At 49.7% G+C, this 51,511-nt stretch carries 52 protein-coding genes (1 of these 52 running past the window's edge); 11 read left to right on the forward strand and 41 right to left on the reverse strand.

Translation table 11 applies throughout. The annotated features are described in order from the left end of the window. Positions 1-1,366, forward strand: partial view of a zinc-dependent metalloprotease gene (locus tag BACCOP_RS16755; RefSeq protein ID WP_007571279.1) — the 3' portion only. It extends 1,142 nt beyond the left edge of the window; only the last 1,366 of its 2,508 coding nucleotides appear in the window; the start codon falls outside the window, past its left edge; its stop codon occupies positions 1,364-1,366. Between the two features lie 372 nt (positions 1,367-1,738). Here BACCOP_RS16755 and BACCOP_RS16760 read toward each other — a convergent pair whose 3' ends face one another. The 22 genes from BACCOP_RS16760 to BACCOP_RS16865 all read right to left on the reverse strand — a co-directional run bounded on the left by BACCOP_RS16760 (position 1,739) and on the right by BACCOP_RS16865 (position 27,379). Continuing rightward, entirely contained in the window at positions 1,739-2,599 is an 861-nt protein-coding gene (locus BACCOP_RS16760; protein WP_007562461.1) for a DNA adenine methylase, read from the reverse strand. Continuing rightward, a complete protein-coding gene (locus BACCOP_RS16765; protein ID WP_007562465.1) occupies positions 2,596-3,234 on the reverse strand; it encodes a thymidylate synthase in 639 nt (212 codons plus the stop codon). Before BACCOP_RS16765 ends, BACCOP_RS16760 begins: the two co-directional genes overlap by 4 nt. Before the next feature lie 66 nt (positions 3,235-3,300). Next, positions 3,301-3,543, reverse strand: coding sequence for a hypothetical protein (locus tag BACCOP_RS16770; RefSeq protein ID WP_007562467.1), 243 nt, complete (start codon positions 3,541-3,543; stop codon positions 3,301-3,303). Positions 3,544-3,727: 184 nt separating this feature from the next. Then, on the reverse strand, positions 3,728-4,213 hold the full coding sequence (locus BACCOP_RS16775; RefSeq protein ID WP_007562469.1) for a DUF4376 domain-containing protein: 486 nt from the start codon (positions 4,211-4,213) through the stop codon (positions 3,728-3,730). After that, complete coding sequence (locus tag BACCOP_RS16780) at positions 4,210-5,511, reverse strand: reverse transcriptase domain-containing protein (protein ID WP_007562471.1); 1,302 nt, start codon at positions 5,509-5,511, stop codon at positions 4,210-4,212. Before BACCOP_RS16780 ends, BACCOP_RS16775 begins: the two co-directional genes overlap by 4 nt. Before the next feature lie 375 nt (positions 5,512-5,886). Further along, a complete protein-coding gene (locus tag BACCOP_RS16785) occupies positions 5,887-6,120 on the reverse strand; it encodes a hypothetical protein (RefSeq protein WP_007562474.1) in 234 nt (77 codons plus the stop codon). Positions 6,121-6,249: 129 nt separating this feature from the next. Next, a complete protein-coding gene (locus tag BACCOP_RS16790; RefSeq protein ID WP_007571284.1) occupies positions 6,250-12,801 on the reverse strand; it encodes a hypothetical protein in 6,552 nt (2,183 codons plus the stop codon). A 25-nt stretch (positions 12,802-12,826) separates the two neighbouring features. Next, entirely contained in the window at positions 12,827-13,015 is a 189-nt protein-coding gene (locus tag BACCOP_RS16795; RefSeq protein ID WP_007562482.1) for a hypothetical protein, read from the reverse strand. A 2-nt stretch (positions 13,016-13,017) separates the two neighbouring features. Continuing rightward, a complete protein-coding gene (locus BACCOP_RS16800) occupies positions 13,018-13,737 on the reverse strand; it encodes a hypothetical protein (RefSeq protein WP_007571287.1) in 720 nt (239 codons plus the stop codon). Continuing rightward, entirely contained in the window at positions 13,734-14,021 is a 288-nt protein-coding gene (locus BACCOP_RS16805) for a hypothetical protein (protein ID WP_005798244.1), read from the reverse strand. The genes BACCOP_RS16800 and BACCOP_RS16805 overlap by 4 nt, the downstream gene beginning before the upstream one ends. Positions 14,022-14,034: 13 nt before the next feature. After that, entirely contained in the window at positions 14,035-18,015 is a 3,981-nt protein-coding gene (locus BACCOP_RS16810; protein WP_007571290.1) for a hypothetical protein, read from the reverse strand. 21 nt (positions 18,016-18,036) lie between these two features. Next, positions 18,037-18,501, reverse strand: a complete 465-nt coding sequence (locus BACCOP_RS16815) for a hypothetical protein (protein ID WP_005798248.1) — start codon at positions 18,499-18,501, stop codon at positions 18,037-18,039. 1 nt (position 18,502) lies between these two features. Next, entirely contained in the window at positions 18,503-22,150 is a 3,648-nt protein-coding gene (locus tag BACCOP_RS16820; protein ID WP_007562494.1) for a hypothetical protein, read from the reverse strand. Further along, entirely contained in the window at positions 22,147-22,353 is a 207-nt protein-coding gene (locus BACCOP_RS16825; RefSeq protein WP_007562496.1) for a hypothetical protein, read from the reverse strand. Before BACCOP_RS16825 ends, BACCOP_RS16820 begins: the two co-directional genes overlap by 4 nt. A 38-nt stretch (positions 22,354-22,391) precedes the next feature. Beyond that, positions 22,392-22,880: a hypothetical protein gene (locus BACCOP_RS16830; protein ID WP_007562497.1), complete on the reverse strand. Its 489-nt coding sequence runs from the start codon at positions 22,878-22,880 to the stop codon at positions 22,392-22,394. 3 nt (positions 22,881-22,883) lie between these two features. Next, positions 22,884-23,459 (reverse strand): hypothetical protein, encoded by a 576-nt coding sequence (locus tag BACCOP_RS16835; protein WP_005798256.1) that lies wholly within the window; start codon positions 23,457-23,459, stop codon positions 22,884-22,886. After that, entirely contained in the window at positions 23,456-23,782 is a 327-nt protein-coding gene (locus BACCOP_RS16840; RefSeq protein ID WP_224205180.1) for a hypothetical protein, read from the reverse strand. Before BACCOP_RS16840 ends, BACCOP_RS16835 begins: the two co-directional genes overlap by 4 nt. Continuing rightward, positions 23,748-24,227, reverse strand: coding sequence for a hypothetical protein (locus BACCOP_RS16845; RefSeq protein ID WP_007562503.1), 480 nt, complete (start codon positions 24,225-24,227; stop codon positions 23,748-23,750). The genes BACCOP_RS16840 and BACCOP_RS16845 overlap by 35 nt, the downstream gene beginning before the upstream one ends. Before the next feature lie 28 nt (positions 24,228-24,255). Beyond that, positions 24,256-24,645 (reverse strand): hypothetical protein, encoded by a 390-nt coding sequence (locus BACCOP_RS16850; protein ID WP_007562505.1) that lies wholly within the window; start codon positions 24,643-24,645, stop codon positions 24,256-24,258. Between the two features lie 15 nt (positions 24,646-24,660). After that, on the reverse strand, positions 24,661-25,125 hold the full coding sequence (locus tag BACCOP_RS16855) for an N-acetylmuramoyl-L-alanine amidase (protein WP_007562507.1): 465 nt from the start codon (positions 25,123-25,125) through the stop codon (positions 24,661-24,663). 6 nt (positions 25,126-25,131) lie between these two features. Further along, the gene (locus tag BACCOP_RS16860) at positions 25,132-26,331 is read right to left on the reverse strand and encodes a BACON domain-containing protein (protein ID WP_007562509.1); all 1,200 of its coding nucleotides are present in this window, start codon (positions 26,329-26,331) and stop codon (positions 25,132-25,134) included. Between the two features lie 7 nt (positions 26,332-26,338). Beyond that, on the reverse strand, positions 26,339-27,379 hold the full coding sequence (locus BACCOP_RS16865) for a head maturation protease, ClpP-related (RefSeq protein ID WP_022199168.1): 1,041 nt from the start codon (positions 27,377-27,379) through the stop codon (positions 26,339-26,341). Positions 27,380-27,582: 203 nt separating this feature from the next. Here BACCOP_RS16865 and BACCOP_RS16870 point away from each other — a divergent pair, with 203 nt between their 5' ends. From BACCOP_RS16870 to BACCOP_RS16890, 5 genes are read left to right on the forward strand one after another with little or no spacing between them, the layout of a single operon-like run. Continuing rightward, positions 27,583-28,026, forward strand: coding sequence for a helix-turn-helix domain-containing protein (locus BACCOP_RS16870; protein WP_007562513.1), 444 nt, complete (start codon positions 27,583-27,585; stop codon positions 28,024-28,026). Between the two features lie 11 nt (positions 28,027-28,037). Then, positions 28,038-29,570 carry a hypothetical protein gene (locus BACCOP_RS16875; RefSeq protein WP_007562515.1) on the forward strand — a complete coding sequence of 511 codons (1,533 nt, stop codon included), beginning with the start codon at positions 28,038-28,040 and terminating at the stop codon, positions 29,568-29,570. 21 nt (positions 29,571-29,591) lie between these two features. Then, positions 29,592-30,017: a phage protein Gp36 family protein gene (locus tag BACCOP_RS16880; RefSeq protein WP_007562516.1), complete on the forward strand. Its 426-nt coding sequence runs from the start codon at positions 29,592-29,594 to the stop codon at positions 30,015-30,017. A gap of 12 nt (positions 30,018-30,029) precedes the next feature. Continuing rightward, positions 30,030-31,382 carry a phage portal protein family protein gene (locus BACCOP_RS16885; RefSeq protein ID WP_007562517.1) on the forward strand — a complete coding sequence of 451 codons (1,353 nt, stop codon included), beginning with the start codon at positions 30,030-30,032 and terminating at the stop codon, positions 31,380-31,382. Between the two features lie 38 nt (positions 31,383-31,420). Further along, positions 31,421-32,926 carry a toxin glutamine deamidase domain-containing protein gene (locus BACCOP_RS16890; RefSeq protein WP_007562518.1) on the forward strand — a complete coding sequence of 502 codons (1,506 nt, stop codon included), beginning with the start codon at positions 31,421-31,423 and terminating at the stop codon, positions 32,924-32,926. Here the strand turns inward: BACCOP_RS16890 and BACCOP_RS16895 are convergent. Then, a complete protein-coding gene (locus tag BACCOP_RS16895; RefSeq protein WP_007562519.1) occupies positions 32,888-33,136 on the reverse strand; it encodes a hypothetical protein in 249 nt (82 codons plus the stop codon). The two genes, BACCOP_RS16890 and BACCOP_RS16895, sit on opposite strands and share 39 nt — an antisense overlap. A gap of 68 nt (positions 33,137-33,204) precedes the next feature. Between BACCOP_RS16895 and BACCOP_RS16900 the strand changes: the two genes are divergently transcribed. Then, the gene (locus tag BACCOP_RS16900; protein WP_172772470.1) at positions 33,205-33,828 is read left to right on the forward strand and encodes a hypothetical protein; all 624 of its coding nucleotides are present in this window, start codon (positions 33,205-33,207) and stop codon (positions 33,826-33,828) included. Positions 33,829-33,832: 4 nt separating this feature from the next. Next, positions 33,833-34,294 (forward strand): hypothetical protein, encoded by a 462-nt coding sequence (locus BACCOP_RS16905; protein ID WP_007562523.1) that lies wholly within the window; start codon positions 33,833-33,835, stop codon positions 34,292-34,294. Here BACCOP_RS16905 and BACCOP_RS16910 read toward each other — a convergent pair. The 12 genes from BACCOP_RS16910 to BACCOP_RS16965 all read right to left on the reverse strand — a co-directional run bounded on the left by BACCOP_RS16910 (position 34,277) and on the right by BACCOP_RS16965 (position 41,136). Beyond that, entirely contained in the window at positions 34,277-34,546 is a 270-nt protein-coding gene (locus tag BACCOP_RS16910; RefSeq protein WP_007562525.1) for a hypothetical protein, read from the reverse strand. The genes BACCOP_RS16905 and BACCOP_RS16910 overlap by 18 nt on opposite strands. Positions 34,547-34,656: 110 nt before the next feature. Further along, complete coding sequence (locus BACCOP_RS16915) at positions 34,657-35,319, reverse strand: DUF3164 family protein (RefSeq protein WP_007562527.1); 663 nt, start codon at positions 35,317-35,319, stop codon at positions 34,657-34,659. A gap of 18 nt (positions 35,320-35,337) precedes the next feature. After that, the gene (locus tag BACCOP_RS16920; protein WP_007562529.1) at positions 35,338-35,535 is read right to left on the reverse strand and encodes a hypothetical protein; all 198 of its coding nucleotides are present in this window, start codon (positions 35,533-35,535) and stop codon (positions 35,338-35,340) included. Continuing rightward, a complete protein-coding gene (locus BACCOP_RS16925; protein ID WP_007562531.1) occupies positions 35,522-35,707 on the reverse strand; it encodes a hypothetical protein in 186 nt (61 codons plus the stop codon). The genes BACCOP_RS16920 and BACCOP_RS16925 overlap by 14 nt, the downstream gene beginning before the upstream one ends. A 6-nt stretch (positions 35,708-35,713) precedes the next feature. Further along, a complete protein-coding gene (locus BACCOP_RS16930; protein WP_007562532.1) occupies positions 35,714-36,136 on the reverse strand; it encodes a hypothetical protein in 423 nt (140 codons plus the stop codon). 1 nt (position 36,137) lies between these two features. Continuing rightward, positions 36,138-36,371, reverse strand: a complete 234-nt coding sequence (locus BACCOP_RS16935; RefSeq protein ID WP_007562534.1) for a hypothetical protein — start codon at positions 36,369-36,371, stop codon at positions 36,138-36,140. Positions 36,372-36,389: 18 nt separating this feature from the next. After that, on the reverse strand, positions 36,390-36,860 hold the full coding sequence (locus BACCOP_RS21580) for a DUF4406 domain-containing protein (RefSeq protein WP_007562536.1): 471 nt from the start codon (positions 36,858-36,860) through the stop codon (positions 36,390-36,392). Continuing rightward, the gene (locus BACCOP_RS16945) at positions 36,860-37,081 is read right to left on the reverse strand and encodes a hypothetical protein (RefSeq protein WP_007562538.1); all 222 of its coding nucleotides are present in this window, start codon (positions 37,079-37,081) and stop codon (positions 36,860-36,862) included. The genes BACCOP_RS21580 and BACCOP_RS16945 overlap by 1 nt, the downstream gene beginning before the upstream one ends. Continuing rightward, positions 37,062-37,724: an AAA family ATPase gene (locus BACCOP_RS16950; protein ID WP_007562540.1), complete on the reverse strand. Its 663-nt coding sequence runs from the start codon at positions 37,722-37,724 to the stop codon at positions 37,062-37,064. Before BACCOP_RS16950 ends, BACCOP_RS16945 begins: the two co-directional genes overlap by 20 nt. Then, positions 37,721-38,602 carry an AAA family ATPase gene (locus tag BACCOP_RS16955; protein WP_007562542.1) on the reverse strand — a complete coding sequence of 294 codons (882 nt, stop codon included), beginning with the start codon at positions 38,600-38,602 and terminating at the stop codon, positions 37,721-37,723. Before BACCOP_RS16955 ends, BACCOP_RS16950 begins: the two co-directional genes overlap by 4 nt. A 36-nt stretch (positions 38,603-38,638) precedes the next feature. Continuing rightward, a complete protein-coding gene (locus BACCOP_RS16960; protein WP_007562544.1) occupies positions 38,639-40,744 on the reverse strand; it encodes a hypothetical protein in 2,106 nt (701 codons plus the stop codon). A gap of 11 nt (positions 40,745-40,755) precedes the next feature. Further along, a complete protein-coding gene (locus BACCOP_RS16965; RefSeq protein WP_007562546.1) occupies positions 40,756-41,136 on the reverse strand; it encodes a hypothetical protein in 381 nt (126 codons plus the stop codon). A gap of 55 nt (positions 41,137-41,191) precedes the next feature. Here BACCOP_RS16965 and BACCOP_RS20735 point away from each other — a divergent pair, with 55 nt between their 5' ends. Further along, on the forward strand, positions 41,192-41,545 hold the full coding sequence (locus BACCOP_RS20735) for a hypothetical protein (RefSeq protein ID WP_040313125.1): 354 nt from the start codon (positions 41,192-41,194) through the stop codon (positions 41,543-41,545). 219 nt (positions 41,546-41,764) lie between these two features. Here BACCOP_RS20735 and BACCOP_RS16975 read toward each other — a convergent pair whose 3' ends face one another. After that, the gene (locus BACCOP_RS16975; RefSeq protein ID WP_007562550.1) at positions 41,765-42,067 is read right to left on the reverse strand and encodes a hypothetical protein; all 303 of its coding nucleotides are present in this window, start codon (positions 42,065-42,067) and stop codon (positions 41,765-41,767) included. 133 nt (positions 42,068-42,200) lie between these two features. Beyond that, positions 42,201-42,422: a hypothetical protein gene (locus tag BACCOP_RS16980; protein ID WP_007562553.1), complete on the reverse strand. Its 222-nt coding sequence runs from the start codon at positions 42,420-42,422 to the stop codon at positions 42,201-42,203. A gap of 133 nt (positions 42,423-42,555) precedes the next feature. On the opposite strand from BACCOP_RS16980, the gene BACCOP_RS16985 reads away from it, so the two are divergent. After that, positions 42,556-43,239 carry a S24 family peptidase gene (locus tag BACCOP_RS16985; protein WP_007562554.1) on the forward strand — a complete coding sequence of 228 codons (684 nt, stop codon included), beginning with the start codon at positions 42,556-42,558 and terminating at the stop codon, positions 43,237-43,239. 422 nt (positions 43,240-43,661) lie between these two features. Here the strand turns inward: BACCOP_RS16985 and BACCOP_RS16990 are convergent, their stop codons facing one another. Further along, the gene (locus BACCOP_RS16990; RefSeq protein ID WP_007562558.1) at positions 43,662-43,895 is read right to left on the reverse strand and encodes a hypothetical protein; all 234 of its coding nucleotides are present in this window, start codon (positions 43,893-43,895) and stop codon (positions 43,662-43,664) included. Between the two features lie 319 nt (positions 43,896-44,214). Continuing rightward, positions 44,215-45,813 carry an alpha-N-arabinofuranosidase gene (locus tag BACCOP_RS17000; RefSeq protein WP_007571299.1) on the reverse strand — a complete coding sequence of 533 codons (1,599 nt, stop codon included), beginning with the start codon at positions 45,811-45,813 and terminating at the stop codon, positions 44,215-44,217. On the opposite strand from BACCOP_RS17000, the gene BACCOP_RS20805 reads away from it, so the two are divergent. After that, positions 45,814-46,041: a hypothetical protein gene (locus tag BACCOP_RS20805; RefSeq protein WP_007571301.1), complete on the forward strand. Its 228-nt coding sequence runs from the start codon at positions 45,814-45,816 to the stop codon at positions 46,039-46,041. A 34-nt stretch (positions 46,042-46,075) separates the two neighbouring features. On the opposite strand, the gene BACCOP_RS17005 is transcribed toward BACCOP_RS20805, so the two are convergent. Both BACCOP_RS17005 and BACCOP_RS17010 read right to left on the reverse strand, forming a co-directional pair. Next, a complete protein-coding gene (locus BACCOP_RS17005; RefSeq protein WP_007571303.1) occupies positions 46,076-48,214 on the reverse strand; it encodes a RagB/SusD family nutrient uptake outer membrane protein in 2,139 nt (712 codons plus the stop codon). Between the two features lie 33 nt (positions 48,215-48,247). Beyond that, positions 48,248-51,511, reverse strand: a 3,264-nt coding sequence (locus tag BACCOP_RS17010) for a SusC/RagA family TonB-linked outer membrane protein (RefSeq protein ID WP_040312213.1), incomplete at its 5' end; no start/stop codon positions are given.

Below are 51,511 nucleotides of genomic sequence, written 5' to 3' on the forward strand. Positions count from 1 at the left end.
TCACTCAGCCATAGTCTACAAACCTTCAGATATTCCTAATGCAAGTGGTCCGCACATCAACGACCCTCGTACAGGAGAAATTCTGGAAACTCATATCAACTGGTATCATAACGTCATGAGCCTATTGCGCGACTGGTATATGATTCAGGCAGGTACAATCGATGAAGCAGCACGCAAAATGCAACTCGACGATGAACTGATGGGACAACTTATCCGGTTTGTATCTTCTCATGAAGTAGGACATACATTAGGACTCCGACACAACTTCGGATCTTCACACACCGTACCAGTTGAAAAACTACGTGACAAAGCATGGGTAGAAGCCAATGGTCACACACCATCCATCATGGATTACGCCCGCTTTAACTATGTAGCACAACCTGAAGACGGTATTACACGTGCCGGAATCTTCCCTCGCATCGGTATATACGACAAATGGTCGATAGAATGGGGCTACCGATGGTTGCCACAATTCCAGACACCGGAAGATGAAGTTGCATTTTCTAACCAGTCTATTATCGAAAAGCTGAAAACAGACGTGCGTTACACCTTCGGTACGGAATCTGACCCTAATGATCCACGCAATCAGAGTGAAGACCTCGGTGACGACTCTATGCTGGCCAGCCTATATGGAATCAAAAATCTGAAGCGAATCGTACCTCAAATTCTAACATGGTCGTACGAACCTAACAAATCATATGCGGGAGCTGGAGAAATATATAGCGGAGTAGTTTCTCAATTCAACCGTTATTTAGGCCACGTAACTAAAAACGTAGCAGGAATTTACAGCAATTCTATCACTGTAGAACAGACAGATGAAATAGCACGTGAATTTGTTCCTGCCAATATCCAGAAACGGGCTATTGCTTTTCTGAATGAACAATTGTTCACAACTCCTGAATGGCTTATTGATCGTCAGTTGATGGAAAAAGCTAAAATACTCCCAGTGAACGTAATCTGTTCACTTCAGTCGGGTGTCCTGGCACGACTCATCAACAAGAACACACTCGACAAGATGAGTGAAAACGAAATTCTGAATGGCAAAAAAGCATATACATCTGCTCAGATGTTTAACGACCTGAAGAAAGTTATCTGGAGCAATCTGGGACAATCGGATATATACAAACGAAACATGCAGAAAGCATATGTAGAAAATCTGATCAATCTGCTGGATAAGAAAGGAAATGCTGATAAGAATGCATCAGGAAAGCGTCCGGCCTACTCAGAAGCTCCGGCCATCGCACATGGACAACTCACAGAATTGAAACGTCTGGCCACCAGTGCAGCCAGTATGACAAGCGGCACAGCCAAAGGTCATTATCAAAATTTAATCACACTGATTGATAATGCATTGAGCAACAAGTAAAGACATTCTTACAGTGTAATACTGAACACAATGTAGCTATCTAACAAGAACCATATTCTTCGCATACGTGAAATGTGAGAATATGGTTCTAATTTTTGTATTAAAAAGCCACTTATTTTACTTCCAGCACTACTATAATCCGCAAATCCAAATTTCCGCAGAATCCGAAACGAAGCGTTCGATTTTCAGGGAAAAGGACAAAACGAAGCGTTCAAAAAAGGAAAGCGCGCAACACTCAAAAAGCCGAAACAAAAGTTTTGTAATGACCTCTGTTTCGGCTTTATAATTTCATAAAAAATGGCTTTATAACGGCATTAAAATAAGGCTCAAAAGTTTGGCCTTCTACTTGAAAAATTGTATCTTTGTTCAGTGCTAAGCAGCTGTTTTATGAACTAATTTTTCCTGTTTCTTATACAGCATCATGTCTGTATATTCGGCAGAATAATTCATGTGGGCATTGAATTCCTTTTTTGTACAACCCTCAAAAGGATTGCCAATGGTTTTGTTTGCTCCAATCCATTCACACAGTTCAAGTATGGAGGATTTATTGGATGTGAAATAAACGAAGGAATGCTTTTCGAGTATCTTTAAAACATCCAAATAATCAGACAAGCGCCAATACATATTGTACGTACCAACATCAGTGGAAAGATAAGGCGGATCAATTAAAAAGACGACTCCGGGAACATCCTTATATTGGTTGAATACTGCTTTGTAGTCGCATGATACAATTTCAAGCCCTTTTAAGTAGTCAGAAGACTCCGGATAACCGGTCTTGCGAATGTTGTTATAAAGGACTTCCTTGCGCATTTCGGCTACAGACAATTTATACTTCATGGAGAACATAAGTGAGGATGATAAGGTTATAAAATCCACGTACCCAACATTTAGTTCTTCTTCCTCGATACGTTTAAAAATGCGTTCTCTAAGTTCCCCTTTAATTGGTTTATGTTTGGGTATCGAATTACCCACCAGCTCCCTAATATCGGCAAGCAGTTTATTTGTCTGTGGGATATTTTTCAGTCTGAACCGGTAGTTGTCGAAGTCATTGTAGACAACAGTAGCATCGGGCTTGCTTCTTTTGGCTATATGCGAAAGAAGTCCGGAACCGCCAAACAAGTCCACAAACACGGTATCTTCAGGGAACTGTTCCAAAACTTTAATAAACTCTTTAGCAAACATTCTTTTTTGGCCTACAAATGGCAGTGGTGCAGATAAATTCATATTCTTCATACGTTCAAGTCAAATTTAATGTTTTCAACTCCGGATAACAGTTCCAGAGTCCGGTCAATGTTATTTTCATATATATGCACATTTCCAAGGTCAAGGGTTATGGACTTCAGGGGAAGCTCCACCTGCCTTGCCATCAGATAAAGATGATAAATATCAGCCGGAAGCCCAAGGTTCGCATCAGAACTACGCTGATATGCAGATAGCACCAATTCTCCCTCATCAATTTGGAACTGCACAAGACTCAGGCAGGGTGCCTGGTTGCTTTCCACCCCGGTTTCTCCAAGAAACAGGACATAATTCTTGCTGTTGCGCTTTTCCCGGTTAATCCTGGTTATGAGGGGGGGAAGCTTTTCAAAGTAAGTTGGATAGCTGTTTACAAGGGTATGGCCGCAATAATCCCACCAGGTAATCCCTGCCTCTTTGTATTTTTCCACATCCCGGACTCCTTGCATAAACAGTTTCAATTCCTCTTTCAGCTTTTTCCTGGCTATCCCGTGGCTTTCAAATATGTCAAGTAAATCAGCGGGGGTTAGCATGAGCCTTTCGTTTAATAGATACTTGATACGCCCTTTCCTATTGGTCTGGATTTTGCCCGTTTGGAGTATCTTGTCTAATGTCTGGTAATACTTATTCATGAGCTTTATTTTTGGTTGTACAAAGGTAGCTCTACCGGACAACACAAGGCATCCCCGGCACATCAATCACACTGCACCGAGCGTGCAGTGCTTTCCAAACCGTTTGATAACATCATACACCTTACGTTCGCTTACCGAATATTTATTTGCCAAAAACGCCACTGCATAAGTGGTCTTTTCACCTTGTTTTTTCATGACCTCATACTCCGTATATAAGTCTATGAATCGAAGGTCATCCTGCTTGCCGCCCAAACTTATAAGCATTTCAAGCGGTTCTCTGTTAAATTTAAGTGCTTCAAACAATGTCATATCCAATCATTTTTGTACTTTTGCAATGCCAATCATTTATTTAATGCGTAAAAACGCCACGAGAGTGCGGCAGAGGGCATTGCCCCCGGTCGCGCACTCTCGTGGCGTTTTGTGTTAATAAATGATTGGCGTCTATATTAACAGGCCGGGGGCTTTTTTATCCCTCCCCCGAAGGGATTGTCAATCACTCAATCCGATATAATTCCAAATTGAACTTGTCCTTTTTTTCCCAGCCTTCAGCCAGAACTGTCTGAATGAATCCTACTGCTTTTGTATAGAAATCTTTCAGTTCTTCTAACTGAGTAAAAGTATGGTATTCCGGTTGTTCATCCGAACCAAACTTAAACGTCACTGGCAGGGTTTCTCCGCCCGTCTGAACGGCCAAATCGTATGCTGCCTTATAGTTGTACTGGTTCTCCACAGAAAGCCATACATGGGCACCATTATAGGCGAATCCGGATAGGATAGCCGCATCAGTCTGGCTGTTATACCAGGACATAACCAATGTGTGGATTTCCTCATCAGTAGGCTTATGCCCGAACTCCTCTTCCATGTAGGAGGCAGAGCCGTTCTCTTTTTCCTGCACATCCCATCGGATGCGCCATTTGTCTTTAACCGGGTTCGTGCATTCCATCAGCGAAACCCCGGAACTTCCTTCAACTCTTCTCATGTAAACACGTATTTGGTTCTACCTTTGCCGAATGTCTCTGTCTTGATGGTCGTTTCAAACGGGAAACCATCCGGCATTTCCTTTACTTGTGCGAGAATATTCTTCATTTCCTCGCTGTTGGTGAAGAACTTCTTTGCCTCGCCGTTCACTTCGATGGCCACAATACAGCGGTCTTCTCCCTGCTCGGTTTTGATACCGGTCTCAAAGTCCTTCACTACAATGGGTAAGTTTACCAGTTCCCGGATGCTTACCACCACTCCGGGGAATCGCTTTTTACCGTCTTCCGGCTTGTAAGCGACATTCAAGTCTTTAAAACTTCTCATTTCTTTGCCTGTTAATTTTTTAAACAACTTATTACAGTCGGCGTGCTTCGTCATGCCGTAGAAACTGGCAATCAGTTCCCGCCGTCTTTTTCTCGATTTTACCTCGTGCATTTTCCGGGCAAACTTCTGTTTGATGCGTTTCCGCAATCTTACATAGTCGGGACGGATAACATAGCCAAGGAAATCAATGCCTTCTTCCACAGGGAACACCCGTTCATTCGGCTTTATTTCCAAGTCTATTTTTCCCATTTGCCCGTGAACAGCATCACGAATCTTCCACAATTCCGCTTTCGTTTTACCGAGTACCAGTCCGTCATCGCAATAGCGATAGTAATAACGAACCCCGTACTTATCCTTCAGATAGTGGTCTAAAAATACAGACAGAAGCAGATTTCCTGCCCCTTGTGAACTGCGCAGTCCGAAACTGATACCTTCCGGCAGCAGCTTAACAAACCGCTCCAACAAGACCAACAGCCTTTTGTCCTTGAACACCCTCCGGAAGCACCACATAACAAAGTCCTGCCGCGCATTGTCATAAAACCTCCGGATGTCAAATTTGTATGCGTAAAGCGTGCCTTCCGGATTTTTTTGCAAATCGGTACGTATGCAGTTCATCAGGTCATGAGTACCGCGCCTTTTGATGCTTGCACCGGTTGTCCGGATATAACGTTTTTGCAGGTGGCGGTCCACCACATTCATGATGGCAAACACAGCGATGCGGTCTTTCATGGACAGGATCTGCAAAATACGTTTTTTACCGTATTCTTCAATTTCCCTCTCATGGTAGCCGCCCAGCCGGAATGAGCCGTCCGCAATGGAAGCCGTCAGTTCGGTGATAATCTTCTCCCTATGGGCAAGCAGGAATCGTCCCTGCCTTGACCTCTTACGATCGGTTCCGCGAAGTACCGAATCGAATGCCTCCGACATATTGGAGTATTCGATGATTTCCTCGATAATATATCCTTCCCTGCGCATAAGCTATTGGTTAATAAACATGGAAGATGAGGGCCTTCCTTTCCCCGGGTCTGACTTCTTCGAACTGATAACAGCCTACCAAACTCCACCCGACGCGTGATTTTTCAGCTTTCCACCTTTTCTGGTGCTGTTGCTGTGGCTTGCTCCCCTCGGCACCGCTTCGGGGACACGTCCCCGCTGCTGTACGCCGATTTGTTAGATTTCCAGACGCGAGCCGACATTCGCACCCGTACTCGAAGCATCGTTATTCGCATTCGCATTCGACACACCGCCATTCGCATTCGCATTGTTGTACCCGCGATAGACCACACGGACTATTGGGGAACTCTACCGCTTGCAAAGTTACTGATTTAACAGGCAAAACAGATAAACGAATTACACTATCATCCAAAATAAAACGGATATACTGCCACCCGCGACGGTGAGCCCCCAATCAATCCAGTCCCAAGGACTTCCCCGAAGAGTATCTTTCAGTTCCAGACAGGAAGCTGCAATGGCCGCAGCATAAAAGGCCGTCCAAGGAGTAAATCCCAATAGACCTACCATCAAACCACCGATAAGATGCTTGTAACGGTTACTCATTTTTAAAAATGCGATAATCTTTTTCATATACCTCAAAATTCTATTTTTTCGACCGGCTTCGCCGGCATTTGAATACCTTTTAAATGGAATTCGGAAACCATCCGAATCCCGTTCTTTCGTTTTAGTCGCTTCGCTCCACGCTTTGGCGCTTTGCGCTTACGCCACCTCGCGTATCGCCTTGTACGCTGCCACGCTTTGCGCCCGGACGATTTTGCCGCGGAAGGCCAGACGCGAGCCGACATTCGCACCCGTACTCGAAGCATCGTGATACGCATACGCATGCGACACACCGCCATTCGCACTCGCATAGTTGCACCCGCGATAGACCACACGGACTGTAGCGGTGCTTATCCAGTACATGTCGGTATAGTAGGTGGAAGATGATCCGTTCAAATTACCTACCGGAACCATGTCCATATACTTGCCGTGCGCCACGCCTGTAATCCACTGACCGCTGTCCTTCTTGCCCTGTACCATACGGATACTGCCGTCAGGCATCCAGATGCGCCATTTGCCCTGGTTGCCGCTGTCATTCGGCAGATCCACGCCGTCCATCATGTCATACTTGTTGCCGTAGATGTCCTCGTAGCCCAGGCAGCAGATATTGTTCACCTGCACCACGGTCGCCTGTCCGTATTCGTCCCGGCTCTTATACCAGGCATACTGATGCACCAGGCCGTCAATCAGCGAATTCGTGATTTTGTTGTTGATGACATACGCTTCGTCATAGCCGATGGTGTCTGTCATTCCATGGTCGGCCGTTCCACCCGTTGTCCGGTTATTGTTATGCTGACCGGCACCGCATTGTTCCTGCATGTCCCTACGCCCGTACTTTGCATAGCTCAGGTTCGCGATGCGGCTGTGCATCAGGGCATCTATCTGCTGCATGCCACGCTGCTGGCTGTAATAGTGGAAGTCCGTCCAGGTCATGCTTGCCGTGGTCGAAGCTCCGGTGATGCAGGCACGCAGTTTGCTTCCCACTACTGAACTGCCCACTACGGCACACAGATGCTCCTCATTGGCCACCCAATCCGGTTCCATGTCCTCTATCTTGTCGCTGTTGCTCAGTACCACGCAGTCAAACTCAGCCGTGTTCAGAATGGAGAAATGCAGAGCGGTCGCACGTTCCGGAACGTCTGCTATCAGATACATGCCGGCTTCAAATTTCAAGCCGATGGTCGGCACCACAAGGCTCTTCAGGATATTTCCTGCATCATCCACAAATACGCTGCCTATAAGTCCCGTTCCTGGAACGCTCGGGAATCGAACACGTCTGTAGCCGGATACGTCCACCTTACATACCGAATAAGCCTTGTCAGTCGTATAGGATTCCATCAACGTAGGTTTTCCGCTCATAATCTTGCGTTCACCCAGCCAGCCGCCCTGCGTTTCCTTAATGGCATCCAGCGTCAGTACTGTCGCCTCCGGGACAGGGGGCATTTCGTCCTCCGGGTAGCTGCTGTAGCAGGCGTACTTCTTGTTGTTCAAATAATCGTTGATGCCTTTGCTCCAGTAAAACGGCTCATACATCATCCAGTCTCCCTCGCTGCCGTCCAGCTTCGCCACCGTACAGTCGTTCATGTCCTCCGCATCGGCATAGAAGTTCGAGCTTTCGTCATGCAGGGGGAAATAGGTCATTTCGCCGTCCGGGTTGTTCACCTCCACCTGCTGCCCGGCCATCTCCACCTTCCGGCTCGTAGGCATCCTGGTCACTTTGGCCAATACGCGGTGGCGCTTGGACAGGATAGCATTCACATGCCCGCTCATTTTGTACGCATTCCCGAACTTGTATCCCGTCTTGTTGTCCAGGTTTGAAATATTGGCATCGTCGGCCACGCTGTCGTCAAACTCGATCATCGTATAGGGCGGCTGCTTGATGGTCAGTTCTGGATAACGGGCGGCATACTTCTCCAGTTCCTCATCAGCCAGATACTTCGTCAGGGTCAGCTTGCCCCTCAGTCCCGAATGCCGGTCATCCACAGCACCCGTCTGCGTATACGTTCCGTAGTCGTAATACTTCTTCAGCAGGGTTCCGTCGTCTTCCCGGTCTATCTCCAGCACGAAGCGCTCCAGCTTGCCGCTGCCGTTCAGTCTGGCCTGGTGCAGGCGTTCCAGCATAGCGAACCCGTCGATGCCGGGGCAGTTGGTGTAGCGGTAGCCCCGCACATTATTGATGCCTTCCAGTATCAGGCCGCTGTCGGACAGCTTGGTCAGATATTCCAGGAACAGTTCCTCAATCGTGTCCGGCAGGCATAACTGCACAACGGGCGCACCGGTGGCCAGTTTCACACGGGTCAGCCCCGTACCCCTCACGTCCAGTTTCTTCAGGCGGCCCTGCCAGCTCAAGTCCAAAGTAGCCACATTGCCGTTGTCCCCGTTCCGGGCCAGCCGGTTGTTCCGCAAGTTCACTTCTTCCAGAAGCAGCATGCCGTTCGTCGAAGCCATGAACGAGCCATTCCGGTAACCGCTGGCTTTCTCCACGCTCATGTCGAGTTTTACCAGTGAGGTCAGCAGACCGAAGTTGAAGCCGATTGCGAACGCATCCTCATGCCAAACCAGCTCCTTGATTTTGGCTGCACCGATAATCTTCAGCGGGTCGTTCTCACCGAAGGCACGGGTCAGCTGCAACGAGTGGAGCACGTCCGCATCCACCACGCCGCTGTCGGCCTGCACGCCATTGCTGGTGGAAAGCTGCACACGGTACGGAATGGTCAGACGGTACTGCATCGGTTTCAGCGTGTAGGCCTTGTCCAGCGAGGACGTGGACTGGTAGAACTGGGCGCCAAGCGTGGATACATAGCCGTATTCCACCTGTTTTAAATCGTAGCGACGTTGGATGAAGTAGTTCCGGTGTGCTTTCAACGAACCCTTCAGACCGTAGATTTGCGGATACGTCTGTTTGGCACCGTCAGCACCTACCGGCATTTCGTTCAGGAACGGGTAGATGTATTTGAAGATACCGGACTTGTTATAGAGGCGTGAGCACCACTTCTTCATCTGTTCGGTATCGAAATGGTCAATGGCTTTCTGGATACTGAAGGCACTCATGAAGCTTGCGCCCCCGTTCCATCCGCTCACCATAATCTCCACAATCATGTCCCAGCAATTGGCCACGATGAGGTTCCACAGCCACGAGTTATGACCCTGCATCACATAAGCCCCGTCGCGCTTCGTCTGGCGGTTGTCGTCATACTTCCCGGTCAGGAACGACTTGTTGTCAGAACCCAACTGGCAGTCGCCGTCATAATAGTCAATCGACCATTTCACACCGTCCCATGTGCGGATAAGCATGTTCTTCGCAAGCTGGTCCACGCCAAGGTTGAACTGCACGTACAGATAGTAGGCAATCAGGTGGGGAAGGTCGAAATACTTCCCGGCCTCTTTCCTGAACGTATCGCTCTGCCACTTGGCGGTAGGGAACTTGTCGCCGTCGTCCTCATAGTCCACCCCCTCGAACGAATGGGATTCCGTACTGTAAACCATATTCTTGCCCGCAGTCGTTTCCTTCACACACCGGTAGACAAAGCTCATCATGCGGTCGGTGGCTTTGTACATACGGTCGTACTTGTCATCCGTACCCAGGTGGTCTTTCAGGTTCGGTTCTTCCTCCGCGTCACCGCCTCCGTCCGTCCAGAAGGTATCTTTCGGATGATTAAATTCCAGTCCTCCGTCAAAGTTATAGTCCATGAAATCCTTATGCTCCGGTTCGGTACTCGGCAACCAGTGGAACAGGCACAGCGGATTCGAGTTATTCAGCGTTTCAAAGCAGACAGGCAGGTACTGCTTGTGTCCTTCCTCGTCGGCTTCCAGGTAGTTCAGCGTGTCGCCCTCGCCCCATTTCTCGCCGCCGATGGTCTCATCCTGCCCGAAGATGGGGTAGCTGTCGCTCTTCTCGTTGTTCATGTTGTACTGGCCGTAATAGGTCAGGTCTTCGTCGACACTCTTCGCTACGAACAGGTCGCACGGCAGGCCGTCGATGGCCGAACGGTAATCATCCTCCAGCCCATGGTCTTTGGCGTAACGCTGGGCAGGAGTAAGCAGCCCCATTTCTTTCAGCCCGTCATTGATAAGCTTCGCACCTCCGGTATTGGTGGTCATGGACGAGTCCGAGAAGTCGCATTTGGAACATGCCAGCTTCGCGCCTACGGAGTTCCTGCGTAACTTGAAGAGATTTTTTTTGCCGGTAGTTACCACCGGATTCTTCTGCCTGCCGTTTCCGTCAATCTCCCCGTAGCTCAATGTAACCGTCCAGCCGCTTGCCGTCTTCTGGAAGTAGAAACGGAAGTTCTTTCTGGCATAGTTCACGGAAGAAGTACCCTGAATACGGACATATACGTTGGTAAGGATAAAGTCAAGCGTCCTGTCCTCTCCGTTATAGAAACGGACCTCCCTTACCAGTTTGTTGGCCTTCTTGTCGTTCAGCTGGGCCAGTGCATCCACCACGTTCAGCGTGTCGCTCTCGCTCGGAACCTCACTGCCCACGCTGCCCGTGCCTATCAGTACCAGGATCGAGTTCCGGCGCTTCTTCATCAGCCCCATCAGCTTCTCCATGCTCACCGTATCTCCTTCATTCAGCACGCGGTTGTCCTCATCCAGTGAGCGCACGCCCGGTTCCCCGTCGGCATCCTCCAGGTGGTTGCGGTCCACGATGTAGTTGTTCAGCACCTCGTCCGAGGTCAGCGCCTTGTTATAGATACGCACGCTCTTCACGTTCAAGTCGGCACCTGCCGACTTAAATTCCAACTGGCTCTGAATGTCAAAATTCACCTTGTCGAGCCACTTGGAAGCAGCCGACTCTTCACCGTTCACATAGAAACCGATCAGCGTGCGCTGTTCGTTGGTCTGCACGTTCGGATAGAACACGTAGGTAATGCGGATATTCGTACCCGGCTGGAACTTGGTACCCACCGAGTCTTCATAGCGCAGCACCTGTCCGGCATCCATCGCCTCGGTCACCACACCGGTCAGGAACTTGGCCTCTTCCGGAGTCACAATCAGCCCGTACCGGTTGCCGTTGTCCAGCTGCCCCAGGCAGGTGATCAGCTCGGCATCCGTATCCGTCACGTTGGCCGTGCTGTATTCTATCTCCAGCGTCATGCCCACGTCACGGATGGCAAATCCCTCGGGCTTGTCCGCCTCGTTGAAGGGGCGGTAACCGCCGTCAGCGGTCAGGGTCATACCTGCACCACCGGCCAGCAGCAGGCGGTCCTTGTGCCAGCCGCTACCGGCACCATATTCGTTCACGCTCCACAGCACGTCCCGGAACTCCATACGCTTGTCACCGCTCACCCAGCTTGCCGGGTTGTTTTCCGTGTTGCTTCGCCCGAAGGCGTCAAACGTACACACGGCATCCGGTGCCAGCGTGGCTTCAATGTCCGGGTGCGATGTGGTGTTCACCTGCACCTCAAGCACGGCATCGCCGCATGACACACGGTAGTCCAACGGTTCCACGTTCACGTTCGTCCGTCCGTAGCTGCCGGTCTCACCGCGTTGCAGCAGGTCTTCCTTCACCACGCTGCCCCGGTCGGTCACTTTCACACGGGCCGTATACGCATCGCGGTCATAGCCGGCATACGTGAAGTTCCATGCCGTGAACTGCTCTGCCTCCAGCACCGGGTGTTTCCAGTCACGCTGGAACCCCGCTGCCCGGTGGCTGAACATCAGGCCGGCATACGCTGTCACACCTCCGCCTGCCTTCAGCAGCGTAATGTAATGCACCCGGCTCACCACACCGGAGTTCTCATGCTGCGCGTAGGCTTCCACCACGTTCGTACCCTCCTGCATCTGTGTCAGGGGGATGGTCACGTTCTTCTGCTGCACACCGCTGCCGGCCGAAAGACCGAGGGTAAAGGCCTGTCCGCCGTTCACGCGGTAGTAGATGTTCTTCTCACCGCTCGTGCCCTTGGCAGTAAAGGGGATGTTCACGTCATTTTTATATCCCCCGTCGGCCAGCCCGTTGCCCGCCGAGTAGGTGGTCTCCAGCTCCATGGCCACCATGGTCACCTTGGCCGTGGCCGTCTTCATCAGCGTGCCGTCCTGGTAAGTTGCCTGCGCTTCCACCTGTACGGTATAGGCAGTGGCATCCTTCAGGTAGGGCGAAGCGTCAAAGGTATAGCTCTGTCCGGCTGTAACGCCCACAAACTCCGCATCCCGGAACTCACTGATGACGGTCGAACCGCGTTTCACGATCACGCGGGCTTTCAGGTCGCTGTAGCCGTCCACCGTACCGCCACCGGCAGTGCCCACACCTACGGAGTATTTCACCACAAAGCCGCTGCCCAGTGCCAGATACTGCGAGGCGGGAAGTCCCGCACCGCCGCTGTCCGTCAGGTCGATGTTCACCACCACCTTGTCATCGTCCGTGTACTTGGAAAAGCGCACTTCCTTCGAGCTCTCGCCGCCCTGGTTGTCCTTCTGCTTGACGGTCATCACGTACTGGGTGCCGTCCTCGCTGTCCTGCACATCCACGTCCGTCACCGTACCCACCATCGCATCGAACACCGTTCCGGATGTAGGAGGTTTCGTCTCGCCGCTCACCAGTTCCTCGGTAGGGGTACGGTTTGACAGTTCCTTCTTCAGGAACGCTTCGATGTCATCGCCTGCATAGGCATGATAGGTGCCGTCCGGCTGTTTCTGATTCCATGGTGTTTCAAGATTCATCGGATGTTCAGTCGCGTTGATGATTCCGCTTATTTTCCTTTTTGCCATAATACTGTCCTTTTATAATAATCATTCATTTATCAGTTTTACTGCTACCGTTCCATGCGTCCGATCCGTTCCACGGCTCGTCGCCTTTCCAGTATCCAAGTCCGAAACAGCTGCTTATCGCAGACCACACCAGTCTTGCCCCGGCATAGACTGCCGACAGGGCACGTTTCCCCACATACGCAGCCGTTATTTCCTTACCGCCTATGGTTATCATCGTCAATCCTCCTCATAAATCAGATACAGCGTATTCGCATCCTTGTCCTGCAGCGCCTCGTAAGCTTCCCCGCTCATCACCTCATGCCGGTAGGCCAGCAGTCTCAGGCTGCCGCCTGTTCCGGTATATACGGCATCACCCAGCAGGTAGAGCTTGTCCGGCAGGATGGCTGTCCGGTCCGCATTCATGAATATGCCGGCAGGAGGCACACCCGCCACATCCCAGTCCCCGTACAGGGTGGAGTCCATGTGGTAGGCGAACTTCCCGGCATCCGCTACATACACTACGCTGCCGCCCGGTTTGGTACTCTTGTCAGGTAAAACGTTGCCTGTTTCCATCCATGAGGAAAAGCGTGCGGTAGCCCCGCCGATGGCTGCTGCCGTAGTCTGTTCCACCTTGGCAGCGGCGTTTTCTGCCTTGGCTGCCGCTTCGTTGGCCTTGGTGGCCGCTTCCGTGGCGGCCTGGGTCTTTTCCTCCAGTCCGGCTACGGCTCCTTCCGCTTTCTTGGCGGCAGCCTCGGCACGGGCGGCGGCATCGCTCGCAGGCTTCCCTATCAGTTCCAGGGGGACGTTCACCATCTTGCCGTCCTTCTCCCCGGGCAGTGATTTCACACCGCTCAGCGAGGTGACGGTCTCCAAGTCCTCCACGCCGGTAGAACTCTGGAGTACACGGTCCAGCACTTCCTGAACCAGTTCTTCTTGTGTCATTTCTGCCATACTCATTCGTTTTTATCGGTTTCTGACCCGCCCAGGATTTCGTTCAGGGCATCTATCACATTGGGAAGACAATAGCGTTCCACCGCCATGTGTATCATCCCGGTTTCCTCATCGCTGAACTCGGTCTCGCCGGTACTCTCGAAAATCTTGAACGCAAGCCGATGGGCCTTGATGCCACTGACACGCGTATACAGCAAATCGGCTATCTGCTCACGTGCATCGAAAACCTCCCTCGTCTGACGGGTTATTCCGGTGGGAACGCTGAAATTCCTGAAATCTAACTTTTTCATATATATCTGTTTTTTAGGATGAATGATTCAATATCTGGTAACGGAATCCGTCCGCTTTTGTAATAAGTACCGTTACGGAGTCCCCGGATGCCATCTCGTAGTTTTGCAAATCTTCATTGTGGTTATAGATACCTTTTAGTATGATATTCTTTGAACCGGGTCTGACCCTGAACGTGACAATGGCTGCAAAATCGGTAGGCAAGTAACTCATGCCGAACTTGTATGCCACAGAACTTTCCGACGGCAGCGTAACCTCTACCTTACTGTAGTTGGGTTCATTGTAATACATCAAAATGATATTGTGTTGTGAGAAATCCACCGTGTAGTTTCCACTTCCGAAGGTAAGCAGCTTGGCTTTCGTATTGATAAACGCCGGGGCAAGTAATGCCGCATTGCTGCTGATACCGTAGTTCTTCGTACCGCCGATAACATCTATAAACAATCCATAGTTCGCTTGGTCGAAGCCGTAATTCCCGTATATATTGGGGGCTGAGTTCACGATACGACCGACAGCGGTAAAAGCTCCTCCTGCAGAAGACGGTATCACATCATCACCGAACATCACATATCCTTTGCTGCCGCCGACACGGAAAAAATCATCATAAATGGCAAGACCGCCACCGCTCCCGTGAGAGTCGGCCACAGAACCGATACGGCCGTTCCCTATCTCAAAGCCGCCGATTTTCCCTTTGCTGCTGTCTATCTCTCCGGTAAACTTACCGTTGGTCGTTTCAATGCTGCCGTCTTCCAGTATCTTGAAGTTGCCGTTGGCCGTTACCAGTCCCTCCAGCTGTATATGGTCGGCTGTCAGCTTGATTTTGCTCACGGTATTTCCGTACTCGTCCTCTTCCTCCACGCTCACCCCGATAAGGGCAATCTTTCCTGTATTGTCCTGCGCATACAGACCGGAACCTTCAGGCTTTATGACAAGCCCGGTCTCTTTCAGCGCATTACCGTCCTTGTCGAAGACCGCCGCTGAAATCTTTACCAGCCGGTCGCTCTGTTCGAACAGTGTACGGTACTTATAGGCCAGTGCGTCCGCCTTGTTGGTGCTGAACACCAGCAGCGAAATGTAAATCACGCCCGTAAACGACAGCTTGAAGTCGCCAGTGCCGTTCCAAAGTCCGTCCAACGTGAACATCTTCTCACCGCCCACGGGCAGGTCCTCTTCATGGCCGAACATGTTGAAGTTCTCAAACCCGGTCTTATCAGCGTTCACAAATTCTATTTTCAACCTTCCGGCCTTGATAACCCGGTAGCTGAACGACAGATACACCACGCCGGGCACCCGTTCGCCCTGGCTGTTCGTCTGCCGGTACTCCGGTACCAGCCGGAAGTCCTCCAGTTTCTGCATGATATAGCTGTTCCGGATATAGGCATAAGGCACCTTGCCGTCGGTCCGTATCTCGGCATGGCCGTCCGGCTTCGTACCGTAAGGACCGCCGTTCGCCCAGATCCAGCGTCCGCCCAGGGTGAACAGCGTAGCCTTGCTGCCCGTCTTCCATTTGTCCATGCCGTCGGCAAAACTGCTGTTGTCCAGATAACTCTGTTCTTCGCGTATTTCCTTGCGCAAGCTTTCCACGGCTGAATGGATTTTCCCCTCGGTTATCTCAAACCGCGTCAGGATGTCCTCGCCCGTCATCAACACGAACGTACCCTTCAGCCACACGTTGTCGGCATACAGGCCGTTTCCTTTCGGCTGTTTGTCTGCCGGGAAAGCGCTGCTCCTGATGCCGTCCAGCTTACCCAGCCGGCAACGAAGGCAGCCGTTGAAGTTCTTGGCCTTCACACCGTCCAGAATGTCGATACGGGGCTGTCCGTCCTCCGTGGCCGCAATGGATATAAGGTTCTGCCGGAGCGGGGTTTCGGTGTTGCCCATCAGCACGCACTCATCGCCTGCCTCCGGCTTCACCCCGCCAAACTCGCTTACCGGGACCAGTACCCCGTTGGCTATCACCGAGGCCACCTCCACCCAGTAGGATTTTAGCCGGGTTCCGCCTGTAACGGCACAGCGCATCAGGTCATGGGCCACAAAACCCGATTCCTGCTCAAACACGATGCGGTAGTTGTCGCCCTGCTTCACCACGTCCTTGATTTTGCCGTTGGCTGCCGACACCACCAGCTGCCCACACACGCTGCGGGCCTTCTCTATCAGCAGTTCCAGTGCCACCAGGCTTTGCCGGGCAGTCACTTTGTCCACCGTCAGGTTCGTCAATCCGGTCAGCTGGTCAATCCAGAGTTGCCAGCCCTCACCGGTCAGCCCGTCCACAAACTCCGTGCTACGCAGCAGTTCGCGGATCACGGCAGTCAAGTATTCGGCATTGCCCTCACCATCCACGATGCCGCAGGGCTTGCCGCCAGCAGCCTCGCCAAAGCTCACACCCTTCAGGAAGCGGATGGACTCTTTGGCTGTGTCCGGCTGGTTCTTGCTCAGGAACTCTTTCTGGCTGCGCCGGGCGGAAAACAGGTTGTTGTCCGTGGGCAGCGTCTTGTCCCAGCTTCGTATGATGTCCGGAAGGGCAGCGCCTTCCGTCTTTGATTTCGTATAGCTTTTCAGCGCACCGATGCTGTCCGTCACCTTGTCGAACTTGCCCACCTGCAGCGCATCGCTTATCTCGATGTCCATCTGCCCGGGTTCGTTCACCTTGCGGCTGATCTTGGTGATACGGCTCTGACGGTAGCCTTTTTCCGGGAAATACTTCCGGCTCTCCAGCTTCACCCGTCTGCCCACAAACAGGTCTATGCCGTGCTCCTCGATGTATACCGGGTCTGTCGGGGCTTTGTAGGCGGCAATGTCCAGCCAGTGGTCCCGGTTGTACTCGTCCACCGCAACCGCAAACTCCTCTTCGGCCAGCCGGTAATACTCATCCGGCATCCGGATATTCCACAGGATATAGGTGTCGCCTGCTCGGGGCACCAGCTTGCCGCCCGGCAGCTGGGTGTCGTCATCGTAGGGCCAGATGGTGATCAGTTCGAATTCACGTGCCGCGCTGTCGTAGTTCACCTCAAAGTAGTGGTCATCGCTTTCTCCCAGTCCGGCAAGGTCGCCCGTCTGGAACGACACACGTTTGGTTTCTCCGGCCAGCTCGTACAGGTTAGGGTCAAAGTCCAGTTCCCCGTCCCGGAAATAATAGACGGTGAATTTGTTTCCTTCATCGTCTGCCACCTCCTCGCTGCGAACCGAGCTCACCGTACCGACCCGACGGGGGAAGATGCCGCTGAAAGCATCCTGCTCGTAATGGTCATAGATGCCATATTCCTCCACGCCCTGCTCGATGTACTTCCTGCCGCCGGGAAGCATCAGACGCGGGCTGCCGTATTTCTCCGCATCGATGTTGCGGGTCGAGCCTACCGGGAACAGGCGCGTATAGAATTTGGCCGTGTTGCTCGTATCTCTTTCCAGGGAGGTCAGCCCCTTGCCATAGCCAAGGGTGATTTCTTCCCCGTGTTCGCAGCGGCACACGTTCACAGTCTGCCCCTCAACCCACCATTCCACCTTGCCGCCTGCCTTTTCCGCGATGGCTTTCAGCGCTTCGTCGCAGTACATCCCCTCGTAGTCTATCGTGATCAGCTCCGTACCTTCCACCGTACCCGTCTTCCAGTCAGTAATGTGGCCCATGCCGTTATTGATAGCCTTCACCACCATCGCCACATGCTCGCGGGGCGTGGCCGTCAGGGTAAACAGGGGGTTGGTGTCCCCGTCCGTCGTCTCCAGCACCAGGAACCGCTTGATTAGGCTCTCGATACCGTACAGCTTCAGGTTATACTCCCATTCACCATCGCTCACCTGCTTCGGCGTGTAGCGTTCTGTCAGCCAGTACCGTTCGCCCAGATAGTCCGTGTAGTCGTTCACGTCCAGGGGCAGGAAGGCATAATAGCTGAACGACAGGGAAAGCACATTGTCTCCCTGCACTTCCTTGCTTTGCGTCGAGCTGTCGTTCACGGCCACATCCGCACGCTTGGTTCCGGCTTTATCATATATCGTTAGAAGCATATTCTAATAGCGTTTGAATGGTTATATAATCGGTTTCGGTTCCCGGAACTTTACCCGGAACTTTCCGGCATGCACACCTTCCGTCCACAGATAGGTCAGCGGGGTGAACTTCGTACAGTCGGCATACTTCACCCGCAGCTGCAGATCCAGCTGGGGGAAACGGATCTCCAGCCAGCCGTCCTTCCCTTGCTTCAGGAAATTCACAAAGGCAAAGTACTGCTTCATCCAGCCTGCCTGGGTCTTGTTGTAAAGCGCAAAATGCAGCGTCACGTCACGCGCTTCATTCCGTGGGGTCAGCACGGGGCTGTATTTTTCCCCGTGCTCTTCCCGTATGTCCACAGCCGTATCCTTCTTGGCCTTGCTCGGGGTCAGGATGGCCGTCAGGTTCTCCATGCCCCCGCGCCGGTCTTCCACCAGGAACACGCCGTATTCCGTCCAGATGTCCGTGCCGTTCACCAGCACCAGTCCGCTCAGTATATTGCCCATATCACTTCACTTTTAGTCCGTCACGTATCATTTTCTTTATCACTTCCTTCAGTTCGCCCAGGTGTCCGGCGCTCACACCGGTGTTCTCGGCTATCCGGGCCAGATGCCCTTCAGCCGTGTCCATCTTCTCCACCACGCTTTCCAGCCGGTCGTCCATGCTGCTCCAGTGCTGCAGCCCGCCGGTGAACATGCCCTCCAGCTTCGTGCCCTGGTCCTGCGTCATGGCCGTAAAGCCGCCCGCTTTCGCACTTTGGCTCGTACCGCCCTGCTGCGTCTTGTCATAACCGGTGGCTGCCGCCAGGTTGTCACGCAGGGCAAGGGCTTCATCCATATACTGCATGTACTCTTCCATCAGCGCGTTCCGTTCCGCCTCGGTCAGTTCGTTGTCCTCCATGGCCTTGCCGAACTTCTCCCACCAGCCTTTCAGTTTGTCGCTGTACATCTCACCGATCTTGTTGCTCAGCATCGCCCGCATGAAGTACTCGGATATATCCTCCGCCGCATCCTTGGCACCGTACTTCATGTTCATCAGGTTGTCGATGAAGCTGCTGTACATACCGTCGAACGAAATGCCCGTCAGCCCTTCATACAGCTGGTCGGTCAGTTTCTCCAGCTTGCCGGCCTGGTCTATGTAGTCATCCAGTTTCTCGGTCAGTCGCCCGCCATAGCCTCCCTTACCGGTATTCTGGATTTGCGTCCACATATCCACGTTGCTGCGCAGTGCCTTCATTTCCTCCGGGCTCAGGCTCCACAGGTTCCCGTCCCACTGGCGGCCGATCTGTCCGCTCAGTTTGTCTATCTGTGCCTGGTTGAAACCGCCCCAGTAGTAGTTCCAGCTGTGGTGACTTCCGCTGTAGCGTGCCTGTTCCTTTGCTATCTGCAGATAGTTTGCATTCGTTTCTTTTTGGTATTTGTAAGCATCCCGGTAAGCTTCCACCGATTTTGTCCCCTTGCTTGCCTTAATGGTATCGGTCAGGTCTTCGATGGAAGTCTGCAGTTTCTCGTTCCGGTCCGTAAGACGGTCTATAGCCGCCTGCACTTCCCTGGCGTTCCCGCCGATGCCGAACAGTTTGTTGAAACCTCCGAAAGACACCGTGTTCAGCAGTCCTCCGATACCATTCACAAGGGAACCGCCTATCTGTTTGAACAGGTCTCCGCTGAGGATATTGTCGAGTATTCCGGTTATCGCATTGAAAATGGTATCTATCAATGATGAGATAATCGGGCCAATACCGTCTTTCAGCAAATCCAGTATGGAGAGAATGGCCGATATGATTTGTCCGATGACTCCGGCACTTGACAGGGTTTCGGACATCCGGCTGATGGCATCGCCGACCTTGCCTCCGATATTCAGTTTTGAAAGACCGGTAAGCATGTTCTGGATTCCTTCAAATGATCCCTGCAAGGTTCCGCTCGCAAAGCCGTGCAACCCGTCGGATACCATGTTCAACCCGTCAACCGTGTCCCGGGAGGCACTTTTCACCTCCCCGGCAAGCGCCTTCATTTCAGAGGTGGCGTTCAGGTATTCTTCGTCAGCTGAAATGCTGGACGATTGGGCCATTTGAAGAGCGATTTTAGTACGTTCTATTTCTGCCTGGTTACCGCTTTCAAGAGCCTTGTTGTAATCGGTCTGCGCTGCTTTTAACCGAATGAATGCCGCTTCCTGCTGCAGTTCCGCATTTTGCACGCGTGTTACGGCATCCCCCAAAGCGTGCATCTGCGTTTGCAGCCGGGCAAAATCCAATGTCCCGTTGCCACCGGGGAGCATGCTTTGAATCCGTTCGATGGCATCGTAAACGACCTGCTGGTCTGCGGCTCCCGTTTTTTTGAACTCATCCGTCTTGACATACTGTTTAAGCTCGCCAAGCAGGTTCTTCATCTGGTCTGCAAGCAGACCGGTCAAATCCCCGAACGCTGCTCCCCAGTCTATCTTCTGGGTAAGGGCTTCCATGTCCACTTTGTGCACAGCCGCATCACGCTGCTTCTCCAAAGTCAGCCTTTCTCCCTGGGACTGTGCCTTGCGGATTTTCTCGGCATATTCTTCAGCGATGGCCAGTTTCTGCTGCTGGAAGGTCCCGTATTCCTTCAGATAGTCACGCATGGCTTCCGCCTCTTCCCTGTACACGTCCGCCTCCGCTTTTTTCCTTGACTCGGTGTTTGAGGCACGGGCTTTTTCAAGTTCATCCTGTTGCTCCCGGGTAAGTCCGTTATCTCCGGTGGAAAGACCGGCTTCCTTGTTCTCACGCTTCCAGTCGGCTTCCTGCCGGTTTATCTCTTCTTTCCGGGCGTTATAGTCATATTCGATTTGTGCCAGTTTCTTCTCGGTACCGGCTTGCATACGGTCTATCTCTTCCTTCCGGTTCTCGGCCTGCAGGGCGGCAAGATCCTGCGCCAGCCTGCGCTCTGTGGCAAGCCGTTGCTTGGCTTCCGCTTCCGGATTCTTCCCGGACTGTTCGGGGTCGGTATGTCCGCCGATATTTCCTTTTTTGGCTGCTTCTGCCGCTTTCTTTACCTCTTCCTCCGCTTTTTTCAGATAACCGTCGCGTTTGTTTTCGGCATTTTTCAACAGTATGTCATAAGCTTCCTGATCATGTTTCTTAATGGCAGCCTGTGCATCATAGAACTGCCCGGATTCTGCCATGCTTGACTGTATGATATATTGTCCCCATTTCCCGAAAAAACCCATGGCGCTTTCCGCCTCTTCCGGTTTCTGCGCCTTGATTTTATTCACCTCTTCATCGGCTTCTGCAGCTTTTTTTACAAGGTTCTGGACATTGGCCTGGTGCAGCAGGACCTGTACATAGTCCTCGCTCTTTTGGATAAGGGTATCATACCATTCGGAAAGTGTTTTATAATACCCGAAAGATTCCCCGTACTTGCGGTTCAGTTCCTCTACCTTCGCCTTTTCCTGTTCCTTGCTGCCGGTGAAGTTCTTTATTTCATCGATGACCGATTTCAGTTCGAAGCGGGTACGCACCATCTGGGCACGGCCGTCCTTCTCTATCTCGGTCATTTCCTTGACTGATACGTTGAATTCATCCACGCCTTTTTTGGCACTGAACAGGTTTTTCGTCCAATCCCAGATTTCATCACCGTACATTACCAGCAGCATGATGCCGGTGGTCATGGCCGTCTGCCAGGAAAAGAGCGAGGACAGGACCTGTTTCCATACCGGTGTGCCTTTCTTGCCTGACTTCTGCAGCTCATCATATTCCTTACGGGCACGGGCCAGTTCGTCCGTAAAAATCGGCAGGTTGTTGGATATGGCCAGAAAGAACATCTGCGGTCCCATGGCCAAAGAAGGCATTTCACGGGCCATCTGCTGGATGCTGTTGTGAAGCCCGTTGAACTGGCGCTGTGCATTGGGCATGTCTGCAGGGGTGACCTGCACGGATTCCGATTCCTCCTGCAGCAGTTTCAGTTTGCCGCGCAATTCCTCAAGCTGCTTCTCCAGTGCATGGATCTGCGCGATATTGGCACTCTGGTCCAGATTGGGGGCAGCCGTCTCCCCGGCAAGGCGCAGCCTTTCCAGTTCAGCCTCCAGCAGCCTGACGGTATTACGCAGTTCCAGCGCCTCACGTTCGGCCTTGTTCATGCCGGGCGTGAGTTTGTCCTTCATCAAAAATTCAACTTCTACAGGTTTGCTCATTCCAGTTTGCTTTGAAAAAATCCTACTATATCGTTCGCTTCATCCTCGGCGCTGTGTTCCGGTCTGGGAGCACCGTTTCCGCCGCCTTGCTTTTTCCGCACATACCGCGGCGCGTCGCTCAGCATCATGATCAGCGTCTGGTAATTCACCCCATCAAGGATGTAATCCACGCTCCAGCCGGTCGCCGATGCAATCTGCCACACGAAGCCGAAAGGGCTATGGGAACCTTCATACCGGGTTCTTAACTCCCCTTCCTTGCCTGGCTCAGTCTCGGAGTCATCGGGTTCGCCCGCGCTGTCGAGCTGATAATACGCATAAAATCCTTCGTGCCCATCAGACGCTCGAATGTTCGGAACATGGCCGTCAGATAACGCCACTCCACAAAGTTCCGCAGTACCCACGCTGTCACCCCGATGCCCACGTGCCGCGACACGTATCCCCGGCATACCATATAGGCCAGCAGGCGGCTCACAGCCTTACCATGCTCCGCCACAAAGGCCAGTTCCTCGGTCTTGTCCTTCGGTTGCCAATCGGGTTTGACACCCGTCTTCAGGTATTCCCGCGCCAGCAGAATCTGACCCCGCAGCCTCGGACGCTTCATCGTCACACGCACCTCCACCGGGCGTTTCAGCCACGGAAGCTTCCACCTTTTAAGAGGTACGGACACGCCGCTGTCAAGCAGCGCGTCCGCACACTCCATCTCTATCAGTTGTTCCAAACGGTCAGCCATACGTTAGCCCTCCTCACTTTGGAGCGATGCTGCAGCCGCGGCTTCCGCCGGCGGCAGCTTGTACTGCCCCCACTCGTCCGGTATTGCTTCCGTATCGAACACGCCGTAAGGCTGCGAACCGTCCTCCGGCATCGCCACTTCGAGCGTAACCTCTATCTTGGAGGTTTCTGTAAGGGTCAGCTTGCCTGCAGGATTGGAAAGCAGCGTGGCGTTGGGAATCAGTACGCTCTGTCCGGACACGAGGGAGAGTTCCCATGGTCCCTGCATGACAAGCACCTCCGACGGGGCTGTCCAGCCGATCGGAGTTTTCTTTTCCGAGTCTTCTTTCTTATAATGCAGGCTGCCGCCAAGCAGTTTGTGCAGGTTCGAATAGTTCATCTGGATCACATTGAACGTCGGGGCGATGCCGCCGTTACTCTGTGGGATGACCAGCACCGGGGCACCCTGCACCTGTTCGGCCTCGATCTTCGCGGCCTCGGGTTTCTTGCCGCCCAGGTCAAACGAGTTCTTTTCAATATACCCGATTGTGAAATCCTTATACTTTACGGCTCCTATGCCGTACATGAAATTCTTGTTCATCGTTTATAAAGTTTGATGGTTAATAACACACCGGCCAATAAGCCGGCCAATACACCTGTGATAAACGTCCGCATCCGGTTCGGAGGGCGTTTTTCTACTGTTTGAACGTCATTTGAAATTTCGCTCTTGGTTTCGCTACGGATGCGCGCCAGCTCTTCTTCATACCATAGCACCAGCTGTTGCAGACTGTCACACGAGGCTTCGGCCACGATGTTCCCGCTGTCGTCGCTGCCTACGGTCAGATTCGCCTGTCCGCTCTTGCCACGGTACACGGCACCTTCAGGAAGTTTACGGAGGCTGTCCGCAGGTATAGACAGCTTCACCGAACTCGCCGGTATACCCGCCATCACCAGTCCCGCCCGTCGGCTTCCGCTCGCGCTGTCGGTGCTTGCCGATTCCGTCTGTATCTTCTCCACCGTCGTGCTCTTCCTGCTGCTTGCGCAGCCCGCCAAGCACAGGACAGTCATCATGATGGCGGCAACTGTTGGCAGTGTCAATGGCCTTGCGCAGTCGCGCCATTTCGCGCTTGTTGGCCTGCAGGTCTTTTCTTGTTGCATTCAGTTCTTCTTTTAAGGGTACCACAATATTGCTCACCAAAACGCGGGTGGCATGTTCTGCGTTATCCACACGCACACCCTCTGCGTCGGCTTCGGCTTTCATCGCTTCCGCTTTCGCTTTCCTCACCGTAGCACGCAGGGAACCGATGGCTGCTGCAGTGCCCACAAGGCCGCCGCTAAGAATAATGTTCATGATCTCGCTAAAGTCCATACCACCCGTTTTTTAGTCAGTCAACCTTTTATTCTGCTTCCTCGCGTTTCTTTCGGAATAGTCCGATAACCCATTGCACCAGTCCCGTGTCGGCTACCCCATTGGCTACAAGTGAGGCACCAAAACCATAGAGCAAGGCAATGTCCCAGCTCACATCACTCACAAATCCGGCATCAAGCCACCACAGTAGCATCGCGCACACCAAGCCCACACACCAGCTCACCAGCTGCGTCACCCAGCCTTTCATGTTGGGGAACAAACCTTTCAACCCTTCAGTAAGCACCACCACACCGCCGACGAAACCGGCAAAGGTGCCAATCATTGCGTCATAGTCCGTTGCCGGAACATCGGCCCCTTGGGCCATCACAGCCGATACTGTTCCCAGCATCAGCATCATAAACAGCATAATTCGTTTCATTGATTGCTTCTTTTATTATTGGTTAATACCTATTTCTTTCAGCCATTTCTGTACATCGAAACTGGGGCAGGCTTTGGCCGCCAGCTCGTTGTGTCCCACAATGCGCACATCCGGGAATCTGCGATGGAAGTCCTTCACATACTTCTCCAGTGCCTTTTTCTGGCAGCCGGTGCGGGTGTCCTTCGGGGTCTTGCCGTCCTTGGCCACACCGCCGGCATACACAATGTGGCGGCTCACGCTGTTGTACCCCTTGGCTCCGTTGGTCACTTCCCAGGGATCCACCTGCGCATCCTCGTTGTTGTTCACCAAGCGTTCCACACCGCCCTGCAGGTGGAACAGGTCGGTGTAGCCCACCTGTTTCCAACCTCTGCCACCCTGGCTTACGGGCGAAGTGTGCCACTTCCGGATGTCCGCCGATGATACCTCACGCCCCTCCGGGGTTGCCGTACAGTGAATTACCAGATACTTCAATTTTGCCATACCATCTTATCCTTTCTGGTTTTGGGTAATGGTAATCTTGGCCGTCTTGCTGCGGTCGGCATTGAGCGTAAGGGTCAGTGTACCGGTTTTCTGACTGCCACTGTTTGCACCGGCCGAAATCTTCACGCCTTTATCCGTCGCTTCCACCTTGAAGCCGGCAGGGGCACTGCCTATCTCATATTCTCCGCTGGCGGTCACGGTCACTTCTTCACTGCCACCGGTTGCCTCAAGGGTCACACTGGCAGGGTCAACTGAAATCTTCTTCTCGCTCGCCTTGAACACGGGGTTGCTTCGCTTGTCCAGCACCACCACTTCTTCACCGAAGGCAATGTTCGTGTCAGCCTTCATCAGCATCTTGAAGAAGTACAGTTCGCTCGCGTTCGAGATCTTGTCAATCTGAATCACGTCTTCATCGTCCTGCAGGTTCACAGCCGCAAACAGGTTGCCGCCGGCATCGGGCGAACAGAGGGTGCACACAATCAGATCATCGGGCCAGGCCGCAAGCGTCTCAATGGTAATGCCCTTGTAGCGACGGGCATTCACATCGGTTTCGCTCGTGTTCTTGGACTCGCGCTGGGTCAGCTCGTCATCATACTTGTCAAAGTCGTTCACGCTCATCAGAATGCGGAGGTCCGGGTTGTTGCGGATGGCCACGGGAATCTTCGCACGCATGGCTTTCAGTCTGCCCAGCATGGTCGATTCTGCGCTGTCCACCACAATCACCTCAGTATCCTTGGCCATCTGGGTCAGGATGCCGTTAAACAAGTGGTCGTCATCATCCCCATATTCACCGTTCACATAGTGGTCACCCAGTTCAAACTGTACCCGCTTGGCCAACTCGGCAAGCAGGGCGTTCTGCGCTTCGGGCGGAAGTTCCGAGAATACCAGGTTGCCCTTCGGCTGCCATTTGCGCCAGATGTTCTCGAACGTGCGGGGGTTAAACACCGTAAAGGCCATGAAGTCCACCGGGTCAAGACTCTTTTCGTCGTAGTTGAAGTTGCCCTTCGAATCCTCCACGCCGGGGTTCTCCTTGCGCTTCTGGAGCATCTTGCCGGTCTTCAGGCGCGGCAGGCTGATTTTCTTCTCCACACCGGGAATCACCATGATCAGCCCCTTTTCCACAATCTCATTGCTCGTAGCGGCAAGCGTCAGCAACTGTTCCAGTACCTCGCCGCTGTAATTCGTGTTTCTTACAATTATTGCCATAGTTCAATCACTTTTTACGTTTGTCCTTAATTTCTCGCATACGCCTGTTCCAGGGGCTTTCTTCACCATTCGGTTCCAGATGCAGGTCTTCCATCACACGGCGCTTTACCGGCAGTTGGGCCAGGGCCTTTTCGCCGTTCTCGCGGTCATTGGCCAAAAGGTTTTCGTAGATGGGGCGGGTAGTCGCATCAATGCGACCGTCCTGCTCGGCTGCGTCAAGCAGCTGCTTGCGGGCGGCAAGGTCTTCGGCTTCAGCCTTGTCTTCGTAGGTCTTCACCTTGGCCTTCAGGTCGGTGTTCTCTTTCGTAAGGATAGGTACCTTGCCTGCCTCTTCCTCCAGTTGGTCCATCAGGCGGAACACATCCGCATCACTCGCGCAGTCCTTGAAGCGCGGGCGTTTCTTTACGTCTTCCAGATTCATGTCTTCTCTGTTTTTTTGTGGCTCAACGAGCCGGTTATTGAATAAAGTATATATCTGCGCCGGTGTACTGTCTGCCGGCACGGGGTCTGCATCATAGATGTCGTCTATGAAACCAAGGTCCAGGGCTTCCTTGGCGGTCAGCCAATGGTCCTCGCCGTCAAAATAGGTCTGTTTCACTTCTTCCTTGCTCATGCCCAGCCGCTCGGCATAGATTTCACTCAAGCTGCCTTCCAGGCTTTCTATCTCTTCCATGCAACGCTGCAGGTCCTGCTTGTTGCCGTAACACCCGCCGCTCACACTGTGCAGCATCAGACGGGCATATTTGCTCATTTCTACGGGCTTGCCGCAAAGGGCTATCACACTGGCCATGCTGGCGGCTATGCCATCCACATAAATGCGGATGTCGGCCTGGCTATGGCGCAGGGCGTTGAATATCGCAATGCCGCTGTACACTTCCCCGCCGTTGCTGTTGATACGCACATGGATGCGTCGGCTCACGCGTTCGGCTTCCATCAGTTCCTGGGCTATGCGCCCGCTTTGCACCTCCGTATAGTCTCCGATGTCCCCGTACAGGAATATCGTACTGGTGCCGTCGTCACTCGTTGTAATATTGAAAAATCTGCTCATCGTCATGTCTTTACCAGCGGTTTCCCCGCCTTTCGATGGTGCGAAAATAGAACATTCCCATGGCACCAAGAAACCGCGTCCGCATCATAACGTTTTCTGGCGTTATCATAACGCTGTAACCCGTCATCATGCGTACGCGCTTTTACAAACCCCGCTTTTTCATGCAATTTTGTAACGTGATTTACAACTAAAAAGGACGATTTATGGCAGATTTGACGAATGCCCAGAAAAAGGAATGGGCAAAAACTTTGTACCTCAAGGAAAACCTCACACAGCAGGAAATCGCCGACCGGGTGGGCGTGTCACGGGTGTCCGTGTCCAACTGGGTACGGGCCGGGAAGTGGGAGGAACAGAAGGTGGGGCTTACGCTCACAAGGCAGGAACAGGTGGCTAACCTCTACCGGCAGGTGGCCGAAATAAACAAGGCCATCGCCGAACGGCCCGAAGGGGAACGGTTCCCCTCATCCAAGGAGGCTGACATCCTCGGGAAACTGTCGGCGGCCATACGCAACATGGAGCAGGAAGTGGGCATTGCCGACATCATCAGTGTCCTCACCGGGCTCATCGACTGGGTACGGGCGGCCGACCTCGAAAAGGCAAAGGAAATTACACGCCTGGCCGATGCGTACATTAAAGACAAATTATAAAGGGATAGACAATGAAACAGACTGACAGACTCGCTCTCCTCGATTGGGAGAAGTACAAAGAAGACATCGCAAGGGCTACACCGGTCGATAGGAACATGACGGCAGCCGAACGGGAAAAACACCGGGAATATCTTGAGAAACATCCCATAGAATGGATCAAGTTCTTTTTTCCGAATTATGTCAAATATGAATTTGCCGACTTCCAGAAAAAGGCTATCCGGCGGATCATTGCACACGATGAATGGTTTGAGGTGCTTTCTTGGAGCCGTGAGCTGGCCAAATCCACCGTCACCATGTTCATCGTCATGAATCTCACGCTTACCGGACGCAAAAAGAATGTGATTCTGACCTCCAACAGCAAGGACAATGCGGTGCGCCTGCTCGATCCCTACCGGGCCAATCTCGAAGCCAACGGACGCATCATGGCATACTACGGCAAACAGGAACTGCCGGGCTCATGGACCGAGGATGAATTCACCACCAAAGGGAAGGTCTCTTTCCGCGCACTGGGTGCCGGACAATCTCCGCGTGGTTCGCGAAACGAGGCCATACGTCCCGACGTACTGCTGGTCGATGACTTTGATACGGACGAGGATACCAAGAACCCGGACATCATCCAGAAGCGCTGGGACTGGTGGGAAAATGCGCTGTATCCCACAAGGTCCATTTCCGAACCTACACTGGTCATCTTCTGCGGAAACATCATCGCCAAGGACTGCTGCGTGGTGAGGGCGGGCGAAATGGCCGACTCCTGGGACATCGTGAACATCCGCGACAAAAACGGTTTTTCCACATGGCCGGAAAAGAACTCGGAAGAGGACATCGACCGCACACTGTCCAAAATATCCAAAAAGGCGGCACAGGGAGAATATTTCAACAACCCGATTTCCGTGGGAGAGGTATTCGAAAACATTGCATACGGCAAGGTTCCGGCACTCTCCAAATTCAAGTTCCTCGTGGTGTATGGCGACCCGGCACCGGGCGAAAGCAAGGGTAAGAAAGGCAAATCCTTCAAGACGGTTTCGCTCTGTGGCAAATTGGGTGGCAGGCTTTACGTCATCAAGACTTTCCTGGCACAGGCGCTCAATGCGGAGTTCATTGACTGGTATGTCCGGATGCTTGAATTTGTCGGGGGCAAGACCAATGTCTATTGCTACATGGAGAACAACAAGCTGCAGGACCCTTTCTTCCAACAGGTGTTCAAACCGCTGGTGGCAAAAGTACGCCGCGAACAGAAGATTGCGCTGTTCATCCGGGGCGACGAGGAGAAGAAGACGGACAAGGCTACGCGCATCGAGGCCAACCTTGAACCGCTCAACCGCGAGGGGAACCTCATCCTCAACGAGGCTGAACGGGACAATCCGCACATGAAGGAACTGGAGGATCAATTCAAGTTGTTCACCCTGACCATGCGCTATCCGGCCGACGGACCGGATGCGGTCGAAGGGGCGAACCGTATCATTGACGAACTGATCAGGCGCATTGAACCGCCCGTATTCCGATCACGGAAGGATGTAAGAAAACGGAATAAGAAAAGATTATGACAACTCTAAAACAATAGGACTATGAGCAAATTTGTTGAACTTACCGATTACGATGCGAGCATCCACCGAGACATCCTCGACGCACTGGTTCGCGAAGACGAAACGGTCATTGAGGTTTGCGAGGACAGGGCCATTGCCGAAATGCGGTGTTATCTGGGCAAACGCTACGACTGCAACAAGATTTTTGCAGCCACCGGCGAGAACCGTAACCAGCTCGTGCTGATGATGGTCATCGACATGGCGGTCTATCACATCTTCTGCATCCACAACCCGCAGAAACTTTCCCAGGTACGCAAGGATCGTTACGAACGGGCGGTGGAATGGATGAAGGCGGTGGCCGACGAGGACATTTCAATCGAAGGGGCTCCGCTGCTGCCCGAGGAACAAAGGGCGGGCAGGTCGGATTTCCGCATTCAAAGCAACCGCAAACGAACGAACCACTGGTAAAAAGCAAGCATCATGAAAAAGAAAAACAGAAAAAACAACAAAGCCGGCATCATCACCGTAGGGGGAAACTTCACGTTGCCGGGACAAAAGAGACCGAATGTGATTGTGCTCACACAGCCCAAACGCTTCGGGCTGGACATTTCCGACTACATGGCAGCCGTAAGGGTGGCCGAGAATGTCGATTTCTCGCGACGTTACAAACTTTATGACCTCTACGAGGACATTCTGATGGATACCCACCTTTCCTGTGTGCTCGAAAAGCGAAAGAATGCCGTGCTGTGCTCCAACATGGAATTCCGGGTGGACGGGAAGCCCGACGATAAAATCAACGAACAGATACAGTCGCCCTGGTTCAACCGGCTGGTGGGTGACATCCTTGATGCGAAATTCTGGGGCTTCTCGCTCTGCCAGTTCTACAAGCTGCAGGAGTGGGTGGATTATGACCTGGTACCACGCAAGCATGTGGATCCGGTCAGGGAACTCATCCTGCGCCACCAGACGGACATTACCGGCCATTCCTGGAATGAATATACCGACCTGCTGTTTGTGGGTTCACCGTCCGATTTGGGGCTGTTGGCCAAGGCTGCACCTTGGGTCATCTACAAACGTAACACTACGGGCGACTGGGCACAGTTCTCCGAGGTATTCGGCATGCCTATCCAGGAATATATCTATGATTCCGACGACGACGAGTCACGCCAGCGGGCCATGGAGGATGCGGCCAATGCCGGAAGTCTGGCGCAGTTCTTCCATGCCAAGGACACGGAACTCAAACTCACGGAAGCCGGAAACAAAACAGGGTCTGCCGATGTCTATGAACGCCTCTGCGAGCGGTGCAACAACGAAATTTCCAAACTGATACTGGGCAATACGCTGACCACCGAATCGTCCGAAAAAGGCACGCAGGCTTTGGGTACGGTTCATAAGAAAGTAGAGGACAAGGTACTGGAGGCCGACCGGAAGTACGTGCTCAACGTGCTGAATTACGACATGACGGACATTCTGCTGCGCATGGGCATCAACACCGAAGGGGGTACGTTCTGTTTCCCCGAACCGAAGGAAACGGATGCCGGTACCAAAATATCCATCCTCACGCAGCTGAAGAAGAACTTCAACATCCCCATCGACGACGACTATCTCTATGAGGAATTCGGTATCGACAAACCGGCCAATTACGAGCAGCTGAAGGCGGAACAAAAGACGGCTGAACAAGCCGACCAGATTCCAAGCCCGAAGAAGGAGCCGGAGCCAGCGAATAAGGGACGGGATGATGAACCGACACCGAAACAGAAAAGAAACTTCCGGAACTGGCTCAAAGGTTTTTTCGTGAAAGCCCCGGCAGACGGGGCAGCTTTAGACTGGTAGTCGACAGACTGTATACGGCTGATAATGGCAGCATCTCCATGGAGTTTGACTTCTCCGAAGAGGTGCTGCGGCGTGCCTTGCTGAACATATACAGCAGGGACTTTCATCCGGCAACCGAAATCGAAATCAACCTGTTCAATGAAATATGGGCAAAGATGGACAAGGCGGCAAAGGAAGGGTTCAGCAAATCCAAGGCCATTACTCCGGACGAGGATTTCAGAAATGCCATACTCCGGAACAATGCCGTATTCTCGGCATTCAAGGTACATCGTATGCAGAATGACATGGCACGACTTTTATTGGATTCAAACGGCATTTTAAAACCGTTCGACAAATGGGTACAGGAAGTCTTGCCCATTGCTTCCCATCAGGTTCGTCACTGGCTGCGGACGGAGTATGATACGGCGGTCATCCGGGCGCATCAGGCGGCTGACTGGCAACAGTTCCTGCGCGAACGCGATATTCTGCCCAACCTCAAATGGCTACCGTCCACCTCCATTCATCCGGGGGCTGACCACCGCCCGTTCTGGAATACCATCCGGCCGATTGATGACACGTTCTGGAACATCCACCGACCGGGCGACCGGTGGAACTGCAAGTGCGACCTCACTGCCACCGACGAGGAGCCGACACCACTTCCGGACGAAGACGACAAGAACAAGCCCCAGCCCGGACTGGATAACAATCCGGGAACGGACGGCAAACTGTTTTCCGACAATCATCCATATCAGGCAGAAGCCCACAAGGGTGCCCAAAAAGCGGTGGATAAACTTATGGCCCGTATTGACGAGATGATTGCGGAAATGCCGGACTACCTTACCGGGGAGGAAAAAATGGCCATTGCCCGGAACAACCTCGAAATGGAAAAGGCTCTTAAAATCAAAAAAGGAAAACCTATGGATGTGGATAAGGCGGACAAACAGAATGCAAATCCCAAACATGTGGAAGAGTATATTTTGGATTCCAAAGGAATATACCGCGATAAAAGGGGAAACAGATACCGGAAGAACAGCGATTACGATAAAAAACGGGATACTCCATACAGTATCAACTGCCAGACTTGCGCACCGGCATACGCTTTACGATTACGTGGATGGGATATTACCGCCAAAGGCAATGTCGCAGGGTCTAAACTTGAATATCTGAGTAATGGACGTGCTTTTGAAGTCTGGAAAAACACCGACGGTACTCCGGCGCAACATATAAGTATAAACAGCTGGCTTGCGCACAAAGGATACCTGAAAATGACCCCTAAAAGGTACATGGAGTATTTCAATGAGGTATGTAAGGAAGAAGGCGTGTATGAATTGTGCATCGGCTGGAAAAGTGGAGGAGGTCATGCTACAATCCTGCAACGGTTTGCGGATGGTGAACTAAGGTATATCGAACCCCAAAGCGATAATTCTGCCGGTTCAGGAATGGAATGGAAAGACGTAAAATATTTATGTGAAATAGGAGCTGCGACTTCCCACAACTGCAGGGGAGTCCTGAGAATTGACAATAAGCTATTCGATGTCTCCTTCCTCGATATTTTCGATACATGAATCGATAACGTCAAGGGATAACGGACCGGTTATTTCGGTTGCGTCTTTACCGTCATACAGATAGACGAAAGGATAACCGGTACAGGAGTCCCCCGGAAACTTGAACACATAGGCTTCCTGGCCTTCATAAATACCAAGGTATTCGAAGGTGTCACCGTATTGCTCAATAAGTACACGGGCCTCGTTCTTTACTTGTTCCGGTATATTCATAACGCATAAAAGGCATATTGGAAGCCTCGGTTGCAAAGTTATAAATTATTCTTGAATTACTGATGATTATGGACATAAAAGATTTTACGGAAATGATAAAGCGGAAACGTGACAGGCTGGACAGTATGATGCGCCGCAAAATGCCAGTCATGGTAGGACGAATGGCCAAAGACCATTTTCAGGATAACTTCCGGCAGGGTGGATTTGTCAATGGCGGTCTTCACCCTTGGCCCAAAGCCAAACGGCTGTCCTCGGGAGGTTCCGATGCCGCCAGCAATTATGGAACGCTGCTCTCCGGCAGGAAACATCTGTTCAAATCGGTCGGATATACACCTGCAGACTACCGGGTAAGGGTATTCAACGAGGTGGTCTATGCACCCATCAACAACTGGGGCGGGGAAATCGATGTCACCGTCACAGACCGCATGAGGCGCTTTGCATGGGCCAAGTTCTACAAGGCTTCGGGAAAAAGAAAAAAAACCGGCACAGGGCAAAAGAAACGCGTCAAACGACGTTCCAAGCCGAAGGAACTGAATCCGCAGGCACAGTTCTGGAGGAACATGGCGCTTACCCAAAAAAAGAAACTGCACATCCGCATCCCGCAGCGCCAGTTCATGGGCGAAAGCGAAGAATTGAACCGGCGTATCCGGGAAAAGGTGGACCAGGAAATTACCAACATTTTAAACCAATAACGATATGGACGAAATTTTTATCGCAATCATGGAACAGATTGCACAGGAAATGCCGGAACTCTCTCTCATCGACGAGGACTACGGACAATTGGAAATGGGAGCAGAAGAAGACCAGTACCCGGTCACTTTCCCTTGTGTATTAATCGGAAATACAAACTCCGACTGGCACGACCTCGGATACGGGGCACAGAAAAGCGAATCCGCACTGACCGTCCGGCTGGCCATCGATTGTTACGACGATACAAGCTACGCATCCGGCACGTATGACAAGGTGAGGGAAAGGCAGCAGCTGGCCAAGAAATTATACAAGTCGCTGCAGTGTCTGCAATGCACGGACAACGCTTCGCCGCTGGTACGCGAGAAAAGCCGTTCGTATGCCATGCCGCATTACATCAAGGTCTATGAAATGACGTTCTCATTCACACTGCACGATGAATCGGCCATGCCGTCATCTTATGGGGAATAGTTCCAGCTGGGCGGCAGTCAGACGGGGGGCTTTCACCTTGGGAACAGGCTTCAGATTGTAGTCTGTTCCCTCACGTGATTTCCGGCGGATGATGGTCATGATACGTTCCTCGGATATAAAGAATTCGCGCTCCGACAACACTTTTAAAGCATCGTCGAACCGCAACCGCTGTATTTCTGTCCAATAGTAGTAACGACGGCATAGTGCCTCGTCACGCAGCTTGATCAGTTCTTTATCCCGTCCTTTGCCCATACATTTTATTTCTCTTACAAAAATAACTGATTTCCATCTATTTTAAGAACAAAAGCGCCGCAATTATAACAACTGCGGCGCTTTCTGTTTATAGGGTTAACGGGTTTCGGCTACAAACGGCAGAAACTGGGTTCAATGCGGGTCCATACGCCGTTTTCAGGGTTGCGGCGGCTGAAGTAGTAGTTGGTGGCATTGCGCTGCACTACATTAGCTTCCTTGAACAGGCGCATGATGTCTGCATACTCTTCATCGAACTTATCTTCCAGTTCATACAGCTTTGAAATGCTCTTGTAGTCCAGGTCGCCCATCTTGTTGCGCTCCAGCAGGGTCATGGCCATCTGATACATCGGATCATCAGAACCTTTCTCGCTGTTCTGCATGTAGCGCTTCAAATAGTCAATCAGACGGTCGGCTGCCATGTCGGCTCGTTCATCGAAGCCTTTCACCTTGTTGCTTTTCACTTCCAGACGGAAGTCTCCGTCCGTAATGGTATAGCTGCGCTGTTCGTCGCTTTTCACCTGGCCGTATTCCTTCATCACCTTGGTAAAGGCATCGGCTTCTTTTTCCAGCCATCCGCGGAACCCGGTCACGGTATTCACCATCTCAAGAACGTTGGTCTTTACTTCGTGCATAAACTCACCGCGTAATGCCTCGTAAGTTTCACGACGGGCGATGCGGTCTTCTTTCTCTTCTTGCTGCAGCTGGGCCATGAGGGCTGCTCGCTGTTCTTTACTCAGGGACTTGATGTCCACACTTTGATTGTTCTTTTCCATTTTAAATCATTTTAGTTGTTAATCAGCTATTACTTTGTCATCCTTCAGCAGCAAAGCGAATGTCCTGTCTCTTTCTGCTTTGGTTTCAAACTTCTTGTATGTCTTCCAGCCACCGTTTATGCCGGTACACATCTTTATCCTCGGGCCTGGATAATCATCCTTTCGTATTATACAGAACCCCGCTTTTATCAGCTTGTCTTGGTCATCTATCCTCATAATCATCCTGCTTTTCCGGTTCATCGTCTATCAGCATGGCCTCCCCATTGGCATACGCCCAGTCGGCCAGTTCGTTGAAAAACTCCGCTGCATCCTGGTTCTCCATATCGGATGTCGTAAGGGTCACGTCTTTTCTTATACGCTCAAGCGCTTCATGTGCTTTTTTATCCATATTGCTCTATTTATCGGTTAAACCTCCTTTTCGTTGGATAGCTCGCAGTTTGATGGCCAGTTGTTCCAGCTCGGCTGTACTAACCTGAACAAAGGGCTTGCCGGCTATCCGGGGGTTGTTGCAGAATTCGTTCACCCGGTTCCAGTCGGTGGTGTCTATACCCAACTGTTGCATCAGCTTCAGGCAGACGCTGCGTTTCCGTCGCAGTTCCTCGCGAAGTTTCTGCCGCCATTCGTCTTGTCCGCTCAGTTTCTCCAGAGCAGTACAACAAACTTCATACTCCTTGGCCGTCATTTCCTTCAGACTGTCTGTCCGGTTCCACGTGTACTGCAGCACGATTTGTTTTTTGAATTCCTCCCGATCGCCCTGATAAGGCAGTTTGTTGAACAATGCATAGAACCGGGCGAAATTGGTTACTTCCTGTGCCATATCATCCTTTCACTTTTTTCTCCACTGAAAGAATTGCCAAACTTATCATCATAAGTTTTACAGACTGGCTGTCCTCTTCAAACAAATCAATATCCGCAACCACAGGCTCACCGCTCATGGTGTTCCATATTTGCTCTACCTCTTTCGTCTTCTTTTGATTCATCAAAAAGAGATACGCGTCATACTCGGAACGGTCAAATTCAAATACGACCTGAACTTTCTGTTTTTCTTCCATACATTCACTATTAAAAGGTTATTCAAACAATACTTTAATGCCACACGAACTGGCTACGTCAAGCTCCAGTTTGGCTCCCTTGCTCAGTTCCCAGTCCTTCAGCATGTAGATATAGTCACAAGCCAGCAACAGGGCAATGTCGGCCCGCATGTGGGCTCTCCAATGAGCTTCATCCGGCAATCCGTTCCTGAAAGGGTTTACAGGATCATAGCCTTGTGCCATCAGTTTCTCCTCGGCACGGCTGAAGGCTTCCTTGCGCTCATTCATATCATAGTGCGCGATGGCTCCGCTGATGTACACTTTCCCGGCACCGGTCGCTTCACCACGTTGAAAAGCCTTGTGTCGTTCCCACCGTTCCGGAACCACCACACTGTAGTTGCACGATTGGCAGCAGCAGCCTTCTTCTTTCACCGGGAACGGATTGTATCCGTAGCCCTCATACTCTTTGCCGCAGATGCAGCACACTTTCTTTTCTTCTTTCTTTTCCATCACTTCAAATCTTTAATGTTTATTTGGCAGGACGGATGCCATACCTGAATATTCCGAGCAAACATCACATCCCTGGTTTCTATCACTACGTGTCCCTTTGTCTTGGTCCTGCGCAGACGGAGGTCGCTTTGTATGTTACGTTCTACCCAATCGTCCACCACGGCCTCCGCTTCCTGTTCTTTCAGGAGTATCTGGTACAGCTTATTCTCCCATTCCATCATTCAAATAATCCTCCATATTATCGTCCTTCAATGTTTTGGCAGCACCTTCTTCCCATATCACGTAGGGCTCACCGGGCCGCTCCATAAAGCGGCTTTTGCACCAGGCTTTGAAACAGCTTACCATGATTTTCACATCGGCATCATATTCCACCTTGCGGGCGCTTCTACCTGCCGGATGAAGCCCCTCGGCATGGCTGATGAAGATAAACAGTTTCTTGGGATGACGTTCCTTGAACTCCTTGTAGGTTTTGTAGTTCAAGCCGCTGTATTGGAAGCTGTCGATAATCACAATGCCGGGACTGCCCCGGCGCTGCAGACGTTCCTCCAGCTGCTCCATCGACTCGCGGTCAAGGATAACCAACCGCTTGCGCACCTCATCCATCTTATGTCGTTTCAGACTCATCTGGAACGAAAGGCCGGTGCTTTCCTCAAGGCTGTCATAGATCACGCGTCCAAAGCCGCACAGGTACTTGGCCAGCTGCATCACAAAACTGCTCTTTCCGTTCCCGCTGGCACCCCAGATAATCCACACGCCGCTTTTGGCAGGGTTACCTATCGAGGCTTGCCAATCCCCGGTAAATTCATACCGGGGTATTTTCATGTTCAGCACCTCACCGGGGCTGTAGGCTCTTTTCAGTTTCATGCTTGCATCCTCCTTAATTTTTCGATTTCGGTATATACGCGCCGCAAGCCGCCTCCGGTGCTGTGAACGATCTTGGCAATGTCGGCACCGTCCGGGGCATTGATTTTGGCTACAATGGCAGCCTGTGCCTTCAGAAACTTTTCGCGTTCCTGCGCATCGTCTGGGGTCACCTTGCTGTAGGAGTCACCGTAGCGACTCAACATTTCGGTATAACCCACCTTCTTGCCTTCGATGGCGCGGTTGATCTTTTCCTTCAGCCCATCTGCACCCATCATATACCACGCACAGCAGCGCTCGGTGGCGTTCCACAGGGCCTTCAGTTCAAGGAAGGCTTCATACTGCAGGTCGCCGGCTTCGTCCAGAATAACCAGGGGCGTATCTATCGTGCGGAGGTAGGCTACCAAGTCCTCATACACGTCGCTGTAGCGTCCGTTGCTGGTCACGCCGAATTCCTTGGCAATGTAGCGTATCAGCTTCAACTTGGTCTTCACCTGGCTGCAGTCCACATATACGGCGTGCTTGTGCTGCTTCACGTAAGCTTTCGCTGTAAAGGTCTTGCCGATATTGGGCATATCGCACAGGATGGCGCTCAGCCCGCTTCCCTGGCACACTTCCAGCTGCTTGCTCACAAACACATAGGTCGGGGTCTGTGCTGCCTGCCAGGGCATTTCCGTACGCAGTTGTACGCCCAGTCTTCGGGCTATGCCTACCCAGTTGGCATCACTGACCTGCTTTTCATAATTGCCCCGCTTGATGGTATTGTACACACTGGGGGCTATGCCCAGTGCCGTAGCATGACGGTTGTCACTGGGGTAATTCTCACGGTCGGCGGCTATCGCTGCCACAATACGCTGCTTTACTTCATTTGTTATTTCCATTTGAATGCTGTTTTAAATTCGTTCTAACGTCGTTAATTATATCTTGGCTACTGCATCATGCTCGAAGGCACTGATGTCCATATAGGCTGAGTAATCTTCTTCCTCGGCTTGGGTAGGAAGGGGAACGGCTTCCGCCTGTACCTCTGTTATCAGCTTTGCTTCCTCTTTGGCAAGGATGCCCACACGCTTAATCTTGCCGTCCTTCATCATCTTGTCGAATTGAGCTACATACTTGGACTGTTCGGTATAGGCTGCCTTGTCGTACTCGGTCTGCTCGGCTGTATTCTCATTGTAACGGGCTACGGGCTTGCAGGTGGCGATATATCGTCCGTTCTGGTAGATATATACCTCGTTGATGGTTCCGTCGGCATCGGGCAGATAATAGGCATCTACCTTGTAGTTCCTCGGCTCCAGCTTTTCGATGATTTCCGGGCTGGGCAGTCCGTATTGGTTGTACATCACCGTGCAGTAGGTGTTCTGCCGGATGGTTGTTTCGGTGTGCTGCCCGATGAACCGGTAAAGAACGGCCTTGTCCCAAGGTGCAAGGTTCGGATTCTGGTGGGCGCAAAGCACGTCCCAACGGCTCATGCCCGGATAGCGCTTTTGGTTGGGGTGAGGTTGCGCGTTGAAGGTCTGGATGGCGCGTATATCATCGGCTACCAGTTCTTCATAGCTGTAGGCCTTCACCTTGTAGGTGTTGTTCTTTTCGTCATACACCTTCTCTTCCTTCGGGCGGTTGGCTTCCAGCTTGGCCCACCAGCGACCGATACCTACCTGCGTGCGTTTCTCCACGCCGTACTTCTTTTCGCGGTTCTTATGCTCGGCACGTTTTTCACGAGAGTTCCCGGGGTTACACCAGCGGATCAAGGGGAAAACGGTACCGGCTTGCATCAAGCCGTCGGCAAAATCACTTACCAGGTGGTGTTCCACTTCCAGCTCGGCGGGGATATACATGCCGTTCCGGTCCAGGGTCTGGAACATGTTTCGCATACAGTCCAAAAACAACTCGGTAGTCTTGTACCGGTTGTAGGCATATCCTACCACAGCGCCGCTCACCACATCGTAGGCATAATAGGCTTTCACACGGTTGCCGTCCTTCATCGGGCGAGGCAGGTCGCGGTCATCAAGACTCACCTTGCTCAATGAGAACTCACCGATGCTGCGCAAATGGTAGGGGCGGTAGGCATTGTTGAAATCCCATTGGCTCATGTGAAGCTTGGCTCTGAGGGCCTTGTTCTTGGGGTTGTTCAGGTAGTTGGCTACCGTAGCCGGGCTCAATACCAGCGGATTTCCATCCTTGTCGGTAAAGTCTGCCGGATTCAACACCTCGCCGGTTTCGGGGTCATATAGCTCCAGTTCTCCTTGTACAAATAGATTGTACTGCTCCCACACAGTGGTATTGAAAGGCTGCTCCGGTTGGGCATCGATGCTCAGCAGCAGGCGTTCAATGTCGTAGGTCACCTTCCTTCGGTTCTGGTTCATGAACTTGCGGCTGATAAGGCTTTCGTAGCCGTTGGCCTTGAAGTCATTCACACGCTTCTTGAAGCGGTTGGAACTCACAGGTAAGGTATGACCGAACTCTGCTTGATAGTAACTGATAGCTCCTGCCAGTTCGCCCCAGTTCACCGGTCCTGCCTTCATCGCCTTCCGCATAAAGGTGGCATCCTCCATGGCACGCATCACAGCTTCAATCACCGAAGCATTCACCGTATATTCCTGGATGTGTTCCGGCGGAAGGGCATCACCGTTGTCAAAGCGGAACCGGGTGTAGAATTCCCGGGCTTTCGCATCAATGTGGTAATGGCTGCCGAGCCAGTTTCTGATTATGTCCTCTTTCATATCTCCGTATTTTAGTTTTATCCTTTCCTGAAACCGCAGTGGCATGGTCGCTATCTCTACCAGTGCATAACTTCCAAGCCCCTTGCCGGGTCGCACTACGTTGATTTCTTTCTTTGCCGCTAATTTCTTGTAATTGGGTACCGACAGGATGGGAGCAAGTTCTTCTTCGGAAAGAGTGGAAGGATGAACGCCTTTCAGCGTGCGGCTTCTGCTGTAGTCAGCCTTCCCGTTCACCATCACCGGTCGGTCGTCGTAGGTCAGGTCATTGTAGGATATGCACAATATCTTTCCATAATACTCCATTTCATTTCTGTTTATAAGGCGGCTGCCATCTGTTGGGTCTCGTGCTGCAGCTGCATGAAGTCTGATACAAACTCACATTGGTAGGTTTCGGTCCGTTTTCCGTCCACGTACACGGCCACATCGTTGGTCTTCCGGTGGACTACCAGTTTTACACGGGGACCGAAGGTGCAGGTCATGGTTTTCTCGCACTCTTCAAAGGTGGTTTCGCAGTTCGGGATGAAGTTCCCGTCGGTCAGTTTACCGCCTCGCTTCAGGGCAAGGGTACGGATCCGGCGGGCCTGGTCGCTGTCACGGACAAAATTCAGTGCCTGCCACACAGCCTGACGGCTGCACTTAAAGGTCTTCATCAGGAAGGTCTTTGTCTCGTTATCTGTCAAAATCTGCTTTCTCATACATCAATTCCTTTAATTATTATTATCTTTACCGCTGTTTATTAACGGTAACACCATGTTCTTACTTGAAATTTCCATTATAATAGACCCTCATCGCACAGAGGGCAAGATAACCGACAGCATTTGCAATGACATTGCGCAGAAAATAATCGATGTCCTGCTTCCGCTCGGCTTCGAGTGCAAGCGGAATACTCACTGGTATCACCCTGATGAGGAATGTGAGATGCGGGGAATCTATTTTCAGGCACTTGGCATTCAAGCTGGTATAGTAGTTGACGAATTTCGGCAATTACCTCCGCTGGTTCAGATAGCACAGTCACTGTCCTCTCTTTACGATAAGCCCGGGGACCTTTCTTGTTCTTCGCGCATATTACGGGCTGAACCATTCTCTCCGAACAGAAGAGGATAGCCGCTCTCGCTTCTTGGCTCATATATTTCAAAGGAATGCTATCCACTAAGACAAGACGTTCGCCTTTCCCATTGTTTGAAGCCCCAAATCTAAGAGTCCCTGCTGCAAGTTTCTTGTACATAGGAGTACCTATGATACTTTTCAGATTCTTTATACTGATAGACCGTTCGTAATCGTTTAAAATATATCCTTTCATATCGCTTGCTTTTTAGTCGTTATTTATAATTCCTCAATAGCTTTCCGCTTGATGTCATCCGAATCATCCGGAAGTATCTCGTAAAGGCGTGTTCCCTTTTTCAGTTCCTCAATCAGCACCTGCATGGCTTCTTCGCACGCACAGCTCACATTCTCTATCACCCGGTAGGCATTCGAGTTGCTGATCGCATCCTCTGTCATGAACTGTCCGGCCAAATCCATAGTCTGGTCGGCAATGTTCTGTGTATGGGCCGCACTGCTTATCATCGTGCGAAGCTTCTGCTTGAACTGGCGTTCAGCTCTCCCTTGATTGAAATTCTTTGCCATAAATCTAATTTTTAGAGGTTAATATCGTGGGGCGAGGGGAATCGAACCCCTGCGGCTTTCTACGCTTTCTCATTTCGGTTTACCAACTTTCCGTCCGTGCCTGCCGCCCCTGCCCGTCTTTCCGGGCTGCCAGTTATCCGGCAATCTCTTTGCCCTCTTTTTTCTTCAGCTCTACCTGTCGAATAGCGCCCAATACCGTATTCTCCAGACACAGACAAGTCATATAAACTTCATCCCCGAATCGCACCTGCGGGTCGGGTGCAGCTGCTTTCATTTCACTGGTTATATCAACCAAAGCATTTATAAGGCTATCCAGCGTTTCCGGCTTCACCTTCAAAATCAATTCTTCTTTCATTAACTTTAATCCTTAAAATTCGCTAATCACACGCCTTTTTTGTATATTTGGCGCGCTGTTTACATCTTAAACACGCTGCAAATATAGTGATAATTTTCAACCCTAGAAATAAAAACGGGGATAATTTTCAATTATGGGCAATATTTTATCAAGAATACAAGAAATAGCCTCCAATGAGGGGATAACTATTGGCGCCATGGAAAGAACTATTGGCGCAAGTAAAGGCGTGCTTTCAAGAGCAATCAATAACGGGACCGACATTCAAGCCAAATGGCTTAGTATAATAGTTGAAAATTATCCCCGATATTCAACAGGATGGTTGCTTACTGGTGCAGGAAGCATGTTGAAAGATGATTTGAACGGCATTAAAACAATAGACGAAGCCAATCCTTCGTTCATGCCTACCACATCCATGAACCCATCTGTCGGCACACCATACTACGATGTGGACTTTATTGGGGGATTCGATGAGGTGTTCAACTCTCAGGTAAACATACCCGCCACCAACATCGTAATAAGGGGATTCGAAAAAGCCAGCCTCTGGTGCAATGTCACCGGCCACTCCATGGAGCCCAAAATAAACCATGGCGACATCATCGCCCTGCGACAGTGCACACTCAACGACATCCAGTATGGAGAAATCTATGCAGTGGTACTGGACACTATCCGTACCATTAAAATCCTGCGCAGGTCGCCGGATCCAAGCAAGTTGCGCTTCATTCCCATTAATACAGAGGACTACGATGAGCAGGAATTCGACAAATCACGCATCATGAATGTCTTTGAAGTCATTGGAAGCATCAGCAAGTTCTTCTAATGAGGAAGCACATGCGTCATATCACCCAACAGGCACAATAAGACGCACGCACACACTTTTAGAGGCATTTACAGAGTATCAGGACGCAAAACAACTGTAAATCAAAGGCTTCGCGCTATATATATAATGTGTATCGATAAAATAAGTGTCGTTTTTCCTATCTGAAAACAGCGAAAAACGGCACTTATTTACTTTTGCTACATTCTTTCCTATTTCGGGCTAACCCTACAAAATCCGAAAAAGTAACCCTAAAAGTAACCCTAAACTCATTAAAGTAGTAACCCTAAACAGTAACCGTAATAGTAACCCTAAACTCTAAATTACCACCCGTAAGGGCATAAAAAAGGGGAGCCATAAGCTCCCCAATCAGCATTCAAAGAAATAACGCCTACAAGCCTTTCTAACGGCGTTATTATGTCGTTCTAACCATTGCCCTTACTACCGCCCGAAATGAGCGTAGATTGCTTAATTATAGCCTTTTTCGTGCATATTGTGCCGTTACCAGACAGCCCGGCATGAAGCAGGTAGTTCTTGGTTGCTCCCACCTGATCTGCCGTCAGAACCGTATAAACAGCCGATATACTGCTGAAATACCAGTCTTTCTGCTTCGTCCCGTCTATTTTATGCAGCAAATGCACATGAATCACTTTTGCCATATTCGTTTCTATTATGCTGCAAATATACCAAATAATGCTTATTTGGAAGAATTTTAAGGCATTACATTTTAAAATATGCACAAAAAAACGGCCACACAGCCGTTCACATCATCATATAACAAAATCCATCAACCCAGCCATAAAACAGCCACACAGCCGAAAACAAAGCCTTTCCAGGCCGTTTTAGCCCCATCTGCAAGCCCAATGTAAAGCAATCGCCCGGAGATCCGAAGAAAAGCTCCTCAAACGTAAAGCAGATGTAAGCCCATGTAAAGGAAAAAACCGCTTCGAAATATTCAGCCCATTTTCCAGACCACACCTAAACCCTTTGGTTCTCAAAGCCTTTCGCCCATTTTCCCCGATCATTGAAAAAACCGCTTCGTTCTATGCCCCATACTACAATTGATTTAGCCGGAAGTTTGACTTGTAATCCATTTTTCTGGATTTTGGCTCCCTTGAAATCTCTAGGAACAACCACATCCGAATGTTCAAATGAATTATAGTCGTCAATACTTTCCGAAGTCAGAATACGTCCTGTAACCGATTTAATCGACATATCTCCCAAAGATAAAGTAATATCCTGAGATTCGGTCAAATCAACATTCGACAACGAGATATGAACAACGCCTTCCTTATTACGTGAAGCTGTCGCACTGACCATCGGGACAATCCGGTCGCCACGCACTATCTTACGCTCACACTGCAAATCGAGAGGTAAAAAAGTAGCATCCTGATGTACATTATACATTTCGAACACATGATAAGTAGGAGTCAGTACCATTTTATCTTTCTTTGTCAGAATCATAGACTGGAGCACATTGGCAATCTGAGCTATATTGGTCATCTTGATCCGGTCTGTATATTTATGGAAAATATCCAATGTCAGCGAAGCAACAAAAGCATCGCGCAATGTATTTTGCTGAAACAGATGTCCGGATATAGTACCTGGCTCCTCATCCCACCAGGTTCCCCATTCATCGACAATCAATCCTACACGTTTCTGCGGATCATATTTATCCATAATAGCAATATGACGTTTTATCACATCCTCAATCTCACGACATTTTCCCAATGTCCAGTAATAATCATCTGTTGAAAAATCTGTTGCAGATCCCTTACTGCCCGACCATCCTGTTACAGTATAATAATGCAAAGAAAGTCCATCCATTTGTTGTGCAGCCCTCTGCATCAGTACCTCTGTCCAGCGATAATCGTAATCACTTGCTCCACTAGCGATTTTATATAAACGGTTGCCTCCGTAGTTACGGCAATAAGTCTGATAACGGCGATAGAGGTCGGAATAATATTCCGGATACATATTACCTCCACATCCCCAACTTTCATTTCCTACTCCGATATATTTTACTTTCCAAGGCCTCTCCCTACCGTTTTCTTTGCGCAACTTCGCCATCGGGCTACCTTGTTCAGCAGTCATATATTCTACCCATTTAGCCAGTTCTTCTACAGTGCCACTACCTACATTGCCACTTATATAAGGTTCACAGCCCAATATCTCACAAAGATTCAAAAACTCGTGCGTACCGAAACTATTATCCTCTACCGTTCCACCCCAATTGTTATTCACCATCTTCGGTCTATTCTCACGCGGTCCGATACCGTCCATCCAATGATATTCGTCGGCAAAGCAACCACCCGGCCAGCGCAACACGGGGACCTTCAACTTTTTCAAGGCTTCAAGTACATCTGTGCGATATCCTTTCACGTTGGGAATGGAAGAATTTTCTCCTACCCATAAGCCACCATAGATACAAGTTCCCAAATGTTCGGCAAACTGTCCGTAAATTTCTTTGTTGATAACCTGTTTTCCCTGATCCGGATGAACAGTAACTGTCGCTTTCTGTTGTGCAAAAACTGGTAATGCTGCACAAAATGCCAACCCTAAAATAGTGTTTTTCATATGTCCTTAGTTTTTATTTTAATTGTTGAATCTGGCAGAAAAACATTCTTCCACAGTCTGCTTTTCAACCTTTACCCAACAGCAAAAATAAAAGAAAACCTTCCATTACAAAAGACAGTATGTTACCATTTAGTAGTCCATTTGTTACATTCAACAGTTTTTGTGAGTGAAGGATATAAAAAAGATGTGCCAGAACAACTTCCGGCACATCCTCTTCATGCGATTTAATTGTAAATCAAAAAATCATTCAATCAGTAACTGGTTAATTATTTTTGAATCCATAACCATTGGTAATCTTACCTAATGAAGTTTCCAAGATAGAGCTATGGAACGGTACAAAGTAAATAGGAGCTTCACCGTCTACAAAGCCACGGAATACATAATCCGAGTAGTCTGATTCATAATCAAGAATATCCTTACCCCAGTTAACCATTGTATAACCATCAGCTTCCAGTGCTTTAGCCTCAGCGCTACCCGGTTCAATATGCTTAAACAAACCTTGAATAGCCAAGTTTGTACCAGGATTTGCTGAATAGATTGAATTGCCAGTATATCCTTCCCAGTCGTCAAATACACCACGCCATCCCGGATACATCACTGGATCAGTTTCATCTGTGCACTGGGTAGTCAAACGGTAGCCATACTGAGCCTTTGCATCTACACTCTTAGTCCATACATATAATGAAATAGTATTTCCATTTTCGAATGTATAATAACCTTTAGTTTTCAAACCATTCACCATAGCGGCTAAATCTGCTTTCAATTTCTTAATTGCTTCAGGAAGTTTTCCAGTACGAATTAAGTCATAACGACGAAGACCTTCACCACCAAATTCAAGCTTACGTTCTTGCTGAATAGCTTCTTTAATACCTCCCCATTTAGATATAAATCCATCAAGGTTAGCAAGTTCCGGAGTTGCAAATGCACGATTATGAACCTCTGACAAATACTGTTTAGCAGTAACTTCATCACCCAGTTCAGCCTTTACTTCTGCTAACATCAGGATAACATCTGACATACGTACAAACGGATTATTGATACCAGACTGACGCTGTTTTTCCCAACGTGGTTCAGGCTGACGGTTTTCGTCCCATTTATTATTAGCGATACCACCACCATTAGCTTGTGAACCTGGTACAAATGGCAACAGTTTTTCCACACCATTTTTTCCATCTGTACCGGTAACAGTACAAGTTACATCTCGACGCATATCATTCGGATCGAAATCTCCATAATAGTAAGTAGGATGGAAGCGGCTCTGACCATAGTTCTTACATGGATAGTTATTAGAACCACCAGCTGAGCTAGGACGTCCGAAAGCATATGGACGTTCAGTCTGTACACCTCTTGTTTCAGGTATTTCATAAATACTTTCAGATGAAAGAACCAGATTATCATTCTGCTGGAATACATACTGATACGGATTTCCAAATGCTTGACCATTAGAACCTGCAGCACGAGGGTCTACAGTACATAATGCAGCTGTTCCTGGATTATCCACACAATTCTGCAAGTATCTTTCAGCTATTTCATAGAACTTTTCATAATCAGTACGGCGACCATAGAAAGCATTGTTAGCATCCACAGTATTTAACTTGTCGAAGCTCAAAACGTTTCCATCCAAATTCTTATAAAAATCAGCACCTAAATCAGTACGACGAGTTGAATAACCACCTGCATATAAACACATACGACCAATCAATGCATCTACATAATTACGAGTCATCATACTTGCATCAGCACCGACATTTTCACCCAAATAATACATATAAGGTTCAACCTGCATCAGTTTATTGATATGATATTCATAAATCTGATCACGCGGAGTCAAGCCTTCAGCAGCTACACCTGGTTCCAAATTATGAGGCACATCTCCCCAAAAACGAAGCAACTCGTGATAAGCTGTAGCACGCAAAGCAACAGCCTGTCCGTAAAGGTCAGTCATTTCAGTTACCGATCCTGTTCCTGCTTCTATATCCTTATAAGTATCTGTTCCTTCAATAGCATTACAAAGTGTATTACATGTAGCGATAATGCTATACAAAGCCGGCCACGCATTTACACCGTTATTTCCTCCCGAATTAATATCATAATTAGAAGTCCCGCCGTAATATAAGTTTTCAGGGATATGACGTGCTTGTGCATCATAACCTTCAGGATGGCGCTCTGAGTCAGAACCACAAACCACCAAGTCATAAAACAAGCCATTAGCATGCACATAAGCTTTTGCACGCCATTTTTCGTAAGCTTCCATCAAAGCACCTCGTGCAGTCGAAATATCTCCAAAAACAAAGTCTGGAGTTGCTTCAGATGGTGAAGATGAATCCAAGAAATCTTCACACGAAGTCATATTGAGCATTAATAGCCCAATACCAAGATATGTATATAACAATTTTTTCATTGCGTTTTATTGATTAGTTAACAGATTATTTAATTAGAATGTAATGTTTACACCAAATGTAAATGTTCTTGCACGAGGATATGTACCATAGTCCATACCTAACAACGGGTAGTTTCCAGTATTGGCAGCTGTTGTACTCTTATTCGGATCGGCATTAACTTCCGGATCAATACCTGAATAACCTGTAATTGTGAACAAATTACCAGCAGTTGCATAAACACGTGCACGCTGCATACCAATCTTTTTGGTCCATGCCTTCGGGAATGTATAACCAACAGTCAATGTATTCAAACGTAAGAATGAAGCATCTTCAACAAATGTAGATAAAACTGTACCGTTTTCCATATAAGGAACACCATATTTAGCACCAGTATTTAATGCATCCAATGCATCCGGTTCAACAACAGGAACCAATTCACCATTCTGAATATCATAGATTTGATAACAATCGCTGATGAACTCCAATTTATTGGCACCTGCACCTGTATCTTTATTACCATACATATTAATCAAAGAGTTTACATTGTATACATGACCTCCTGCTGCCCATGCAAATCCGGCACTGAAATCAATATCCTTCCATGTCATGTTTAAATTGAAACCACCGGTATGAGGATGAGTGATTTCACCCAAATCAGCAACGTCTTCTGTATCTGCGACTCCATTACCATCCAAGTCACGCAATTTAACAGCACCAGGGAATGCTTTTTGACCTTCTGGCAAATTATAATGGCTAGGATAATTACCAACCTGATTACCCAAATCAGCCACTCCAGGTTTCAAGGTATAGGTCTTAGTTGCCGGATCATAGTTGAAGTCAGCAGTTGTATAATAACCATCACAAATATATCCACGAATCAAACCAACAGGCTTTCCTTCACGGAATTCATAATCATAAGTCGGAGTTGTAGCACTAGAAGCCCATTGAGAACCATACTGTGCAATGATATTATCAGCCAGTTCGTCAATATTATTGTGGTTGTAGTTATAAGTTGCAGAAACTCCTAATGTAAAGTCTTTAGTACGAAGAATATCATAGTTTAAAGCAATTTCAATACCTTTATTTGAGGTCTGACCAATATTTTGATACTGATATGAATAACCTGTAGTTTCATCAATAGGGATACACATCAACAAGTCTTTTGTCGTATTCCAATAAGCATCAATGGTACCAGAAAGGCGATTATTAAAGAAACCGAAGTCAAGACCGATATTTCTTGAAATAGTAGTTTCCCATTTCAAATCAGGATTAGAAAGCATACCGCTAGGTTTATATCCTGAATAAGTCTGACCATTGAAAGTTACAGTTGTAGACTCCCATGTTTCTCTCCAAAGGCTGGCATCAATATTATCAGCTCCTGCCATACCATAAGACAAACGAAGTTTCAAATTATCCAACCAGCTACGAGTACCTTCCATAAATGATTCATCAGAAAGACGCCAAGCTAATGCACCTGCAGGGAAGTATCCCCAACGGTGATTCGGAGCAAACTTAGAAGAACCATCGGCACGGAATGTAACGGTCAACAAGTAGCGATCCAACAATGAATAGTTAGCACGTGCAAAGAAAGAAACAGTCTTATCAGGAGTACCGATTGAATTGCTAAACTTATCTTTTGCCAGACTCTTGTCTGTCTGATCAATCATACCAAAAGCTTGATCAAAATCGAAACCTGCTGGATATCCGTGACCTTCAATTTCAGTTGAATTTGATTTAGAAACAATAGTTTCCTGACCTAACAAGAATGACAAGCTATGTTTATCACTCAAGCCTTGAACCTGATAATTCAACGTATTTACATTACGCAAATTATAACCTTCACTACGAGTAAGTTTTGCTACCTTATGACCTTGAGTCAAACCGCTTTCATAATATTTAGTTTCACCCCAGTTACGGCCTGCACCAACTTCAGCACGTAAAGTCAGACCTTCAATAATATCCCATGATAAAGCAGCTATACTTCTTACTCGCTGTTTTCTTGCAATGTTCTGAACATCGTTAGTCCAATCAACCGGGCTACCATAAGAAGCATCAACGTTATCAGCTCCCAAACCAAATCCACCGAATGCATTAGGATCACCCAAAGGATTATCAATAGGACGCCAACGATATGCACCTGATAATAAAGAACCTTTACCGTTTGTTGAAGATTCTTTTCCAGTTGTCTGGTCTTCAGAATAACGTATATCAACATCTAATTTCAGGTTTTTCAACAGTTCCTGATTCAACTTCAATGATGTATTGAAACGGTTATAACCTGAATTAATCTTGATACCCTCATCATTCAGATAGTTGACATTTAATACAAATTTTGTTTTTTCACTACCTCCTGAAATTGAAAGGTTATGAGTATGTGCAATAGCATTACGCAACACATCATCAGTCCAGTCGTGTACGTCCACATTCGCATAGTCAGCAAAATGATTACCATAGGCAGCGCCCAATCCAAAGTATTTTGCTACACCATCAGCACTAACAGCACCACCAGTTCTTTCCAATGCATCAGCATATGCCCACTGATACTTCACGTAATCTTGTGCACTAAGCGGATCCAAGGTTTTAGCTGCAGCCTTTGTCTGCACGTATCCATTATAAGTAACAGACAGCTTATCAGTCTTCGCTCCCTTTGTAGTAACCAAAATTACACCATTTGCACCACGAGCACCATAAATAGCTGTAGATGAAGCATCTTTCAATACATCGATTGTTTCAATCTGATCTGCCGGTATATCAGAAATAGAACTTACCGGAAATCCATCTACAATGAACAACGGGTCATTACTCTGTGTAATAGAACCTCCACCACGAACGCGGATAGAAACTTCTGCACCTGGACGACCATCTTGTGAAACAACTGATACACCGGCCAATTTTCCTTGTAAAGCCTGAGATACATCTGATACAGGATTAGCAGTTAAAGTTTCATTACTTACTGATGCAACAGAACCTGTCAAGTCACGTTTCTTAACAGTTCCATAACCGATAACCACAACTTCGTCCAATGTTTCAGTATCTTCTTTTAAGATAATGTTAAACGTAGTTTGATTTCCTACGGGAATAGACTGCTGAACATAACCTACATAAGTAATAGTAAGCACGTCGGAATTTTTCACATCTGAGATTGCAAACTTTCCATCAAAATCAGTAATAGTACCATTTGTTGTACCTTTGACTAATACATTTACACCGATCATAGGTTCACCTGTACCATCTTTAATGACACCTGTAATCTGTTTACCTTGTGCAAATGCTAGCACACAGAACATACTCAGTAAGAACGTAGAGTATACTCTTCT

Source organism: Phocaeicola coprocola DSM 17136, assembly GCF_000154845.1.
Classification (GTDB): Bacteria; Bacteroidota; Bacteroidia; order Bacteroidales; family Bacteroidaceae; genus Phocaeicola; species Phocaeicola coprocola.

What these genes read in the sequence shown, in the direction of transcription:
- BACCOP_RS17000 (WP_007571299.1), bottom strand. Translation starts at nt 45,813, where the DNA reads ATGAAAAACACTATTTTAGGGTTGGCATTTTGTGCAGCATTACCAGTT.
- BACCOP_RS16765 (WP_007562465.1), bottom strand. Translation starts at nt 3,234, where the DNA reads ATGAATAAGTATTACCAGACATTAGACAAGATACTCCAAACGGGCAAA.
- BACCOP_RS16910 (WP_007562525.1), bottom strand. Translation starts at nt 34,546, where the DNA reads ATGGGCAAAGGACGGGATAAAGAACTGATCAAGCTGCGTGACGAGGCA.
- BACCOP_RS16860 (WP_007562509.1), bottom strand. Translation starts at nt 26,331, where the DNA reads ATGGCAATAATTGTAAGAAACACGAATTACAGCGGCGAGGTACTGGAA.
- BACCOP_RS16900 (WP_172772470.1), top strand. Translation starts at nt 33,205, where the DNA reads ATGGACATAAAAGATTTTACGGAAATGATAAAGCGGAAACGTGACAGG.
- BACCOP_RS17005 (WP_007571303.1), bottom strand. Translation starts at nt 48,214, where the DNA reads ATGAAAAAATTGTTATATACATATCTTGGTATTGGGCTATTAATGCTC.
- BACCOP_RS16965 (WP_007562546.1), bottom strand. Translation starts at nt 41,136, where the DNA reads ATGAGAAAGCAGATTTTGACAGATAACGAGACAAAGACCTTCCTGATG.
- BACCOP_RS16800 (WP_007571287.1), bottom strand. Translation starts at nt 13,737, where the DNA reads ATGAGTATGGCAGAAATGACACAAGAAGAACTGGTTCAGGAAGTGCTG.
- BACCOP_RS16820 (WP_007562494.1), bottom strand. Translation starts at nt 22,150, where the DNA reads ATGAGCAAACCTGTAGAAGTTGAATTTTTGATGAAGGACAAACTCACG.
- BACCOP_RS16990 (WP_007562558.1), bottom strand. Translation starts at nt 43,895, where the DNA reads ATGGCAAAAGTGATTCATGTGCATTTGCTGCATAAAATAGACGGGACG.
- BACCOP_RS16850 (WP_007562505.1), bottom strand. Translation starts at nt 24,645, where the DNA reads ATGAAACGAATTATGCTGTTTATGATGCTGATGCTGGGAACAGTATCG.
- BACCOP_RS16780 (WP_007562471.1), bottom strand. Translation starts at nt 5,511, where the DNA reads ATGCGCAGGGAAGGATATATTATCGAGGAAATCATCGAATACTCCAAT.
- BACCOP_RS16985 (WP_007562554.1), top strand. Translation starts at nt 42,556, where the DNA reads ATGGGCAATATTTTATCAAGAATACAAGAAATAGCCTCCAATGAGGGG.
- BACCOP_RS16795 (WP_007562482.1), bottom strand. Translation starts at nt 13,015, where the DNA reads ATGATAACCATAGGCGGTAAGGAAATAACGGCTGCGTATGTGGGGAAA.
- BACCOP_RS16930 (WP_007562532.1), bottom strand. Translation starts at nt 36,136, where the DNA reads ATGGCACAGGAAGTAACCAATTTCGCCCGGTTCTATGCATTGTTCAAC.
- BACCOP_RS16895 (WP_007562519.1), bottom strand. Translation starts at nt 33,136, where the DNA reads ATGAATATACCGGAACAAGTAAAGAACGAGGCCCGTGTACTTATTGAG.
- BACCOP_RS16845 (WP_007562503.1), bottom strand. Translation starts at nt 24,227, where the DNA reads ATGGACTTTAGCGAGATCATGAACATTATTCTTAGCGGCGGCCTTGTG.
- BACCOP_RS16935 (WP_007562534.1), bottom strand. Translation starts at nt 36,371, where the DNA reads ATGGAAGAAAAACAGAAAGTTCAGGTCGTATTTGAATTTGACCGTTCC.
- BACCOP_RS16880 (WP_007562516.1), top strand. Translation starts at nt 29,592, where the DNA reads ATGAGCAAATTTGTTGAACTTACCGATTACGATGCGAGCATCCACCGA.
- BACCOP_RS16805 (WP_005798244.1), bottom strand. Translation starts at nt 14,021, where the DNA reads ATGAAAAAGTTAGATTTCAGGAATTTCAGCGTTCCCACCGGAATAACC.
- BACCOP_RS16905 (WP_007562523.1), top strand. Translation starts at nt 33,833, where the DNA reads ATGGACGAAATTTTTATCGCAATCATGGAACAGATTGCACAGGAAATG.
- BACCOP_RS16925 (WP_007562531.1), bottom strand. Translation starts at nt 35,707, where the DNA reads ATGGATAAAAAAGCACATGAAGCGCTTGAGCGTATAAGAAAAGACGTG.
- BACCOP_RS16770 (WP_007562467.1), bottom strand. Translation starts at nt 3,543, where the DNA reads ATGACATTGTTTGAAGCACTTAAATTTAACAGAGAACCGCTTGAAATG.
- BACCOP_RS16955 (WP_007562542.1), bottom strand. Translation starts at nt 38,602, where the DNA reads ATGGAAATAACAAATGAAGTAAAGCAGCGTATTGTGGCAGCGATAGCC.
- BACCOP_RS16885 (WP_007562517.1), top strand. Translation starts at nt 30,030, where the DNA reads ATGAAAAAGAAAAACAGAAAAAACAACAAAGCCGGCATCATCACCGTA.
- BACCOP_RS16960 (WP_007562544.1), bottom strand. Translation starts at nt 40,744, where the DNA reads ATGGAGTATTATGGAAAGATATTGTGCATATCCTACAATGACCTGACC.
- BACCOP_RS16810 (WP_007571290.1), bottom strand. Translation starts at nt 18,015, where the DNA reads ATGCTTCTAACGATATATGATAAAGCCGGAACCAAGCGTGCGGATGTG.
- BACCOP_RS16875 (WP_007562515.1), top strand. Translation starts at nt 28,038, where the DNA reads ATGAAACAGACTGACAGACTCGCTCTCCTCGATTGGGAGAAGTACAAA.
- BACCOP_RS16785 (WP_007562474.1), bottom strand. Translation starts at nt 6,120, where the DNA reads ATGAAAAAGATTATCGCATTTTTAAAAATGAGTAACCGTTACAAGCAT.
- BACCOP_RS16890 (WP_007562518.1), top strand. Translation starts at nt 31,421, where the DNA reads ATGGAGTTTGACTTCTCCGAAGAGGTGCTGCGGCGTGCCTTGCTGAAC.
- BACCOP_RS16835 (WP_005798256.1), bottom strand. Translation starts at nt 23,459, where the DNA reads ATGAACAAGAATTTCATGTACGGCATAGGAGCCGTAAAGTATAAGGAT.
- BACCOP_RS16870 (WP_007562513.1), top strand. Translation starts at nt 27,583, where the DNA reads ATGGCAGATTTGACGAATGCCCAGAAAAAGGAATGGGCAAAAACTTTG.
- BACCOP_RS16945 (WP_007562538.1), bottom strand. Translation starts at nt 37,081, where the DNA reads ATGATGGAATGGGAGAATAAGCTGTACCAGATACTCCTGAAAGAACAG.
- BACCOP_RS16815 (WP_005798248.1), bottom strand. Translation starts at nt 18,501, where the DNA reads ATGGGCAATATACTGAGCGGACTGGTGCTGGTGAACGGCACGGACATC.
- BACCOP_RS16855 (WP_007562507.1), bottom strand. Translation starts at nt 25,125, where the DNA reads ATGGCAAAATTGAAGTATCTGGTAATTCACTGTACGGCAACCCCGGAG.
- BACCOP_RS16865 (WP_022199168.1), bottom strand. Translation starts at nt 27,379, where the DNA reads ATGAGCAGATTTTTCAATATTACAACGAGTGACGACGGCACCAGTACG.
- BACCOP_RS16790 (WP_007571284.1), bottom strand. Translation starts at nt 12,801, where the DNA reads ATGGCAAAAAGGAAAATAAGCGGAATCATCAACGCGACTGAACATCCG.
- BACCOP_RS20805 (WP_007571301.1), top strand. Translation starts at nt 45,814, where the DNA reads ATGTCCTTAGTTTTTATTTTAATTGTTGAATCTGGCAGAAAAACATTC.
- BACCOP_RS16950 (WP_007562540.1), bottom strand. Translation starts at nt 37,724, where the DNA reads ATGAAACTGAAAAGAGCCTACAGCCCCGGTGAGGTGCTGAACATGAAA.
- BACCOP_RS16775 (WP_007562469.1), bottom strand. Translation starts at nt 4,213, where the DNA reads ATGAGAAGAGTTGAAGGAAGTTCCGGGGTTTCGCTGATGGAATGCACG.
- BACCOP_RS16915 (WP_007562527.1), bottom strand. Translation starts at nt 35,319, where the DNA reads ATGGAAAAGAACAATCAAAGTGTGGACATCAAGTCCCTGAGTAAAGAA.
- BACCOP_RS16760 (WP_007562461.1), bottom strand. Translation starts at nt 2,599, where the DNA reads ATGAAGAATATGAATTTATCTGCACCACTGCCATTTGTAGGCCAAAAA.
- BACCOP_RS16920 (WP_007562529.1), bottom strand. Translation starts at nt 35,535, where the DNA reads ATGAGGATAGATGACCAAGACAAGCTGATAAAAGCGGGGTTCTGTATA.
- BACCOP_RS21580 (WP_007562536.1), bottom strand. Translation starts at nt 36,860, where the DNA reads ATGGAAAAGAAAGAAGAAAAGAAAGTGTGCTGCATCTGCGGCAAAGAG.
- BACCOP_RS16975 (WP_007562550.1), bottom strand. Translation starts at nt 42,067, where the DNA reads ATGGCAAAGAATTTCAATCAAGGGAGAGCTGAACGCCAGTTCAAGCAG.
- BACCOP_RS16830 (WP_007562497.1), bottom strand. Translation starts at nt 22,880, where the DNA reads ATGGCTGACCGTTTGGAACAACTGATAGAGATGGAGTGTGCGGACGCG.
- BACCOP_RS20735 (WP_040313125.1), top strand. Translation starts at nt 41,192, where the DNA reads ATGTTCTTACTTGAAATTTCCATTATAATAGACCCTCATCGCACAGAG.
- BACCOP_RS16980 (WP_007562553.1), bottom strand. Translation starts at nt 42,422, where the DNA reads ATGAAAGAAGAATTGATTTTGAAGGTGAAGCCGGAAACGCTGGATAGC.